We start from the raw sequence: 57671 nt of genomic DNA on the forward strand, positions 1-57671 counted from the left end.
CTTGACCGATCCGTCCTTCGGCGGCAGATCGCGCACGTGGCCGTAGGAGGCCAGCACCTGGTAATCCGAGCCGAGATATTTATTGATCGTCTTGGCCTTGGCCGGCGATTCCACAATGACGATGTTCATCGTTTCCCAAATGCTGACTGACGGGAACGGATGCGGAGCCCCGAGCCGCCTCCCGAAGAAATTGACTGTTTCAAGATGGCGACGATCACGGATCGCCGACCGCCTGTCAAATGGACCTTTGCGCGGATCGGGTCAAGAGACCCTGCAAAAAGGCGAGTTATCCACCGGACCGCGGGCCGGGTCCGGCGGTCCCCGAAACGACGTTTGACGTGTGCATGCCGAACCGGACAACCTCGTGGCATTATAACGAGCCCGGACACTTTATCTATTACATGGAATACGGACCATGCCGATGCCGGATGAGTATCAGCGCGCCGGACAGATTTTCGAAGGCTTCCTGGAAGATGCACGCATCGCTTTGGACCTGACCACGCGCAACCAGACCTACACGACCGTGCAGGGCGTGCTCATTGCGTTCCGGCGCCGGCTCACGGTGGCGGAGGGGTTGCGCTTTGCCAATGAGCTGCCCGTAGTCCTGCGGGCGTTATTCGTCAAGGACTGGGACATCGAGGCGCCGCCCGTTCCGTTTTCAAGCCGCGAAGACATGACGGAAGAGGTCTGCTCTTTGCGCCGTCATCATAACTTTTCACCCGCGAACGCCATCGAGGGTGTTGCCCGTGCATTGCGGACCCATGTGGATGAGACGGTGTTCGATGCGATGCTCGGAACGCTGCCGGAAGGGGCGGTGGCGTTCTGGGAGGTGGCGGATTAGGCTGGATGCGCCCAGAGCGGAGCAAGCATAGTTCGGAAGGCATTTATGGATGGTGATTTATAGTGGCCAGACCAAAAATCGGTGATGTTCTCGAAATCGAAACCGATAACGGAAATTACTATCTTCAGTACACGCACAAGCATCCAGATTATCATGGCCTGGTTAGAGTGTACGATACTCCTTATCCTAGTTGTCCGGATAATATTTGCGGTATTCTTGATGGGCCGAAAGCCTTTTATTGCTTTACGGTGATTAGCTTTGGTTTGAAACGAAAGGTCGCTAGGACCGTCGGGAATTGCCCAATTCCTGATGGGAATAAGAATATCCCAATGTTCCGCGGTCGCTCCGTGATTGCTCCCGTTCTGAAAAAGCCGGCGGATGGGCATTTTGGGGATGCGGAGAAGGGATGGAGCCGCATTGGACGCCTTACACCGGAAGCGCGACAATTGCCGATACTCGGGGTTTGGCCATTTGAATGGATAGTCGACCGGGTTCAGGCCGGCTGGAGGCCTAAGGATGATCCGCGCTGATTGCTGATCCTCATCCTAAAGCTCACTGCTCTTTCAATATTCGTCCCGTCAATAAACCAGTGACACTTTTTGCCCGCGATGCCGCTCCAGGCGGCCGGCGAGTTCGAGTTCAAGCAGGATGACATGGACCGTTCGGGGCGGCTCGCCCAGATCGCGGATCAGGTCGTCGACCTCGACCGGGGTCGGGCCGAGGGCGGTGAGGATGCGCTGGCGGACTTGATCGGAGGGGTCTTCGGGGGCCGAGCCGCCGGGCTCTGAAAAGCCGGTGCCGAAAGGGAGCGTTGGTTCGCTGCGTCCGGCAAGGGCGTCGAGGATGTCTTTCGCGCAGGTGATCAGGGCCGCGCCCTGCTGGATCAGCCGGTTGGCGCCCTCGGAGCGGGTGTCGAGGGGCGAGCCCGGAACGGCGAAAATCTCGCGGTTCTGTTCCAGGGCAAAGCGGGCGGTGTGCAGGGAGCCCGATGCCTTGGCGGCCTCGATCACCACAACGCCGAGTGACAGGCCGGAAATCAGCCGGTTGCGGCGGGGAAAGTCGCGGCCGCGCGGCTTCCAGCCGAAGGGCATTTCACTGATGGCCGTGCCGCCCGCATCCAGAATGGCGGTAAGCAGCGGACCGTGTTCGGGCGGATAGAGATGATCGATGCCGCCGGCAAAGACGGCGACGGTGCCACCGGCCAATGCCGCTTCGTGGGCGGCGGCGTCGATGCCGCGGGCAAGGCCGGAGGCGATGACATAGCCGTTGGCGGACAGGTCTCCGGCGATGGTTGCGGCAAATTTGCGGCCCGACAGGGAGGCGTTGCGGGCGCCGACGATCGCAAGCGTCTGCGGCCGGCTCAGGGTTTCGCCGCTGCCCCTGACGGAGAGAAGCGGCGGCGGGCCGTCGATATGGCGCAGGTGCGGCGGATAGCCGGGTTCGCCCATGGCAACGAGGCGGGCACCGGCGGCCTCATGGGCACTGAGTTCGTCCTCGGCTTCCCGTTCCGGACAGATCCGCAGGTTACCCTTACCGCCGCGGCGCGACAGGCCGGGCAGGCCTTCGAGGGCTGCCTCGGCGGTGCCGAAATGATCGATCAGGTCGCGGAAGGTGCGCGGGCCGACGTTTTCGGAGCGGATCAGCCGGAGCCATGCCAGCCGCTGCCGCTCGTCAAGGCGCGGGTTGGCATCAGGCTGCGGTTCGGCGGTCATGCGCCCGCGTCGCCGCCGGTCTCAGCCTTCGATTTCGAGCCGATCCTGGATTCCTCGCCCATCATCAGCCGGTGGATGTTTTCGTTGTGCTTCAGCCACAGAAGCAGGGTCATGGCCAGGAACATTTCCGCCATCTGGTACTGGCCGACACTGTAGAGAAAGAACGGGGTCGCCAGGCTGGCGGTCAACGCAGACAGGGAGGAGTAGCGGAACAGGAACGCCATGGCGATCCAGATGCCGGCGAAGACGAAGAAGGCCGGCCAGTAGATCCCGAGCAGGATGCCGAGATAGGTGGCGACACCCTTGCCGCCCTTGAACTTCAGCCAGACGGGAAACAGGTGGCCGAGAAAGGCGCCGAGGCCTGCGATCAGCGCCATTTCGACGCCGTAGAAATACCGGGTGATCAGGACCGCGACCGTTCCTTTCAGCGCATCGCCGAGCAAGGTGGCGGCGGCGAGCGACTTGCGCCCGGTTCTGAGCACATTGGTGGTACCGATGTTGCCGGAGCCGATCTTGCGGATGTCGCCGAGACCCGCCATGCGCGTGATCACCAGCCCGAAGGGGATCGATCCGAGCAGATAGCCGAAAATGAGGGCTGCGAGATAATAGGGCCAGGCAAGGCCCCAACTGATCGGATCGGGCACGCGTTTCCTCCGCTTTGTCTGTGGCTTAGCGTCCTGATCCTAAGCGTAAGTGTAGACGGGCCGGCCTGCAACGATGGTGTGCAGCACCCGGCCGGAAAAACGCGCGTCCTCGAAGGGCGAGTTCTTGGACCGGGAGCGGATGGCGCTCTTTTCCAGCACCCAGGGGCGGTCCGGATCGAAGACGACCACGTCGGCGGGCGCCCCCGTGGTCAGCCGGCCGGTCTCCAGGCCGAGCCGGTCGGCGGGACGGCAGGTCATGCAGGCAAGCAAGGGCAGAAGCTCGATGTCGCCGGAATGGTAGAGCCGCAGCGCCGCGGCGAGCAGGGTCTCCAGACCGATGGCGCCGTCTTCCGCCTCCGCCCAGGGGTGGCGCTTGGTTTCCACGTCCTGGGGATCGTGGTTGGAGACGAGGATATCGATGGTGCCGTCGGCAAGGGCAGCGATCATCGCCTTGCGGTCGTCCTCGTTGCGCAGGGGCGGGGACATCTTGAAGAAGGTCCGGTAGGGGCCGATGTCGTTCTCGTTCTGGGTCAGGTGGTTGATCGACACACCTGCGGTGACGTTGAGGCCGCGGTCCTTGCCGATGCGGATCGCCTCGGCGCTGTCGGAGGTGGAGATCAGGTTGGCGTGGTATTTCCCCTTCGCCATGCCGACCAGCCTGAGATCGCGCTCGATCATGATCACCTCGGCCTCGCGCGGGATGCCGGACAGGCCCTTCCAGCTCGCGTTGAGGCCGGCGTTCATGGAGCCGCCGGCAAGGTCAGGATCTTCCGTGTGGTGCACGATCAGGGCGTCGAAGTCGCGGGCGTAGGTGAGGATCCGGCGCATGGTCTGGGCGTTGCGCACCGATTTGTGGCCGTTGGAAAAGGCGATCGCGCCGGCTTCCTGCAACAGCCCGATCTCGGTCATTTCCTGGCCTTCAAGGCCCTTGGTCAGGGCGGCGATCGGGTGAACGTTGACGCTGGCGGTGTCGCGGGCGCGGCGCAGGATGAAGTCGACCAGGGCCGGGTCGTCGATCACAGGGTCGGTTTCCGGCATGGTGCAGATGGTGGTGACGCCGCCGGCGGCGGCCGCATCGCTGGCGCTGGCCAGTGTCTCGCGGTGTTCTGCGCCCGGTTCGCCCACGGAGACGCACATGTCGATCAGGCCCGGGGCGGCGATGGCGCCGGCGCAGTCGATGATTTCCGCGCCGTAGGGCGCCCCCTGATTGGCGGCTTCCGGGCCGGCGGCGAGGATGGTGCCGTCGGCGATGATCACGGAGCCCGGTGCGTCGAGATCCCTTGCCGGATCGATCACCCTGGCGTTGGAGAGAACCAGCGGTTTGGGAGAGTCTGAGGCCACGATCTTTTGTCCTACTGGTTCGGCAGATGGGCGGCGAGGGCTTCCAGCACGGCCATGCGCACGGCAACCCCCATTTCCACCTGCTCACGAATGAGGCTCTGGGGCCCGTCGGCCACGGCCGGATCGATTTCCACGCCCCGGTTCATCGGGCCGGGATGCATCACCAGCGCGTCCTCTCGGGCGAAGCTCAGCTTTTCCGCATCCAGCCCGTAGTAGCGGTAGTATTCGCGCACCGAAGGGATGAATGAGCCGCTCATGCGCTCGCGCTGCAGGCGCAGCATCATGACGATATCCACGCCCTTCAACCCCTCGCGCATGTCGCGGAAGACCTCAACGCCCATCTTCTCGATGCCGCTCGGCAAAAGGGTCGACGGAGCGATCACGCGCACGCGCGCGCCCAGCGCGTTGAGCAGGATGATGTTGGAGCGGGCGACCCGGGAATGGACAATATCGCCGCAGATTGCCACCGTCAGCCGGGCGATCTTGCCCTTGTGGCGGCGGATGGTGAGGGCGTCGAGCAGGGCCTGGGTCGGGTGCTCGTGGGGGCCGTCGCCGGCATTGACCACCGAACAGTCGACCTTGCGGGCCAGCAGATGCACCGCTCCGGCGGCATGATGGCGGACCACCAGCAGGTCCGGATGCATGGCGTTGAGGGTGGCCGCCGTGTCGATCAGCGTCTCGCCCTTTTTCACAGAAGACGAGGACACCGCCATGTTCATCACATCCGCGCCGAGCCGCTTGCCCGCCAGCTCGAAGGAGGACTGGGTCCGGGTGGAGGCCTCGAAGAACAGGTTGATCTGGGTCCGGCCGCTCAGCACGGACTTTTTCTTTTCCACCTGGCGGCTGACCTCGACGGCGGCTTCCGCCCGGTCCAGGAGGCCCAGGATGTCCTGGGGCTGAAGCCCTTCGATGCCAAGCAGATGACGATGGGGGAAAAGGTCAGCCTGCATGTCTTTTGTTCCCTGTTTCGTCGCGCGTTTCAGACCGCGGACACCACCGGGAGGCAAACCACGTCATGCGTGGGAATTTCAGGCTGGCTCGATGGGGATCTGGTGCGCTCATCGAGATCATGGCTATAGGCGGAATCGAATTCGCTTACAAGCATTCGCTATTCAACATGTTACCCTGTCCACACGTGTTCGCGAATCGCGGGGTGGGAGAGACGTCCATGGCCATCCAGGAACCTGGAAACCCGTCGGGGGAAGGGGGCGGAAGCCTGCCGGAATTTGCCACCCATGACGTGTTCAATCAGGCGCCCGACTACGGCGGGTTCAATCTTGCGGCAACCGACCCGGTTCTGATCGCCGCCCAGGGCGAGGCGCTGGACGAGACGGCGAAGGGGGACTTCCTGACCCACGGCGCCGTTTGCGGCACGCGGGAAATCCTCGATCTGGGCCGGCTCGCCAACGAGCACAAGCCGGCGCTTATCACCCATGACAAGCACGGCCGGCGCGCCGACCGGGTCGATTTCCATCCCGCCTATCACGCGCTGATGCGCCGCTCGGTCGAGGCGGGGCTGCATTGCGCCGTGCTGGAGGACGAAAAGCCCTGGGCGCAGACGCTGAGGGCGGGGAAATATTTCCTGACCTCCCAGGTGGAAACCGGCCATTGCTGCCCGATCACCATGACCAATGCTGCGGGCGCGGTGCTTAAACGGCAGCCGGACCGGTTCGGCGACTGGCTGTCGAAGCTGAAGACGCGGGACTACGACGCCCGTCTTTTGCCGCTGGACCAGAAACCGGGCGTGACCATCGGTATGGGCATGACCGAAAAGCAGGGCGGCACGGACCTGAGGGCGATCACTTCGTCGGCCGAAGCCGGCAACGATGGCACCCACCGGATCACGGGTCACAAGTGGTTCTTCTCCGCACCCATGTGCGACGCCTTCCTGGTGCTGGCGAAGACATCCGCCGGGCCGACCTGTTTCCTGGTGCCGCGGGTGCTTCCTGACGGGCGGCTCAACGGGCTGCATTTCCAGCGGTTGAAGAACAAGCTCGGCAACCACTCCAACGCCTCCTCGGAGGTGGAATTCCATCGCGCCACCGGCTTGCTTGTCGGTGAGGAGGGGCGGGGGATCGCGACGATTCTGGAGATGGTGGTGCCGACGCGGATCGACTGCGCGCTGGGCTCGGCGGCGCAGATGCGCGCAAGCCTGTCCCGCGCGGTCCATCATTGCCGCCACCGCGAGGTTTTCGGGGCCAAGCTGATCGGCCAGCCGCTGATGACGCGGGTGCTCGCCGACATGGCGCTGGACGTGGCGGCGGCCACCGCACTGGCGTTCCGGCTGGTCAGGGCCGCCGACCGGATGGCGACGAACGAGCGCGATGCGGCCTATGTGCGGCTGATGACGCCTACGATCAAATACTGGATCTGCAAGTCGACGCCGCCGCTGACCTACGAGGCGATGGAGTGCCTGGGCGGCAACGGCTACGTCGAAGACTTCGACATGGCGCGGATCTACCGGGACGCGCCGGTCAACGCGATCTGGGAAGGTTCCGGCAACGTGATGGCGCTTGACGTCCTGCGCGCGCTGCAGAAGTCGCCGGAAGCGCTGGAGGTGGTGCTGTCGGAATTCACCGAGGCGCTGGGCAGCGGCGGCAAGTCCTCCTGCGATGTGATCGCGGCGGCTGCCCGGGCCGCCGTGGAGGACCCGGCCAACGGGCGGATCCTGACCGAGCAGCTCGCTCTGACCGGGGCAGCTGCGGCGCTGAAACAGATCGTCCCCCAGGGCATCTGCGACGCCTTCATCGAAAGCCGGCTCGCCGGCCAGTGGCGCGCCACCTACGGCATGCTCTCGCCGCGCCACAACGCCCGGGCGCTGGTGGACTGGCTCTATCCGGAGGGGTAGGGGCGATACGCACCCGTAATTTTACACCAGCAGATAAAGCATCAGCGGAATGGTCGCCATTGCCGCGACGGTCTGCAGGGTGAGGATTTCCGCCATCAGCTTGGCGTCGCCGCCCATCTGTCTGGCGAGCACGTAGGCGCTGCCGGCGGACGGTACGCTGGCGGCGATGACGGTGGCGGCGAGCGCCGGGCCGGTGACGCCGAAGATCATGGCAAAACCGGTGGCCAGAAGCGGCATGCCGAGGAGCCGGATCAGGGTGCCTGACATCAGGGCCGGACCGGGGCGGCGCAGGGCGCCGAGGTCAAGCCCTGCACCGACGCAGACGATACCGACCGGCAGGGCGGCACTACCGAGGATGGTCAGCGTCGATTGCAGGATGGAGGGGATCGGCAGGCCTGAGAGATTGACCGCAAGGCCGGCCAGAATGGAGAGGATGAACGGGTTGGTGTAGAGATCGCGCAGGATCTTTGCCGTCGTCGGCGCCTCGCCACCGGCATAGCGCGACAGCACCAGCACGCAGATGACATTCAGGATCGGGATCATGAACACCATGGCGACGGCGACCAGCGCGACCCCGTCGGAGCCGATGAACTCGGCGGCAACCGCCAGCGCGATGAAGCCGTTCCAGCGCAGCACGCCCTGAAAGATGGAGGTGAACCGCGGTCCGGTGATGCCCCACACATTCAGAAACACCGGCCGGAGCGCCAGCATGAGGGCGGCCATGGTGAAGATTGCCGCAAGCAGGGTCGCGCCCATGGAGAGGGTCGGCATCGTGGAAAAATCCACCAGCGCAATGGTCTTGAACAGGATTGCCGGGAACAGCACGAAATAGGTCAGCCGCTCGACGCCGTGCCACTGGTCGCCGGTAATGATGCCGGTCCGCGCCACCAGATAACCGGCCGCGATCACCAGGATGACCGGCAGCAGGGCGTTGATCGTCATCAGCATCTATTCGGTTCCCATGTGCCCCAGCCGGTCGAGGAAGCCTTGCAGGATGTAGGCGGCGGCCATCTTGTCGACGACTTCGGCGCGCCGCGCCCGGCTGGAATCGGCTTCCAGCAGGGTGCGGGTGACGGCGGCAGTCGACAGGCGCTCGTCCCACATGGTCATGGGCAGGTCGGTCTTCTGCGCCAGATTGCGGGCGAAGGCGCGGGTGGCCTGGGCGCGCGGGCCTTCGGTGCCGTCCATGTTGAGTGGCAGGCCGAGCACGATGCCGCCGATCTGCTGTTCGGCGCATATCTGAAGCAGTCGCTCGGCATCCAGCGTGAATTTCTTGCGCCGGATGGTCTCCATGGGCGTGGCAATGCCGCGGCCGAGGTCGGAAAGCGCGAGGCCGATGGTCTTGGTGCCGAGATCGAGACCGATCAGGCGGCCGGAGGCCGGCAGGGCGGCCAGGAAATCATCGAGGGAAAGGGTCGGGTCGGATGCCATGGTCCGGCTTTATCAGCAGTCGCGAACCTGTGCCAGCCCGGAAAGCGTCAAACGGCTTCCTTAAGCCGCTCGTGATAATCCTGCACGGCCTTGTCGGACTGGAATTCCAGCCAGTCGACCAGCGTGTCGATCGGCATGCTGTCGGAGAAGTAGTAGCCCTGCAGGCAGTTGGCGCCGATGCGGGTGGCGAATTCCGCCTGCTGCAGGGTTTCCACGCCTTCGGCGACGGTCTTGCAGCCGAGTTCCTCCGCCATGGTCATGATGGCTTCCAGGATGGAACGGGTGCGGATGTCCTCGAAGGCGCCGACGATGATCGACCGGTCGATCTTGAGGAAGTCGACCGGCAATTGCGCCAGCCGGGCAATGTTGGAATAGCCCTTGCCGAAATCGTCGATGGAAACGGTATAGCCGCGTTCGTGGAGTTCGCGGAAGGTCTTCACTGCCCGGTCCTCGGAGACGAAAAGGGCGTCCTCGGTCACCTCGATTTCCAGGCGCGACGGGTCGAAGTCGAGCCGTTCGCGGATCGCGTCGATGGACGCGACGAAGTCGGGAGCAACGAAATGCTTGGAGCCGATATTGACCGACATGAAGAGGTCGCAGCCGGTGCCGGCAAGGCGCCTGTAATCGGTCATGGCACGCTCCACCGCCCATTCGCCCAGATGGGACATTGCCGGGGAATCGCTGACGGCGGGGATCCAGATGCCGGGCAGCAGGCGGCCGTGCTGGGGATGATCCCAGCGCACCAGGGCCTCCACGCCGCAGACCTTCTGGCGGCGGGCGCAGATCTTGGGCTGGTATTCCAGAACCAGCTCGTCGTTTTCGATGGCGGCGATCAGGTTGCGGCGCATTTCCGCGACCGACTGGGTGCCGATGCCGGGCGTATAAATCTCCGACTTGTTCTTGCCGCTGACCTTGGCGTGATACATGGCGATGTCGGCGCGCTTGATCAGCTCCTCCATGTCCGTTCCGTGGCGGGGGAAGCGGACGCAGCCGATACTGGCGCTGGAATTGGAGATGAAGGGAAGCTCCGGTACAGGTGTCGTCAGTTCGGTTCTGAGGGTGTCGAGGAAAGCCTCAATCGCGCCTTCCTCGTTGAGGCCGGGCACGATGATGACGAATTCGTCGCCGCCGATGCGGGCAACGACCGGATCGGTGTCCATGCCGGCGAGCGCCCGTTCAGCCTTCAGAACGCCGGTGACGATGGAGAGCTTGCGGGCGCAGGCTTTCAGGAATTCGTCGCCGACCTCACGGCCATGAATGTCGTTGATTTCCTTGAAGTTGTCGAGGTCGATCAGGATCAGGATCCCGCCGGGACCGGATGTGCCGGCGCCTTCAAGGATCGGGGCTGCGAGCGCCTGCAGACGCAGCCGGTTGGGCAGTCCGGTGACGGTGTCGGTATAGGCAAGGGCCTCGATCCGCTTGCCGGCCTTGGTCACCCGGCGGACCATGACGTTGTAGCTGTTGCGGAAGTCGATGATCTCGGTGAAGGGAATCATGCCGATGTCGCCGCCGACGGTATTGAGCTGCCGGTGGCGGGCGTTCTGTTTCATCTTCTCCACAAGGTTTTCCAGCGGCGCGGAGATGGAGCGGGCCAGCACGAATCCGAGCAGCAGGGTAATGCCGAGACCGGCCGCGATTGCCAGGAAGACGGAAGCCTGGTTGGCGTAGACCTTGTCGTAGATTTCAGAGACCGGTTGCGGAACCATGACACCCCAACCCGGGCCCGGCACCGAGGTCAGGCCGGCGATCATGTCGCCCTTCATGGCCGGGGAGTAAAACTGCTCGATGCCGGTATCGCCGTTCATCATCCGCCGGACCGCGGACACCTTGGCGATGTTCTTGCGGCTGGCGACCCAGTCATGCAGCGGATGAGCAAGGACGTTACCGAACTGGTCGACGATCGCCGCGTGACCCTTGATGCCGAAGGCGATGTTGCGGCCGAGCGAGACGAAATAATCGGTGCTGATCTGGCCGACAGCCAGATAGGTACCGCGATCCCTGACCATGAAGATCACGTTCCGGCCTTTCGCATCGGCACGCACGCCGGTGAAGGTGGTCCGGTCGCGTCCGGCGATCGACTTCAGGTCGGAAAAGAGTTCGGCCGGTAGCCTCGACTGCTTGCCGCTCGGGTCGACCTCGAGTTTTTCCAGGATCTCCCCATTTGTGCTGTCGACGTTCAGGACGCACAGCATGTCGAGCCGCCGCAGCAGACGGGTCATGCCGGGCATTTCCATTCCGGACGACAGGGAGGCGCTGACGGATTCGAACGCGGCGACAACGTCCTGATGATAACGCTCCAGCGCGAAGCCGAGATTGCGGGCGATCAGGAGGTGCCGGTCCTTGACCTCGGCGAATTCGCGGTTCACGCCGTCACGGTAGGACCACGCGCTGAAGATGAGCGACGGTACAAGCGTTGCAATCAGGAACGATAAAATCAGAAAACTTCTGATTTTCATCCAGCGGACCCCTCTTCCGTAACTTACGGATTGAAAAGCCATTATGCCGCGTGTGTTGCGGATTTTCCTTAACTCAGACGGGAAATTCCTATTGTGTTGAACAAAGGTTAAAGGAGGTCCGAGCAATTTGAGCGATCCGAAGACCGGGGGCTTCGCCAAATCTTCCGCCGTCATTACTCAGACGGGAATAATTGACTAATTTTCATTGGATTTTCAGGTCCCGGATCGGCCATGGTGCCGGAACGGACCAAACCAACGAGGAGGCACCTGGAGATGAAACTAACCTGGTACGGTCATTCCGCGTTCAAGGTGGAGATTGCGGGCGCGTCGATCCTGATCGATCCGTTTTTCACCGGCAATCCGAAATTCCCCGAAAACCTCAGCGTCGATCGGGTGGCGGAAGGCGTGACCCACGTGCTTCTGACCCACGGGCACGACGACCATATCGGCGACAGCCTCGATATCTGCAAGAAGACGGGCGCGCAGCTGACCGCCAATTACGAGATCTGCATGTGGGCCAACGGCAAGGGTGTGGACAACATCAATCCGATGAATTCCGGCGGGTTCCTCGATGTGGGGCCGTTCAAGGTGGGTCTGACCGTGGCGCATCATTCGTCGGCCTCCGCCGCCGACGGGGAGGGGTTCAAATACATGGGCAATCCGCACGGGCTGATCGTGGCCGCCCCGAACGAGCCGGTGCTCTATCACATGGGCGACACGGATATCTTTTCCGACATGGCCCTGGTCAACGAGATCTACGGACCCAAGGTCGGCATCGTGCCGGTGGGCGACCGGTTCACCATGGGCGGCAAGAGCGCGGCGCTCGCCTGCAACCGCTTTTTCGATTTCGACACCATCATACCGTGCCACTACGGCACCTTCCCGATCCTGGACCAGAACGCCGACACCTTCATCGGCGCGCTGGGCGCATCTGCCTCAAAGGTCAAGCTGCCGCAGCCGGGCGGGACCGTCGAGGCCTGAGGCCAAACCGGATCGTGCATCAACACGGCTTGCCGCCGCCTTGAGTCTTTCAGGGCGGCGGCCATCCTTTTTCAAAAACGAATTCATGGAAGCAGTTTAAACGTGACTGAGCGGTTGGCGGAAATTCTCGCGCGGGTGAAATCGGCCATGGCGACGGGCCGCCTTCTGGCAGCCCATGACGAGGCGGTTTCCGGCCTCCGGCAATTTCCGGCCGATCCGGAGCTGAGCTACAATGCCGTCCTGGCAATCGCGCGGGCCGGGGCGACGGAGCGGGCGATCGAGCTTTACGAGGATCTCGGCCTGAAGGGGCTTTCCGTCGACGATCCCAGGCTGAAGATCGATATCGGTGCGCTTTGGGCCCGCCTGCACAAGGATCTGGGCCTGCAGGCGCAGGACCGCGACGCGCGGGCCCATTTCCAGGCATCGGCGGACGCTTATCTGGCGGTCTTTCAACAGACCGGAGATGCCTATCCGGCCATCAATGCGGCGGCACTTTACTGCTGGATCGGCGAGATGGAGAAGGCGGAAGGTCTGGCCCGCGATTGCATCACCGCATGCGCGGACAAGACCGACTACTATTCGCTCGCAACCCTGGCGGAGGCCTTTCTCCTCCTGAGGCAGACGGAGAAGACGACAGAAGCGCTGGCGAGGGCCGCGGACCTGGGGGCAGGCCGGGCCGAAATGGCAACCACGCGGCGGCAGTTGAAGAAGACCTGTGAGGTTCTCGGGATTGATGAAGATATCCTGGCGCCACTGGCGCGCGGTCCGATCGTCCGCTATCTCGGGCACATGCCCTGGCGGGATCTCGACAGGGGCGCCGAGGCCGTCCTGAAGCAGCGGATCGGGGAATTCCTAGCCGAAAAGCAGGTGGAGACGGCCTACGGTGCGCTTGCAGCCGGTGTCGATATTCTTGCGGCGGAAGCGATGATCGCCGCCGGTGTCGAGCTGCACGTCATTCTGCCGTTCGAGGTCGAGGAATTCCTTGCCGCATCGGTTCTGCCGTTCGGCGGAACCTGGCGGGAACGCTTCGATGCCTGCCTGGCGGCCGCCAAAAGCGTCTCGTTCGCCGCATCCGGCGGGCAGCCGGCCGACGGCGCCAGTTTCCGCTATTGCAGCGCCTATACAAGAGGCGTGGCGGCCCTGCAGGCGAAGGCGACCGACGCGGACCTGCATCAGCTCGCGGTCTGGAACGGGACGTCTGCCAGAAAGCCGGGCGGCACGCTGGACGACATTCTGGTCTGGCACGGTCTGTCCCGGCCGCAGACGATCCTTTCCACCCGAGGGGACCTTGTTCCGCCTGACGGCTTGCCGGACGTGCAACCCGTCTCCGGGGACGACGACCGCGAGATCCGGGCCGTCCTGTTCGCGGATTTTGCCGGTTTCAGCAAGCTGACCGAGGCAGAAATCGGGCCGTTTCTGTCCCACAGCCTGGCGGTGGTCGCCGATGTGGCGGTCCGGCACGAAGCCAGTATCCGTTGCCGCAATACCTGGGGCGACGGGATATTTCTCGTGATCGATACGGTGGAGGCGGCGGCGCGACTGGCCCAGGAGATCCTGGAGGCGCTGTCCGTTCCGGGTAAGGCGGAAACCGGGCGTCTGCCGATCCGGATCGGCCTTCACGTGGCGCCCATGGCCCGGATCGAGGATCCGCTTACAGGCAGGACCACCTATGTGGGCGCGGAAATCTCAAAGGCCTCCCGGATCGAGCCGATCGTGCCGGCAAACAGCATCTATGCGACCGAGGCCTGCGCGGGCGCGCTTGCCCTTTCCGGCGAGCGGACGGTGCAGAGCGAATACATGGGCATGGTGGAACTCGCCAAGTCGGCGGGTCTGATCCCGATCTTCCGCCTGAAGCCGCTTACACGCTGATCTTTCCCTGTTCCTTGCCGCGCTGCGCGGCCAAAGGTCATTCGATCGGATTCCCGCCTTCGGTATTTCTACCTTTTATGGTAAAAAATACAAATACAATTTAAAAGTTAAGGTGAGGAACTGATATGACCAAAATATTTTTCGCCAGCAACCGCGACGTCAAACACGAAACCTCGGCCACAGGCAACATATTCGGCGACCGGTTCAACGCGGACGGGCCGCAGTGCTTCCGCGTCGGTGCGGCGGACGTCAGTCGAAGCGGCGACGATCCGAAGGACGACGACAGCTGGAGTGTCGGCGAGACGCGGCTGTTTCCCGAGAAGCTGGACAGTCGTCCGCGGGATGGTGCCAAGCTCGGCTCCCAGAGGCTGTTCGACGAGATGCGCCAGCTCCTGAAGCAGCAGGAAACCGACGTCATCGCCTACATCCATGGCTTCGCCAATTCGTTCCAGAACTCCGTGCGCCGGGCGGCGGCCCTGCAGGAACTATACAGCACGCCCGAGCAGCCGGTGGTGGTGTTCCTGTTCTCCTGGCCTTCGAACGGCAAGGTGCAGCCGGCCTGGAACTATTTTTCCGACCGGGAAGACGCGGAAGCTTCCGGCCTCGCCATGGGCCGAGCCCTGATGCGGCTGGTGGAATTCCTGAAGGAAATGCGCCGGCAGGACCAAAAGACCATACTTGAAGCGCGCCGGGCGGGCGGGGTTCCCGATCGCGAGGCGCTGGTCCAGTGTACCCGGCGGCTTCATATCCTGGCTCATTCCATGGGCAACTGGGCGCTGCGTCATGCCCTGCGCAAATACGCCGAACTCAACGCGGGCAAGATCGACCGTGTGATCGATTGCACCTTCCTGATGGCGGCGGACGAGGACAATGACGCGATGCAGGAGCGCATGAAACTGGAGCGGCTGGACGAACTGGCCAACCGCATCTTCGTCTATCACGCCTCCAACGATGTCGCCCTGACGATCTCGGACACCACGAAAGGCCTGCCGGACCGGCTCGGCTCCGACGGGCCGAAGAACCTGGACCGGGTGGGCGAGCGCGTGTTCGCCATCGATTGCCACAAGATCAGCGAGACCGAATTCACCCAGGGCCGGCACCAGTATTACCGCCTGCGCGACGAGGCCATCCGCGATGTGCAGGCGACCCTTGCGGACCAGCCCCAGGACGGGCGCCCGGGACGGCAGGTTCTGCGGCCGGGGAGAAGCTGGCGGCTCTCGCCCGCGTGATTTTGCGGGCCGAAGGCGGTTGCTTTCGGGGATCCCGGAGTTGACGTCAGGCGCCCGTCTTCAAATTTCGGCTGCGCGCGCCTGCCGGAAGGATACAAGCCGTCCGGCGTTTTCGTCCCACAGGACGAGCTTCACGCATCTCAGGCTCTGCAAAAGGGTGATGCGGCCGACATCGCGCAGTTCGGGATGATCGCGCAGCACTTCCGGGAGGCGATAAAATGGAATTTTGGCCGCCAGGTGATGAATGTGATGGATGCCGATGTTACCGGTGATTCAGCGTAGCGGAAAGGGAAGGTCGTAATGCGAGCTGCCGTGGAGTGCGGCGTGCTGGAAGTCCCAGTCACCATCCCCGGACCAGTGCGTTTCCTCGAACTGATGCTGGATGTAGAACAGCCAGACCCCCGCGCTGGCCGCCATCCAGGTGATCGGAAGCTGCACCAGCAGAAACGGACCGATGCCGACAAGCCACATCATGAGCACGACCGGAAGGGCGATGCCGAGATTGGTGGCGAGGGTCGAGATCCAGGGCTGGGTGCCGGCGCGCATCAGGCCGAAAGGCAGCCGGTACTGGCAGACAAACAGCCAGGCGGGACCGAAGCCGAACAGGATCAGCGGATGGCGGTAGAGCCAGTAACGTATGCGACCCCACCAGGGCAGGGCGCGATATTCGCGTACCGTCAGCGTATCGACGTCGCCGACCCCGCGCCGGTCCAGATTACCGGCCGAGGCATGGTGAACCGCATGGGTGCGGCGCCAGTAGTCATAGGGCGTGAGGGTGAAGACGCCGATGATCCGGCCGATCCAGTCATTGAGGCTCCGCCGTTCGAAAAGGGTGCCGTGGCCGAAGTCGTGCTGCAGGATGAACAGGCGGACCAGAAAGCCGGCGGCGGGAATGGTGAATAGGAGCCCCCACCAGTGGTCGTGGACGATGGCAACGGCGGCCAGAGCCCACAGGGCGGCGAATGAGAGAACCGTTACGGCTATCTCGACCGTGCTTCTGAGAGGGCTCGGTTTCCGGTACCGTGCGAGGACCTGCACCCAGGAGCGTTCGCTTTCCGTCACCGCGGTGTGTGTGGCAGTCGATGTTTTCAAATCCATTCCATCTGTAATGGAGGCAATAGACTCCGCAGAGCCTGGCCTCAGTCCTCGGATGCGGCCGATTTTCCGTGGTTGTCGGCTTTGGGTCCGGTTTTTGCGGCTTCGGTTTCCCGCGCAAGCATGTCCAGGCGGGCTGCCTTGAGCCTTTGGGTCTTGGCGTTCCGGGCGTCAGCCTCTGTCTGCACAATTTCCTTGGCGACGCGTTTGGTGGTTTCGGCCCTGGCTTCCGCAGTCTGCCGGATTGACTGGAAGCGGATCTCCTTGGTCATGGCATTCTGTCCTTCCAAACCGATATAAGCAAAAAAGGCCGGGTTGGGACCCGGCCTTTCTGTTCACCTAGGTGAAATGTGCCTGGATAGTCCCGGTCTGGAACCGGGAACAGGCGTCAGACGAGCTGCAGGTTGTCGGCAGCCGACTTGCCCGAGCGCTTGTCCTGGACAACTTCGAAGCTCAGCTTCTGGCCTTCCGTGATCGGCGGAATGCCGGCGCGTTCGACAGCAGTCACATGGACGAAAACGTCCGCGCCGCCGTCGTCCGGCTGAATGAAGCCGAAGCCTTTGGTGGAATTGAAGAACTTCACGGTTCCGATGGTCATAACGATTTCCTTTCAATCGGTCATGATAGTTTGCACTCCCGCGTTTCGCGCGCGCGTGCGGTTAGGTCGACGTTGATAGGGAAGATCGTTTCGGGCGGCGTGAGCCGCTTTGTCACAAAGTTCGTCAAACAATATCGATGGGCGGTTATCTAGGTCAGGATCATGTTGGAAACAAGGCATTTTTGAAAAAGTTCGATTTATAGTTTGGAGAAACTTCTCCCGGAAAGAAAAACAGGTTTCCAGATGCAGGGTGCCAGGAAGACTTGGCCGCCGATACCGGTACACCAGGTCTTCCCGGTCTTGCCCTGCCTCCGGTTACGGATGCAGCTTCGCGCCTTCTTCAGTGTCGGGCCAGGAATTCATCGGCCTCGGCCGGATCGAGGCCCGGCCGGGAAAGGGGAAGGAGCGGGGCAATGCCAGCCCGAAGGACAGTGACCCGACTATCTGATGCCGGGGCCGGGAGCTTGGCCGCAAACATCAGGAGGTTGGATAATCAGGTCCCTATTCGAGGCAGCGTGCCCGCATTCCGGAACGGTCCGCTTCGTGTCGATCGGTCTGTTTCCCGGCTCCTTCCCACCTTTCGAAACGCAGCCTAGCATTTGCCCCATGCGCCGTGCTTCCCAAAAGGCGTTGGGAACATTTGGCAAATTGGTTGCCAAATGTTCCCGGATGTCCGTTCTTTCATCGACGGATCCCGTTCCCGGAGCTACGATCTCTGGCCAAGGTTGAGGAGGAAGTCGTGTTCGGACGGATGCATCTGCAGCACCAGGTCGTGCTTTGCATATGCCTGGTTCACCTGATCGCGTTGTCCCTGACGACGACATTTCTCGTGATCAACGCGCGGGATGCGGTCAGGGTGGAGGTCGAGTCGGGCGCGAAAAGCGCACGGGCGCTCGTGCTGGCAAGCCTCGGCTATGCCCTTCAGCAGGTCGCACCTTCCGAAGTTCTGCCGCGCCTTGCCGACACCCTGGTGGAACCGCGGCACGTCACTCTTTCCCTCGTCGACGCGCGCCGCGGTCTTCTGCCGCTGCGCGAAGTCGATGCGGCGGGGCCTGAGGATGCCGTTCCGGGCTGGTTCGTGCGGTTGGTGAAGCCCGGCTTCAGGGAAATACGGATCCCGGTCGCGTTAAACGGCACCCGCTACGGCTACGTCTCGATCACCCCGGCGCCCGGCGACGGGATTGCCGAGGTCTGGCACAATGTCGCCGGCATTTTCTGGATCGTCGCCGCAACGGCGGCGGTCTCGGCGGTCGTCCTGGTCTGGCTGGTCAACCGGTCGCTTCGGCCCCTCGACACCTTGCGCAGGGCACTCGCCCGGCTTCGGGAGGGAAAGCTTTCGACAAGGCTCGGCCGCAGCGCCGGCGCAGATCTTGTTCCCATATTCGAGGGCTTTGACGAGATGTCGGAGGCTCTGGAGAGCGCCGAGGCGGACCGGGCCCGGCTGAACCGCCGTATTGTCGAAGTCGGCGACGCCGAGCGGCGCACCATCGCCATGGAACTGCATGACGAGTTCGGACCCTGTCTATTCGGTCTGAAGGTCAAGGCATCCGCAATCGCCCGCGCCGCTGAAACGGCTGGAGACCCGGACCTTGGAGAGAATGCCGCGGCCATCCAGTCGATCGTCGCGCAGATCCAGGCCTCCAACAGTCGCCTGCTGACAACGCTCAGGCCGATGGCCATCGGCCAGTTGCCGCTCGTCGATGCGCTCCAGGATCTTTTTCAGGCGTTCCGCAAGACCCATCCGGATATCGACTGGCAGGTCGATCTGCCGCAAGCCTTGCCCGACACGCCGGAGATCGTCGACCTTACGGTCTACCGGTTTTTCCAGGAGGGGGTGACGAACGCCCTTCGCCACGGCCAGCCGGGCCGCATCGCCGCCTCCCTGTCGCAACAACAGGATGCGGATGCCGGTCCGGTCCTGCGTCTCGCCGTCGAAGACGATGGCGTGGGTATGAAAGAGGTCCTGACGGACAGCATGACCGGCAACCGGGGCGAGGGACGCGGCCTGGCTGCCATGCGCGACCGGATCGACGCCGTCGGCGGTCAATTGACCATCGGTTCGGCCGAAGGCGGAGGCACACGGCTGATTTCCAGCGTGCCTCTCCTGTCTCTGCCGGATAACGCCTTGGAGCTGCGGGCTGTCTCATGAAATCTGCACTCGTCATAGACGACCATCCGGTCACCCATCTGGGCTGCGGCCAGTTGCTGCGCGAGCTGGACTACGATCCGGTGCTGGAGGCGCTCACCGATCGGGACGCGCTCTCCCTCGCAGAGGTGTATCTGCCCGGCCTGATCGTTCTCGATCTCGGCATGCCCGGCCTCGGAGGCCTGAACCTTATCGAGCCCTTGCTGCGCCGGACGCCGACGGCCCGCATCCTGATCTTCTCGATGAACGAACAGGCCGCCTTCGTTTCCAAGGCGCTTGCCGCCGGTGCCTCCGGATATCTGAGCAAGAATTCGGGGCCGGACGATTTTCTCGACGCGGTCCGGACCCTGGAAGCGGGCAAGGCCTATCTTCCCCATGACATGGCCATGGCAGTGGCAACGGCGAAGATCGGCGGCCACGCCGACCCCCTGTCCACGCTGACGGAACGCGAGCACCAGGTCTTGCGCCTGCTCGGCGAGGGCCAGGATCTCCAGTCGATCGCTGACGCGCTGCGGGTCAGCTACAAGACGGCGGCCAACGCGTCCTCCGCGATCAAGAGAAAACTCGGCGCCAAGAGCACGACGGAACTGATCCGCTACGCCATTTCCGCGGGTGTGGTCAGTTAGTGCACCAGGCTCTACTCTTTTTGCATTCGAGCGCTTATTGGTACTCGTCCCGATGCCGGGCGAAGTCTTCCAGCAAGGACGGGAAATCCTCCGGGGGAGGGAAACCGTCAAAACTGTGTCTTGCCGGCGTTTCGACCCAGGAAAGTTTCTCGGAGGTCATGGTTTCCATGAAGGGTCTGGTCCACGCCGGATCTTCGAGCAGGGTGGGGCGCACGTTTATCAGGCCTTCGAGAGCGGGGATCCTCGTGAACATCCATGTCTTGCAGCTTGGGCAGAAGAAATGGTCCAGATCCGGGCCCTGCAGTCCGCGCTTCACCGGGTCTCCTGCGGTGATGGTGAACGCAGACTCAGGAAAAATCGCTGAAAGGGAATAGGCGCTGGACGTCATGCGCTGGCAGCCCCGGCAATGGCATGCCGCGGTGATGACCGGCGGTGCGGAAACCTCGAAACGGACGTCACCGCACCGACAGGTGCCTATAAGTGGGGGGTGCGGGCTGTTCATGGGACATACCTCATTTCGAGTTCCGGGGGATGAGTCGAAAGCACGACGCCACCTGTCTGCATTCCCCGGCACCAGAGATCAAGGAGCCTGTCGCAGACGTGTCTGCGATTCAACTTACGCCCCCGCGCCGCTCAGGTCGATCAGGGCATGGAGCATGAGGTTCGCGCCTTTTTCGATGTCGGGCCAGTCGCTGAATTCGCCGGGCGCGTGGCTGGGGGCGAAGATCATCGGACAGCCGGAAAAGACCGGTTTCCAGTTCGGAAGGTCGGAATGAATGGTACTGGGGCTCCCCCGGAATGTGCACGGCCAGCGACTTATGGATGTCCAAAGCTTTCGGCCATTCGGCGGACGATCGGGTCGAATTCCTCGCGGGCAGCCGTCGGATAGGTGATCTCGAACACGTGCACGGTTTCGGCAATTCTGTCCATGATGGCTTTTCGATAGAAAATGCCGCCGTCGCGGTATCCGGAGAGCACATAGTAGCTGTGGCCGACCTTGGAGTAGGTCACCTGATCGTAGTTGCCAAGCCTCCTGTCGCGCGCCATCAGGCCCCTGGCGTCGAGATTGTCGTAGTTGAACTGGCCGAAGACGAAGAATTGCGCATTTTTATCCGGAGCAGCAAAGGTTCGACCGTCGCCATTCTGCGGCGGCGGCAGGGCGCGGAAAAGACCCGAGGGGTACTCGATATGGGTGCCGAATCGATCGTTGACATATTGTTGCCAGGCCTCGATCGGTGCGGTTGTTGATTGGGACCCCGCCGGGGCTTCGGGCAAGGTTTCCGAAACGCCCGCAGTTGAGTTGGCGGGGAGCAACTCGATGGAGGACACCCAGGCTGTGGCGTCGCCCGAAAGATATTCCACCCGGATATGCAATGCGGTGACATCGGCCAGTATTTCGGCGATCGATGTGGTCCCCTTAAGGCGCCAACCCGGCATTAAGAACGATACCTCCTCCGTTTGCCAGTTCCTGCCGGGGACGGAGGGGAAGGCGATTGAGGCCGATTTGCCGTTGCTCTCGATGTGGATATCGCCGCGTCCGCCGAAGGAATAAGGGTCGACATAGGTGCCCGTTCCCGTGCGGACCGAAAGCCGAAGGCCGCCGATCGCGGACCAGTCCCCCAGCAGGGTGTCGGGCGCAACCATGTAACCATTGACCCCATCGCCAGCGCAGAAAGCTTCGAGTACACCCGTATCATCGGGACCGCCGGAGGGCTGCACCGAAAGGACCGCATGGTCTCCGGTCCATCCCTGTAATCCATCGGCGAAGCTGAAGCGGTGCGGCGCGGCGCCAACCACCGCATTTCCGTCTGGAGAGACGGCAGGAACGGAAGGCGATGCGTCTGCAGCGGTTCCCGGTACCGGTTTACCTGGAACCGGTTCGACGCGTTTGGCCGGATCAAAGCCTCCCTGCAAGTGGAGGCTGGCGATGAACCAGTTGTGCAGGGCCGCAAGATCGTCTTCGGACGCATCTGTGCCTTCCAGCGTGAAGATGAAGCGCTTCTTGTCTCCGCGCGCCCGTTCCGTCACGTTCTGAATGGAAAGGCGGTTGCCGGGAAAGACGTGGGAAATCCGTGTCACCGGCTCGTGGTCAATGATCACGTTGTCCACGCCCGTGATGTCGTCATAGCCAAGCAAAGGCTCGTCCGGGAACCACCAGAAGGCCAGGAGGGACCATTTGCCGTCCGGGCTTTCGAATATCTTGTTGTCAGGCTTGTCGTAGCTTGCCTTCCAGTCTTCCGGCAGCAAAAAGGTGACGCCTTCGACATCGATAGCCGATACCCGAACCGCCTGCGCGGGTGGGCCGGATTGCGTCTCCGGTTCAGGGGCAGGCCGGAACGCTTGCAACTGGGGCGTTGACCCTGCAGGCACCGTGGCGGGTGCGGCCTGCGCCTGCACCGGCGGTTTTTGCCCCGCAGATGCATCGCCGGATCCACACGACCCGAGCATTCCGGACGGATCGAATGTGATTGCCGCAATTGCGGCCTCGTAGTCCGGTCCATCAAAAAACTCTTGAGCGCCGGAAATCGCGATCCCGACCCGGTCGCCGTCCACGCAGTCGAGCAACCGGTAATAATCAGTGCGTCCACCGAGGAGGGCTGCCCCGACCTGAAAGTCCCGCGAATTGACCGGCCAGCTGTAGAAATCGGAAAATTGATTGAAGATTACGGCCTTCTTCGCCGCCGTGCCCGGCGGAATTTCGCTTTCGGCTCCCTGGGGTCCCGTCACCGCATGCCCCCGATAGAACGAGATGCGGCCGGAGTAGATCCTGGGCCAGAAGCTGATGGCATCGTCGGAACCGCCTTCATTTACGACCCAATCGTCGGGCATGTCGTAGTTGACGAGCCCGCCGAGTGCGGTGCCCTGAGTGGACGCTGGAGCCGTGGTAGCGGCGATCTGTACACCGGACAACAGTCGCTCGATTTCGGCCCGGCGGGGAGCAAGAGGAACATTGATTGCCATGCCATGCGCGACAAGATGCTCGTTGCCTTCGACCGGGTCTGCCGAAATCAGAACGATTGCCTCGGCGGTCGTGTTGCGATCCAGTTTGAAGGACATCTCCAGCCGTCGGAACGGGAGGCCGCCGATGAGCACCTGCCGGTCGGAGGCGATCTTCGCGTCTTTGGGAACCAGGCGTTTTTCCTGGTCCAGTGACAGGCCGAACATCATCCCGGCATGGGTTTTCATGTCACCATTGAAATAGAGTTTGGACCTGTCCCTGTCCTCCACCAGAGCCCAGTCGGGCGGTACATGGGCCGTCGCATTTGCCAGGCTGAAGGCGATCCAGTCAGATGGCACCGGGATGTTGGTGGCCGTTTCGGCTGCTCCGGAATCAACGTGGGAGGCTGAAAGCTCGGCAGGGGCCGTTTTTTCCCGAGGCGCATCGGCTGCTGCTGGAGGTGGCGCCGCCTCGCTATCGTCCGTGATCCCAAACGCATCATAGTCGGACCTGGTTTGCCCCAGGACGTTGGAACCTGCGTCCAGCAGCGGCAAGAGCAGGAAAGGGATTAGGATGCGTTTCATGGCTTGGTTCCGGCAGGGCTGGGCGTTCCGGGCAGGAGGCCGGCCGGAGCGCCGACAACACCTTTGCGGATGCTCTGTTTCAGAAGATTGGCGATCGTGCGGCCCTCGGCTCCGTCGATCTGGTAATACTGCATGTCGCCCGTGACGACGGAGGCAAATATCCCTGCCAGTTTCAGGCGAGCGGGCGCGTGACATGTCCGCTCCAGGGATGCCCCATCCGCAAGCTGTTTGGAGTCGGTGCGTCGGACGGTGCATTTCCCCTGTGCGACGGTCTCCTCCATGAGAAAGCCCATGGCGCAATCGTCAAAGCCGCTGATATCGTCGTAATAAGGTGCGCCGAAGGTCATGGCCGATCCGCTTGTCAGCCCCGGTGACGCTGTCGACCAACCCGCGGAGATGCCGAAACGGCCGAAGACCCAGCTTCCGTTGGGAAGAAGGGCGAAATCCACCGGCTGAGGCGCATGGGCAGGCGCATCGGCGACCTGCTGTTTGCGTGTTCCTTCGGGGGATTTCCTTGTCAGCAGACAGGAACCGGACTGTTCGGTCAGAGTATAGCGGGCAACCACCGGGGTTTGAGGCGTGCCGAAAAGGGCGATCAGGTGGTTGCCGGATACGGCAAGCCTGCGACTTTCCGATCCTTCGGAGGTCTCGATCCTGACCATTTCCGGATAGCCGGCCTTGCGGATGGCGAATTTGGTCACTTCTGCCCGGAACGTCCCATCGGCGCGGAGTTTGCCCGACCATTCGCCGCCGGCCGGCAGCGGCATCACCACGCGCGCGCCGGCAGGATAACCATATGCGGTGACCTCCAGCAGCATTTTCGCGTTAAGCCGCGGTTTGAGGTGGGCCTCGACCTCCCAGAGTTGAGCTTTAAGATTGCGCAGGAACAGGCGGTCCGCGACCCGGGGCATGACCTTTGTGGCCAGCATACGCTCCAGAAGCTTCTTGTGTTCCGCCATGACGATCTGCTTGACGAAGTCATGGTCCAGGCCCATCGATGAACCGCTGCAGTTTCCGTAACTGGGCAGGAGTTCGTCGGCGAAAGCGCGCGCCACATATTCGTTGAGCACGTTGTCGACATAGCCCGTGAACGGACTGGTCTCCTGTCCCGCGGCGGAACGTGCCGTCTCCTTTTTTTCTGCGGCGAGATAAAGTTTCCAGATTTCTGCGTCCCATTGCCCGACGCTTCGGGGATGTTCGCGGTACCAGGCCTGATAGTGACAAGTCCACACGTCAGTCGCGATTTCGGTCAGTCCCGATTGCCATTTTCGCAAAAGGACGTCTACGACAAAGATGGCTACGCCGCCGATCTGAACCGACCCCCAGCCCCATTTGGAGATGGCGAAGCTCATCCATGTTTTAATCCCGCCGGTCAGGGCGGCATCGTCCCGGCCCAACGCCGCATCATGCGCGACCTGGGCGAACCCGACCCCCAATCCGACAATGGCAAGGACTTCGTTGACGGACGAGATCTCGTCAAGCCAGAGCGCGTGTTCGGCAACCGTACCGATTGCGGACCTGATTCCCAGATGGTCGCCGAAGGTCTGGGCGCCAAGCTCTGCTGCAGCCCTGCGTTCCGCATCGAGGTTCTTTTTCAGAAGTGCCTCGCCCAATGCGTTGATCGCATCATCGGATAGACGATAGTTGGTAGCATCCGGCAAGATCTCGAAACGGACGATATGTTCTGCGGGCCCACGCCCTTCCGTGACCGGAATGAACAGCGCTTCGACGGCGGCCTTGTTTTCCGCTGTTTGGGCCAGTGCTGTAGGGATCGGCGTGAATGGCGACAAGTCAACTGGCGCGCATGCCAGCATGACCGCTCCGGTAGCGCCGAACAGGAAAAATCGCCACATGGAAATCTGACTTGACCTCTCGCCTCATTATCGCGAGATGAAAATTAGGACCCGATCAGACGTAAGAAATTGAGCCAGATCAACCGCCCGGAAATTCACCCCGCGCTTATGCGGCGCGGCGTCATATATGCTCTTCTCACGCCCCCGCGCCGCTCAGGTCGATCAGGGCGTGGAGCATGAGGTTCGCGCCTTTTTCGATGTCGGGCCAGGCGCTGAATTCTCCGGGCGCGTGGCTGATGCCGCCGCGGCTGGGAACGAAGATCAGGCCCGAGGGGCACAGCGCCTGCATGGTCTGGGCATCGTGGCCGGCGCCCGACGGCATGCGGCGGGCGGGGAGGCCTGCGTTTGCAGCGAGCGTCTCGAGCCGGTCGGCCAGATCCGGGTCGAGCGGCACGGGCGGCAGCCAGCTTCGTTCGATCGTCTGCAGCGCCAGTCCGTGCCTGGTAGCGATCCTGAGGGCATTTTCCTCGAACCGCTTGCGCAGGGCGCGCATGACGGTCTCTGACGTGTCGCGCAGGATCACCGAGAACAGGGCGGTGCCCGGGATCGTATGCGGCTGGTTGGGGGACAGGGTGACATGGCCGATGGTGACCCGGCTCTGGTCGGTACCGTCTTCGCCGATGAGGGCAGGGATCGTCTGCGCCAGTTCGCTCAGCCCGGCGAAGGCGTCGGCGCGCAGGTGCATCGGGGTCGTGCCCGAATGATTGGCGACGCCCCTCAAGGTCATTTCCAGATAGCAGACCCCGGAGACCCGGTCGGCGATGCCGATGGGGAGCCCTTCGCTTTCCAGGACAGGGCCCTGTTCGATATGCAGTTCGAGGAAGGCCGTGACGCTTTCACCCCTCCTTGCCGCGCCGAGGATTCCATAGGGGTCAAAGCCCTGGGCGGTCATGACGTTGGCGAGCCGGTGGCCGGAGGCGTCGGCGGCGGTGTCGATCCAGTTTCGGGTCAGTGCGCCGGTAATGGCCTGGGAGCCGAGCATGCCGCCGAAGCGGCCTTCTTCTTCGGACGTCGCAGCGACTTCAATCGCGGTTGCCGGTTCCAGGCCGGCGTCCTTCATGGTGCGCACGCATTCCAGCGCCACGCAGGCGCCGAGAGCCCCGTCGAAGGCGCCGCCGTCGGCGACCGTGTCGAGATGGGAGCCGGCCATGATGCTGGGGCCGTCGTCAGGACCGTAACGGCCGAAAACGTTGAGCGCGCCGTCGCTCCACACGGCCAGGCCGTCGTCACGCATCTGCCCGGCGAACCAGGACCGGCAGTCGATGTCCGCTCTGGAAAAGCCGAGCCGGTTATAGCCGCCCGTTTCCGGATCGAAACCGAAGCGGTTCACGCCGTCCAGAAGAGATTTGAGGCGGTCAAGGTTGATGCTGGCATTCAGCCGCTGCATCCGGATTTCTCCCTAGATCAACCCGCTTACATGCGCTCGCATGAAAGCGGAATAGTTGATCGGTTTTAATATGTTAGAGCATCCTGTCTGCGTTTGTTCGAACGCAGGATGCTCTAATTTTCAGCCATTAAGGCCTTATTTGCCGCTAGAGTCGCAACCCCTTGGTGAAAATTAATATGAAATAATTATTGTGATCTGACAATTAATCATGATTAATATTCCTGCAGAACACAACGAGGGGAATGGTCATGAAAAAGTTCCTAGCCGCGGCATTCGCCTCGGCCTTTATCGCGTTTTCGCCGACGGTGCAGGCGCAGACACCACCGAATGTCCTGGTCGTCGGCCAGATCGCGGAGCCGAAATCGCTGGACCCGCAGGCGGTCACGGCGGTCAATGATTTCCGCATCCTGATGAACATTTATGACGGGCTTGTGCGCTACAAGGACGGCACGCTGGAAGTGGAGCCGGCGCTTGCCAAGAGCTGGACGATTTCCGATGACGGCAAGACCTATACGTTCAAGCTCAGGGAAAGGGTGACCTTCCACGACGGCACGCCGTTCAACGCGGAAGCGGTCAAGTTCGATTTCGAGCGCATGCTCGACGAGGAACACCCCTATCACGATACCGGCCCGTTCCCGCTGGCCTTCTTCTTCTCCCAGGTGGATTCGGTTACGGCTGACGATGACTACACGGTCACCTTCCAGTTGAAGGCGCCTTATGCGCCGTTCCTGTCCAATCTCGCCTATCCGACCGGCCTGATTGTCTCGCCCGAAGCGGTCAAGAAATACGGCAAGGACTTCGGCCGTAATCCGTCGGGAACCGGGGCCTACAAGTTCGGCGGGTGGACTGCCAACGAAAAGGTGGTCGTGACCCGCAACGAGGACTACTGGGACGGCGCGCCGGATCTGGAGGCGGTGATCTTCCGCCCGATCACCGACGCCAACACCCGGATCGCCGAAATGCTCTCCGGCGGACTGGACATCATGGTCGAGGTGCCGCCGGACAGCCTGCAACAGTTCAAGTCCGATCCGGTCTTCAACGTGCAGGAACAGGCCGGGCCCCATGTCTGGTTCCTGATCCTGAATGCCAAGGAAGCCCCGTTCGACAACAAGCTGGCCCGTCAGGCCGCCAATTACGCGATCCACAAGAAAGCGCTGGTCGAGAACGTTCTGCAGGGCACGGCCGATGTGGCCGCCGGTCCGACCCCGCCGGCCTTCGCCTGGGCTTATGACGAGAGCCTGCAGCCCTATCCTTACGACCCGGCAAAGGCCAAGGCGCTTTTGAAGGAGGCCGGCTACAACGGCGAGGAAATCACCTTCTATGTGACACAGGGCGGCTCGGGCATGCTCGATCCGGTCGCCATGGGCACGGCCATCCAGGCGGACCTGGAAGCCGTCGGCATGAAGGTGAAGATCGAGACCTACGAGTGGAACACGTTCCTGGGCAAGGTGAACCCGGGCCTGGAAGGCAAGGCCGCCATGGCGGAAATGGCCTGGATGACCAACGATCCGGACACTCTGCCTTTCTTGGCGCTGCGCACCGGAGCCTTCCCGGACAAGGGCGGCTTCAACTCCGGCTACTACTCCAACCCCAAGGTGGACGAGCTTTTGGAAAAGGCCCGCCAGGTCACCGATCAGGGCGAACGGGCGAAGCTCTACAAACAGATGCAGCAGATCGTCCACGACGACGCGCCCTGGGTGTTCGTCGCCAACTGGAAGCAGAACGCGGTCACCAAGGCCTCCGTGGAGAACTTCAAGCTGCAGCCGTCCTTCTTCCTGATGCTGCAGCACGTGAAAAAGCCGATGTGAACTGCGAGTTCGACCCGGCGGGTTCAGGCCTGCCGGGTTGATTTGTAAAGAGGGGTGTGAACTTTCAGGGCTGCTGGCTGGAATATGCAGTGAGACCAAGCGGCATACTCCCGTCTCCCCCCTTGAGGGGGAGATGTCCATCTCCCCCTCAAGGGGGGAGAGGGGAGCAAGGGGCGAGGATTTCTGAATTTTCGGACTGTCTCGCCGAATTCAACTGTCTTGCGCAAGTGAGGGGGAACAAGCATTGGCTTTTTACATCGCCAGGAGGCTCTTGGCCGCGATACCGGTGCTGTTCGGGCTGACCGTAATCGTCTTCCTGATCATGGCGATGATCCCCGGCGATCCGGCGACCGCCATTCTGGGCTCTTACGCTACGCCGGAAAACGTCGCCAAGCTCAATCAGCAGCTCGGCCTCGACAAGAGCCTGTTCCAGCAATACCTCATCTGGATCGGCAATCTCTTTCACGGCGATCTCGGCCGCTCCTACACCCTGAACCGGCCGGTGCTGGACGAGGTGCTGGAACGGTTTTCCGCCACGCTGATCCTGGCGGGCACGTCTCTTGTCCTGTGCTCCATCTTCGGCCTGCTGGCCGGCATCGTCTCCGCCGTGCGCCAATACGGCTGGGCGGACAAGATCATCACCTTTCTCGTCCTGATCGGCATCTCGACCCCGTCCTTCTGGCTGGGCCTGCTTCTGATCCTGGCCTTCGCGGTCAAGCTGCGCCTGTTCCCGGCGTCGGGCATGTTCGCCATCTACGGCGGCGGGGATCTTCCCGATCTTCTGCATCACCTGGCCCTGCCGGCGCTGACGCTTTCGGTGGTGGCCACCGGTGTGATCGCCCGCCTGACCCGGACCGCCATGCTGGAGGTGCTGCGCCAGGACTATATCCGCACCGCGCGGGCCAAGGGACTTTCGGAGCGCAAGGTGATCTACAAGCACGCGTTCAAGGCAGCCCTTGTCAGCGTCGTGCCGGTAATCGGCATCCAGGCCGGTTTCGTCATCGGCGGGGCGGTCTATATCGAGACCGTGTTCCAGTGGCCGGGGATCGGTTCCATGCTGGTGACCGCCATTTCCACCCGCGACCTGTTGCTGGTGCAGGGGGGCGTTCTGGTCGTGGCGGCGGCCTATGTGCTGTTCAACCTGGTGGCCGACGTGGTCCAGACCATGCTCGACCCGAGGCTGCGCTGATGACGGATACGGCTGTAAACACCAAGGCAAAGCCGGCGCCGAAATCCGCCCGTCCGGGCACGGTGGCGCTGCTTCTCAACAATTCGCTCGCGACCGGCGGGCTGATCGTGCTGGCCGTGATCTGCCTCATCGCTCTTGCAACGCCCCTGCTGCCGCTTCCAGATCCGGATGCGACCGCGCCGGCCGACCGGCTGCTGCCGGTCTTCAGTGAGGGCCATCTGCTCGGCACCGATCATCTCGGCCGGGACCTCTTATCCCGGCTCCTATGGGGCACGCGGGTATCGCTCGCCGTCGGGGTGTCGGCGACGCTGATCGCTGCCTTTTTCGGCTCGCTGTTCGGGCTTGTCGCCGGCTATGCGGGCGGGCGCACGGACACGGTCATCATGCGCGGCATCGACATGGTGATGGCCTTTCCCTACATCCTGCTGGCGCTCGCCATCGTCGCGGTGCTGGGGCCGGGGCTTTTGAATGCGCTCTACGCCATCGCGCTGGTCAACATTCCCTTCTTCGCCCGCAACATCCGCGGCATCACCTACGGTCTCGCCCGGCGCGAGTTCGTCGACGCGGCGCGGCTCTCCGGCAAGTCGCCGGTGCAGATCCTGTTCATCGAAATCCTTCCCAACGTGTTGCCGGTGATCGTGATCACCATGTCGACCACGGTCGGCTGGATGATCCTCGAAACGGCGGGCCTGTCGTTCCTGGGGCTAGGCGCGCAGCCGCCCCAGGCGGACCTGGGCTCCATGCTGGGCGAGGGTCGCAAGATCCTGTTCACAGCACCCCACGTGTCGATCATTCCGGGGCTGATGATCTTTGCGCTGGTGATGAGCATCAACCTGTTCGGCGACGGCGTGCGCGATGTGCTCGACCCGCGCCTGCGCGCAGGATCGCTGAGCCGGCCGGTGGCGCGCACCGCGGTCGCGCGCGGCGGTTCCGACATTCCGCCGCCCTCGGCAACGCCCGGCGTCCTGGACCTGAGGGGACTGCGCACGGAATTCAGGATCGGCGGCTCGGTCTACAAGGCCGTTGGCGGGGTGGATCTCCATGTGAGGCAAGGCGAGTGTCTCGGCGTCGTCGGCGAATCCGGCTCCGGCAAGTCGGTCACGGCCATGTCGGTCATGGGGCTGGTGCCGACCCCGCCGGGGAGGATCGCGGGTGGCGCGGCCTATCTGGAGGGCGAGGATCTGTTCGCGGCCAGCGACGGCCGTATCCGCCATCTGCGCGGCGGGTCGGTGGCCTATGTGTTCCAGGATCCGCTGTCGACCCTGCATCCGCTTTTTACCGTCGGCGATCAGCTGAAGGAGGCGATCCGGGCGCATCAGCCGCTTTCCAATGCGCAGCTGAAGGAAAAGGCGCTGGAGCTCTTGTCGCTGGTGCGTATTCCGAACCCGAAGGAGCGGCTGTCGGCCTATCCGCACGAACTCTCCGGCGGCATGCGCCAGCGGGTCTGTATCGCCATGGCACTTGCCAATGACGCGAAGCTCCTGATTGCCGACGAGCCGACCACGGCGCTGGATGTCACCGTGCAGGCGCAGGTCCTGACCCTGATGAACGGCCTGCGCCGGGAGCGCAACGCGGCGATCCTGTTCATCACCCATGATTTCGGCGTCGTCTCCGCGCTCTGCGACCGGGTAGCGGTGATGTATGCCGGGCGGATCGTCGAGACCGGCACGACCAGGGAGATCCTGGAAAACCCGCAGCATCCCTATACGGCCAAGCTGATCGAATGCGTGCCGGTTCTGGGCGAACCGGAGCGGCGGCTCGACGCCATCGAGGGCCGCCCGCCGGTGGTCAACAACCTGCCCGACGGGTGTGCCTTTGCCGACCGCTGCCCCCGTGTCCGGCCCGATTGCCGGTCCGGCGAGCTGGAGCTCAAACTGTCCTCACCGGAGCGCGGCGTGCGTTGCCTCTATCCGCTGGGCGAGGGAGGCACGGCATGAACGAGGCGAGTGTGAGACAGACAGGCAGCGAGACCCTGCTCGCGATTTCCGACGTGGAACGGATCTTCGGCGGCGCGCGCAAGCTCGTCGGCGGCCGCACGCCCGCCGTTCATGCGGTACAGGGGCTGAGCCTGGACGTGAAGCAGGGCGAAACCCTTGGCGTCGTCGGGGAATCCGGCTGCGGCAAGTCCACGCTCGCCCGGCTGGTGGTCGGGCTCGACCTGCCGACGTCGGGCAAGATCACCTTCGGCGGCGAGGATCTGGCGGAGCTTGCACGGAGGGACCGGCGGGCGCTTGCGCGCAAGGTCCAGTACGTGTTCCAGGACCCGGTCGCCTCGCTCAATCCGCGCAAGACCATCCGCACCATCCTGGAAGCCCCCTTGCGGCACCTGACCAACCTGAATGCGGCGGGCCGGGAACGGCGGCTGAAGGAACTGCTGGACGCGGTGAACCTGGCGCCGGAGTTTCTGGAGCGCTACCCGCACGAGTTTTCCGGCGGGCAGGCGCAGCGGATCGGCATTGCCCGGGCGCTCGCCGCCGGTCCCGAGCTGATCGTGCTCGATGAGCCGGTGTCCGCGCTGGACGTGTCGGTGCAGGCGCAGGTTCTGAACCTGCTAGACGACCTGAAGGACCGGTTCGGCCTGACCTATATCTTCATCAGCCATGATCTTTCCGTTGTGGAGAGCGTCAGCGACCGGGTGGCGGTGATGTATTTCGGGCGCATGGCGGAACTGGGGCCCGCGCGGCAGGTGTTCCGCGCGCCGCTCCACCCCTATACGGAGCTTCTGATGCGCTCCGCGCCCGCGCCGGGTCGTCACCAGCTTCTGGCCGAGGATGCCTCCGCCGAACTGCCCGACCCCTACAATCCGCCGCCCGGATGTGCCTTTGCCGCCCGCTGCCCGAACCGGACCCCGCTCTGCCGGGAGGTTCAGCCGGCCCCGGATGAGGCGAAAGGCGCGGGACCGGACCATATTGCGGCTTGCCATCATCCACTCACGCGGGCATAGGCGAGTGAGGGAATGGACTTGCGGATGAGCCGGCGAATGAAACTTCAAAAGGGCGATACGGATCCGAAGACGCCCCGGCGTCTGCGCCGGACCGACTTGGTTGCCCAGCAGATCCGGGAGCAGATCGTCGATGCGGGCCTGAAGCCCGGGGACCGGGTGCCCAACGACTGGCTGTCGCCGGAAACCGTGAAAGTGTCGCGCGGCACCCTGCGCGAGGCGCTTAAGGTGCTGGAATACCAGGGGCTGATTTCCACAAAGAGCGGCCCCGGCGGCGGGGTGTTCGTCGCTTCCGTCGAACCCGGCGAGGCGATCCGCCTGCTCGACAACCTGTTCCTGTTCGACCCGCCGTCGATTGCCGACATCTACACCCTGCGCAAGCAGCTGGAGCCGGAACTGGCGGCCTCCGTGGCCGGTCATCTCTCGGACGCATCGTTCCAGGCGCTGCAGGGCTGTATCCGGCTCTACGAGGACGAGCCGAAGACGGCGGAGGAGGAATATGCCCAGCGTCTGGCGGAACTTGATTTCCACGAGGAACTGGCGCGCCAGTGCCCGAACCCGATCCTGGCCTTCACCTGTTCCTTTCTGCTGAGCCTGCTGCGCGACATGACCGTCTGCCGGCAGATCTACAAGGAGCCCAATCCCGCCTTGCGCGAGACCGGTCTGCACTACCAGGTGCGCCTGCTTCGGGCGATGAAGGCGGGCGATGCGGAACTCTGCCGCATGATCATGCGCGGCCACATGATGGAAGCGGAAAAATACATGATGGAGCGTGCCGCCATGCGCGCGCCCGGCGCGCGGGCCGAGCCGGTCGCCGACAAAGGCTGAACCGACCTCCCGCGTCCTTGTACGCAATCTTTCGTACCTATCTGTCGTTGCACGGGTTTCCGTTACGTGATGTTGTGATTGCGGAGGGTCGGACAAACGTCCGTGCCTCGCTTCACGGTGATCGTTTCGGGCGCGGCCGCCGCCCTAGAGGATCCCCTGCAAGGGAGGCAATCACATGAAACGTTCCGTCTGGCTCGCCATCGCGGGCCTTGTCGCGTTCAGCGCTGGCGCCAAAGCCGCCGATCTGCCCTCGAATGACGAGATCAAGTCCATCGCGGAAGAGGCCGTGGTTTACGGCCTGCCGATGGTGATGGATTACGGGATCATGTACGAATACGCCGTCGCCAGGGGCGGGAGCCAGTACAAGGCGCCATTCAACCAGCTCTACAATGACGCGCAGGTCTTCACCCCCGAGGACACCAGCGTTCCGACGCCGAACAGCGACACGCCCTATTCGATGATCTGGATGGACCTCAGGGCCGAACCGATGGTGCTGTGCGTGCCGGAGATCGAGAAGGACCGCTACTACTCGATCATGCTGAACTCGCAATACACCTTCAACTTCGGCTACATCGGCAGCCGCGCCACGGGCAACGGCGCCGGGTGCTACGCGGTGGCGGGGCCCGGCTGGTCGGGCGACACGCCCAGGGGGATCGAGAAGGTCTTCGTTTCCGAAACCGAGTTCGCGCTTGCCGTCTATCGCACCCAGCTGATCGGTCCGGGCGACATCGACAACGTCAAGGCGATCCAGGCGAAATACCAGGCGAAGCCGCTCTCGGAATTCCTCGGCACGCCCGCGCCGGCGGCAGCGCCCGCCGTTGACTGGCCGAAGATCGACAAGGCGGCGGGACGGGCGAACCCCTTCGGCTACCTGGCCTTCATCCTGCAATTCTGCCCGGACAGCGGCCCGGCCGCGGTCGAAAAACCGCTGCGCGCGCGGTTCGCCTCCATCGGCATCGTTCCGGGCCAGCTGTTTTCGACCGAAGGCTGGAGCGACGATCAGAAGGCCGCCCTTGTGGAGGGCATGAAGGCCGGAAAGGCCGCCGTCGAGGACAAAGTGAAGGGCATTGGCGAATCCGTAAACAGCTGGCGCATCAGCAAGGGCCTGTTCGGCACCCGCGACATGCTGAAGGGCGACTACGCCCTGCGTGCGGCGGCCGCCGTCGCCGGTATCCTGGGCAACGATTCCGACGAGGCGCTTTACCCCATGACCCGTTGGGACGGCTCCGGCCAGCTCCTGGAGGGCAGCAACAGCTACGTGCTGACCTTTCCCGCCGACGGCCTGCCGCCGGTCAACGCCTTCTGGTCCGTCACCATGTATGACGGCAAGGACCAGCTCCTGGTGGAGAACCCGATCAACCGTTACCTGATCAATTCGCCGATGCTGCCGGATCTGCAGAAGAACGCGGACGGCTCGCTGTCGCTTTATATCCAGCACGCGGAACCGACCGACCCGAAGGCAAAGGCGAACTGGCTGCCGGCCCCGGAAGGCGAGATCTACCTGGTCATGCGCCTTTACTGGCCGAAAGCGTCCGGGCTCGACGGCAGCTGGAAGCCGCCGGCGATCGCAAAAGCCGAATAGAGGCCGACGCCCGAAAAAGACCGTCACCGGGAAGCGAAGGCTCCTGACAGAAGGCTGTCAGGAGGGGTGTGGGAATGTGTCCTTCTACGATCGCATCTCCTGCGGTCAAGGCAGAAGGACACCCCCGATGAAATTCGCTTCCACCCGCCTGATCGCAGGCGACATCAAGGCCGTGGTCGGCTTCTACGAACTGGTGACAGGGCAGGCGGCCGACTGGCTCGCGCCACAGTTCGCCGAAATCGTCACCCCCTCAGCCGCTCTTGCCGTCGGCAGCGCCGACACCGTGGCGCTGTTCCAGGAAGGCAGCGCGGAACCGGCCGCCAACCGCAGCGCGATCCTGGAATTCATGGTCGATGACGTGGATGCGGAATTCGAGCGGATCAAGGACAGCGCCGAGGTGGTGCATGCGCCCAAGAACCTGCCCTGGGGCAACCGCTCCGCCCAGTTCCGCGACCCGGAAGGCACCATCGTGGCGCTCTATACGCCGGTCACGAATGCGGCGAAGGCGCGGTTTGCGGGTCGGTGAGGGGGGCTTGCGCCAAAGACCTCAGAACTTTTCCACCCAGGGGCGGACCGCCAATTCCTCCGTCCAGGCCGAGCGGTCCTGGTTGATCAGGGCCAGATACGTCTCGGCGATGGCGTCCGGGTCGAGCATGGAGTCCGGCCGGTCGGCGGGTTCCACGCGGCCGGGGTTGCGGATGCCGCCGTCGATGTTGATCCAGGCGACGTGGATGCCCTGCGGGTGCAGCTCGCGCGCCATGGACTGGGCAAGGCCGCGCTGGGCGAACTTGCCCATGGCAAACGGCGCCGATTGCGGAAAGCCCTTCACGCCGGCCGAGGCGCCGGTGAACAGGATCGTGCCCCTGACGCCGTTTTCCGGCTCCTGCGCCAGCATGGCGCGGGCCGCCGCCTGGCCCACCAGAAACGCGCCGAAGGCGGTCACCTCCAGCGCATGGCGCACGCCCTCCCGGTCCAGCCCGGTGAGGGGCCCGCGTTCGCGCGCCGACGGATTGTAGACGGCCACCCGCAACGGGCCTTCAAGGCCGGCAAACAGGACATCGACCTCCTCCGGGTTCGACGCGTCGCAGGGAATGCAGAGGGCATCGGTCTCGGCGGCGAGGTCGGCGATCTTGGCCGTATCCCGCGCCGCCAGAACCACGCGATAGCCTTCCCGGTGCAGCCTGCGGGCAAGGGACGCCGACAGGCCGGAACCGGCTCCGACAACAAGGGCCTGGGGGAGGGCTGATGGCGATGTCACGGGGATGTCTCCTGCGTGGATTTGGCTTGCTCCAGTCTGCGCGCGAAAGGGAGGCGGTTACAAGGGGGCATCGGTCTGGGTTGCGGGCGAGAGACCGGGTGAATTCTTCATCCCGTCATCCTGATGACAGGGCCCGGACTTCGCCGTGCAATGACACGGGCGAAATGGCACAGCTTGCCCACACACACTGCGTCATCAAACGGCGAAGCCCGGGTGATCCAATCCGCGCTTGCAACATCCTTGGGCGGAGGAAAGGCGCACTGGCCGTACCCTTGGGACCCGGGCCTCGCCAGTCGCGTCACGCGAGTGTCCTTCGCTGACTTCAGCCTCAGGTTATGGTATCTTTCACGTTTTCCATCCGCCCGGGGAGGGGATGGCCGCAGCACGGTGCCGGCGGAACAGATTGGCTTATCTGTTGAAAGGAGAACCGGAATGGCGACGCGCAGAACGAAATCCGACCGTCTCTCGGAACTCGAGGACCGGATCGAGGAGCTTGAGGAACGCTTCGGTTTGGCCGGAGACTATGGCCAGGCCCCTGATATACAAGACGACAGCGAAGACCGGCTTCAGGTCTGTGCGCTGCCGGTCCTGCCGAAGCGGCAGTTCGAAGAGGGTATCTCGCCCGACCGGGAAGAGGCGATATTGTCGACCGGCGACAAATGGGTCAACGGCACGAACATCCACTATTACCTTTATCCCGACGGCCGCTTCGGCGGGCGACGGGCCGAGCAGGACGTGGTCCGCCAGGCCTTCCAGGTGTGGAAGGATATCGGCATCGGCCTGATCTTCACCGAGGTCACCGACATTGCGGATGCGGAACTGCGCGTCGGCTTCCTGCGCAACAACGGGTCCTGGTCCTATATCGGCACGGTGGCGCTGCAGATCGGCCAGTCGGAACGCACCATGAATTTCGGCTGGGACATCACCCAGTCCGGGCCGAACGGGCTCGACACCGCGATCCACGAAATCGGCCATGCGCTGGGCCTGAAGCATGAGCACCAGAACCCGAACGCCGGCATCGTCTGGAACCGGCAGGCGGTCTACGACTACTTCGCCCGCACCCAGAACCCGCCCTGGGACGAGGCGAAGACCGACGCCAACATCCTGAACACGCTCGATCCGACCACGGTGGACGGCACCAACTGGGATCCGGATTCCATCATGCACTACGCCTTTGCGGCCGGGTTGATCGACCAGCCTCAGCGGTTCCGTAACGGGCTCCGGCCGGCGCCGGGGCTCGCGGACAAAGACAAGGACGTGGTCCGGCGCTTCTATCCGCCGATCAGCGTGTCGGAGGTGCTGCCGCAGCTGAAACCCTACGAATCCGAACGGCTCGCACTACAGCCCGGCGAGCAGAAGAATTTCTCCGTGATCCCCGACCACTCGCGCGACTACACCTTCTCCACCTTCGGCCGGTCGGACACGGTGATGGTGCTGTTTGAGGACATCGACGGCGACAGCGTCTACGTGAAGGGCGACGACGACAGCGGCTTCGACCGCAACGCCCGCTTCGCCGTCCGCCTGATCAAGGGCCGCAAATACAAGCTCCGCATCCGGCTTTATTACAGCTGGGCGGAAGGCGATACGGTGGTGATGATGTGGTGAGGGGGCCTCTACCGCTTCGTCCTGATGACAGGCGAGTGGATTGCCCGGGCTTCGCCGGGCAATGACGCTTGGGGGGGCGATGTGGGGAAATGGCACGGCCTGTCCACATTTGCCGCGTCATCACGCGGCGAAGTCCGGGTGATCCAATCCACCTCGCGATGCCTCCGGTTGGCGGAAAAGGGCACGGCCAAATATCACCTCTCCCATGGGGAGAGGTCGGGGCGAAGCCCCGGGTGAGGGGGTAAACGCCTCCGTATCCTGCAGGTTTTGTAACCCACCCCAGCCCTCTCCCCATGGGAGAGGGAACAGGCCCTGCTAAGCGGCACAGCCCATGCGCTACGTTGTCCGGAGGGGGGGGCGACGTCCAGAGACCTATTCTAGCAACGGGCCGACCTAATCCGCTCGTCGCCAAATCATTGTCTCAAGGTCCAACAAATATGTCTCTTCATTATCGTGAAAGCCAAGTTCCGTTTTTCCGCCTGTCACAATGATGACGTGACCGTCCAAAGTGGCTCGGTGTTTATAGACCCAGCCCGGACCGTCGCCGGTCGTCTCGACTGATTGGATGGAAAAATTCGCCAGATCGAGCCGTAGAACCGGTGTCAGATCTTTCTGTCTTCTTTCCGGATAACCAAATGCACCGATCAGAAGAATATGGTCCCCCACCAGTGTTGCGGTGTGAAAATCTGTCGGCGGAAAAACGTCTTCTGGATAAATGAAATGGTCGACGCCGCCTTTGCCGTCCAGCACGGTGACATCGGCATAGATGCAGAAATCCGGGTCGTAATCATCCTCATATTCCCCGCCGATCAGAACCAGTCGGCCGTCGGGGAGTGGAGTAACGCTGCGCCCCATGCGGCTGAAGGTCCAGATCGGTTTGGAACGGTCTTCGTCGCGAGCTATTTCTTTTGGCGCGGTATAATGACCGGTCCGCAGCTGTTCATACCAGAAAGGCGGGAGAAATCTCTCGGGATTGGCGCGCCCGGCCCGCGCACTGCGATGCGAGTCAAAATCCTCCTGGTCCAACGCGACGGCCGGAAGGAAAGAAAGCGGTACCCCCTCAGGGTTTGTTTCGTATTTGAAGCGAGCAGGGTGAACCCCGTAGCGTACGAAAAGCGAGCGCATCTCATGGGAACTGGCACGTTCTGCCGCCGTGGACTCCTTGTCGTGCGGCCCCAATGGATCGGCGCCGGCTGCGAGCAGAACTTCAGCGGTCGCTGTGTCGTCGTCCCATGCGGCAATTTCAAGCGCGCTGCAACCGTAATGGGTTATTGCATTCGGATCGAAGCCTTGTTCCAAAAGCCAGGCAACAACGTTCGAAGCGCGTGCATGCACGGCAGCAATGACTGCCTCTTGTGCTTTTTCCCGACCGGCTTCCGAAACCGAGACAAATGCTATTGCCGCATTCAAATTGCCGACTCGGCAGGCAAAACGAAACGCGGCTGATGGACATATCTTGAGCGAAGCCGGTGTCTCACCGAGGGCAATTGTGATTTGATCCTCGGACCAATCTATCTTGGCGCCCGCCCTTATCAGGAGGCGCATCGCCTCGAATTTTCCTTGGCTGAAGCATATTGATACGGCCGTCCGATCCGATTTGTGAAGGGCTGCGTCCGGGTCTTCGCCGGCTTCCAGATGCATCCGAATTGCATCGCATAGCGCATCGTCTGCCAGAGCAAGCGCGTCCCGGACAATTGGCGGGAAGTCTTCAATGTGTACGCGGTTGCGAGGGGGGCGGGTTACGCCATGCTGTTGCAGCGCCGCTTGCACGGCGCGCTCCTCTGCCTCAAAACAGGCAAGCAGTTCTGTGTTGTTCACGGAGATTCGCCCTCAAAAGGGCGCTGGTTGTTTAGAAACAGGTTACGAATAGCTGTTCTTGGCTGATCCGGTCAAGGGTTCTGCCAATTGCTTCGATATACGTCCTTCACCCGTTCCCCCGTCGCAACCCGTCCACCAGCCGGGTAACCGACGTTCGCCCGCCTGCGGTGCGCGGGAGAGCAGGGCGGTGGTGGCGGCGGCAATCCGGCGGCGCGTGTCACCCCGTTGGCAGGCTTGTGGACCTATCTTCTTATCCGGTCGTCAATGATCGGTGCGCCCGTTCGCCAGAAGGCATCGACCTTTTCCCACCAGAACCTGCTTTCGGGATGCAGGAAGGGAAGAAAGTCCTTTGGCTCGGTGCTCTGGTGCAGATTGCCGTTCTGGAGATCTTCGAGCAGGCCAACGGTGGCTGCCTCGCGGACGTAATCGTCCCCTTCCAGGTGCCATTGTTCGACCACACCGAAAATGGAACGAAGTTCATCCGTTTTGCCTGAGGACAGCAGGCCAATCATGTGAACCGCAAGGTCGCCTAGTGCGAGATAGTACGGATAGCCGTCGTCTTTCTCCTTCCACTCCTCCAGAAATGCGTTCCACTCTCGCGAGAACGATGGCGTTACGCGCAGGATCGGCAAAAACATCTCATCTCTGGTGATCATTGCTGTCTCATAAAATGAGGGGCGAGCGAACAGTACTGCTCACCCATTCCCCCGCTTCAACCCGTCCACCAGCACATCCACCAATCTTGCCACCGACGTGCGCCAGCCGGGGCGGTCGGGGGCGTGGCAGAGGCCGACGAGGGCGCGGAGCAGGTCTTCCGGGGTGATGTCGTCGCGGATTTCGCCCGCCTCGACCGCGCGGGAGAGCAGGGCGGTGGCGGCGGCGGTCAGGCGTTGGTGGGAATAGGCGAAGAGGTCCTGCTTGCCGTCGGTGGCGAGCGCAAGCGTTGCCATCATGCCCTTCTTGGTGGCGACCACCTCGACACCCTCGCGCAGCCACAGGCGCAGGGCCTCGACCGGGCCGGCCTCTTTCGACAATTGCTCGGCCAGGTCGGCGAGCCGGTCGATGTCGCCGCGGTAGACCGCCTCGAACAGGGCGTCGCGGGTGGGGAAATGGCGGTAGAGCGTGCCGATGCCGACCCCGGCCTTGCGGGCGACGCCTTCCAGGCTCGCGCCCGGGCCGCCGGCGCTGAACACCTCACGGGCGGCCTGCAGCAACAGTTCGCGGTTGCGCGCTGAATCCGCGCGGGGTTTGCGGCTTGCCTTTGCCGGTTTTTGCTCCATTTCCCCTGGTGTACTCCGTAATTCTCACATGAATTTTCGATCGGGTCTTGCAAAGCGGAGGGTGCCTCCGTATAGTAACACTGCACGCCGAAGCTGTGTTACCCCAAAACCGCCCGACGACGGCCCTTTTTAAACGACATCCTCAAACCGTTTCTCCGACTGACCGCACAGCGTCACCGACGGCGTCGACACGTATCCAAATTTCCTGAGCCACATGGCTCACAAGCTCTTGTCTTTAGCTCTCGCCACGAACGGAGCCATCCATGACCTATACCATCCATCTGACCCTGAACGGAACGCCGCGCGAGATTTCGCTCGACGATCCCAGGGTCACCCTGCTCGATCTTTTGCGCGAACGCGTCGGCCTGACCGGCGCCAAGAAGGGCTGCGACCGGGGCCAGTGCGGCGCCTGCACCGTGCTCGTCGACGGAAGGCGGATCAATTCCTGCCTGGCGCTGGCCGTCAGCCTCGACGGCGCGGACGTGACCACCATTGAAGGGCTCGCCGAAGGGGACAGCCTGCATCCGGTGCAGGAAGCGTTCATCGCCCATGACGGCCTGCAGTGCGGCTTCTGCACGCCGGGCCAGATCATGAGCGCCGTCGGCCTGATTGCCGAAGGCCAGACGGACGGCGATCCGGAGCGGGTGCGCGAATGCATGAGCGGCAATCTCTGCCGCTGCGGCGCCTATGCGGGCATCACAGAGGCGGTGCTCGATGTACAGCAACAAATGAGCGAAACCGAACAGGGGAGGAAACGCGCATGAATTCCTTCGACTATATCCGTCCCGCCACCGTGGCCGAGGCGATTGCCGCCGCCGCCGAGCCCGGCTCTGCATTCCTTGCCGCCGGCACCAATCTCATTGACATGATGAAGACCGGGGCCTTGCGTCCGTACCGGCTGGTGGACCTGACCCATCTGCCGGGCCTCTCTGACGTGGAGTGGCTGGCCGACGGCGGCGTGCGCATCGGCGCGCTGGTGCGCAATGCCGATCTCGCCCACGATCCCGAGTTCGCGTCCCGCTTTCCGGCGGTGGCCGAGGCGCTGCTTTCCGGGGCCTCCGCGCAGCTCAGAAACGCCGCGACCGTGGGCGGCAACCTGATGCAGCGCACCCGCTGCCGCCACTTCGCCGATCCGGCGAGCGCCTGCAACCGGCGGGTTCCGGGCTCCGGCTGCGATGCCATCGGCGGGGAAACGCGCACTTGCGCCATCCTCGGCCATTCGGAGGCCTGCGTCGCCACCCATCCCTCCGACTTCTGCGTGCCGCTTGCTGCCCTCGACGCGGTGGTGGAGATCGCCGGGCCGACCGGAACACGGGAGGTGCCGCTGGAAGACTTCCATCTGCTGCCGGGCGACCGGCCGATGCTGGAAACCATGCTGGAACCGGGCGACCTGATCACCGGTCTGCGCTTGGCCGGAGATGCGGCCGCCTTCAGCGCCCATTCCCGTTACCTGAAGCTGCGCGACCGCACGTCCTATGCCTTCGCGCTGGTCTCCGCCGCTGCCTGCCTGACCATCGAGGCGGGCGAAATCACCGCTGCGCGGATTGCGCTTGGCGGGGTCGCGGCCAAGCCCTGGCGGGCGAAGGCGGCGGAACGGCTGCTGATCGGGGCGGCCCCCGGTCCGGAACCCTTCTGGCGTGCGGCCGAGGCCGCGCTCGCGGACGCCACACCCGTCGGTGGGCCTGACGGCGACAACGCCTTCAAGATCGCGCTTGCCGGGCGGATCGTCACCCGCGCCCTGAAAGCCGCCGCCGCCGGAACCCCGGCGCGTATTCCGGCGCTGCCCGGTTCCGTCCATGTTGCCAATGGAGATCCTGCCCATGCCTGAGATCACACCGCTTCCGACCGCCATGCCCGCGCGCATGGGCTCCAATTCCGGCCAGCCGGTGAACCGCCGCGACGGTATTCTCAAAGTCACCGGCCGCGCGCCCTATGCGGCCGATGCCCGGCCCGAGGGGCTTTTACACGCGGTCTTTGCCGCCGCGACCATCGGCCGGGGCCGGGTCACCAGCCTCAACGTGGAGGCGGCCCGGGCCCATCCGGGCGTGGTGGAGGTGCTGACGCCTGCCAACCGGCCGCCGCTTGCGCTCGATCCCGACGACAAGCCCGGCGTCTTCGCCTTCCGCGTCGAGGTGCTTCAGGACGACACCGTCCGCTATGCCGGCCAGCCGATCGCGCTGGTGGTCGCCGAGACGCTTGAGGCGGCGACCGAAGGCGCGGCCCTGCTGGCCCCGACCTACGAGGCGGAGCCGGTTATGGCCGGGCTTGATCTCGAACCGTACGTGCCGGAGAGTGTGGGCATCGGCATGCCCACGAACGTGGCCAAGGGCGATGTGGAGGCGGGCTTGGCTGCCGCCGTCCACCGGGTCGAGGAAACCTACGAGACCCCGGCGCAGTATCACAACGCCATGGAACCTCATGCCATCGTGGCGGAATGGGACGGCGACAAGCTGACCCTGGACCTGCCCAACCAGGCCCCGGTGATGTCGGCGGCCGGATTTGCCGGCTGGTTCGCCATTCCTCCGGAAAACGTGCTGATCCGCACCCCCTTCATCGGCGGCGGCTTCGGCTCCAAGGCGATCATGACCGGGTCGCAGATCCTGACCATCCTGGCGGCGAAATTGCTGGACCGGCCGGTGAAGCTGGTTCACAGCCGCAGGCAGATGTTCGGCACGGTGGGCCACCGGGGCGCAACCCGGCAGACGGTCCGGCTCGGCATGGACGGGAAGGCAGGCTGACGGCGCTGGCCCACCATGCCATCGCCGCGACCAGCGCTTTCGACGAGTTCATCGAGCCTGCCGCGGCAAGCTCCATGACCGTCTATGCCAGCCCGGCGATGTCGGCGACCCACGCGGCGGTGCGCAACAACATCGGCACGCCGGGACCCATGCGCGCGCCGGGCAAGGCGTCGGGCACGGCCGCCCTTGAGGTCGCCATCGACGAGGCGGCGGAGGCTTGCGGCATGGACCCGCTCGACTTCCGTCTCGCCAACTATGCCGAGACCGATCCGATGACGGGCAAGGCCTGGTCGTCCAAGGCGCTGCGCGAATGCTACGCGGAAGGGGCGAAAGCCTTCGGCTGGTCGGTCCGGCCTCAGGCGCCGCGCCAGATGCGGGATAAAGACGGCATGCTGGTCGGCTGGGGCATGGGCACGGCGGTGTTCCCCTGTCCGATGTTCGCCGCCGAAGCCCGCGCCACCCTGCGCGCCGACGGCACCGGTCTGGTGGAAACCAGCCTGATCGACATGGGGCAGGGCGCCTGGACGTCCCTTGCCCAGATCGCGGCGGATGCGCTTGGCCTCGACATCGCCGATGTGGAACTGCGCGGCGGGTCCTCCGACCTGCCCGACGGCGGCATCGCGGGCGGCTCCGGCCACACGGCAACGGCGGGCATGGCGATCGAGGGGGCGGGCAGCGATGCCGTCGCCAAACTCGCCGAAATCGCCACTGCCGATCCGGCTTCGCCGCTGTTCGGCGCCGGAAATGCGGGCGTGGTCGCCCGGAACGGACGGCTTCACCGCGCCGACGACGACAGCCGCAGCGAGGCTTACACCGACATCCTCGCCCGGGCCGGTCGGTCCGGTGTGGAAGGCAACGGCAAGGGCGCGCGCGATCCGTCCGCGGCGGAAGACCATGCGTTCCAGGCCCATGGTGCGGTTTTCGCCGAAGTGAAAGTCGATCCGGATCTCGGTCAGACCCGGGTCAGCCGGCTCATCGGCGCGTTCGCGGCAGGGCGCATCATCAACCCGCATCTGGCGCGCAGCCAGTATCTGGGCGGCATGATCTGGGGTCTGTCCTTCGCGCTCCACGAGGCGGCGGAGCTCGACCCGCGCTCGGGCCGGATCGGCAATGCGGATCTCGGCGAATACCACGTGCCGGTCAACGCCGACGTGCCCTCCATCGAGGCACTGCTGATCCCGGAAGAGGATGATCACATCAATCCGCTGGGCATCAAGGGCGTCGGCGAAATCGGCATCACCGGCACAGCCGGCGCCATCGCCAATGCCATCCACCACGCCACCGGCGTACGCGTGCGCAAGTTCCCGGTCCGTCTGGAGGATCTGGTGACGGTGATGTGAGAAAAGACGACCGGCGGCCGGGTTATCTGGGCCGGCCGCCGGTACATGACGACGTTCACTTTGGAAAGGTGGTAATGCCCACCAATCAGGCGGTCTGGTCGTCCAGTTTCGCGTCCGGGGCGTTCTTCTTCACCGACTCGATGCCGTTGTCGCGGGCGGATGCGCTGGAATAGGTTTCGCTGGTGCCGATCACCTGGCCGTTGGTGGCCTTGAGATTGAACATCGGCTTGCCCGACGATGTGTCCTTGCGCTCATAGCGCTCGTCCGTCGGAGCGTTCTTGCGGACCGACTCGATCCCGTTTTCGGCGCTGGCCTTTTGCTTGTAGCCCTCGCTGACGAGGATGATTTCCCCATTGCCGGCCTTGAGCCGGAAGCGGTACTCGCCTGCCTTGTCCTTGTAGAGTTCAAACTTTCCAGCCATCGCAATAGTCCTTTTCAAGAAATCCGTTTCCAGAATCGATCTAAGGCGAAGAAGACCGGGCTGGCAAGGCTGTCAATTCCGGAAAATGTCGTTCAACTGAACGTAACGGCAAGACCGGACCCGTCCAGGGACGCTTGAACGGCCGATTGTGCGCTGCGAAGTTCCCCTTAGGTATTTGTTTCAATTTCTCCGTTATCGTGACTGCAAACTGAAGTCCGGTCTCCAGGGTCGGGGGGAATTGGAGATCTCTCGAGTTCATAGGATGCGATGCGACTAACTTTCTTTTCCCGATCGGAAGCAGGTTTTCTCTTGTCGAGACCCAGTGTCATCGCTGTCGGGATCGCGCTCGCCGTAACCGTCGTCACCGGTATTTTCGCCGAGGTGCAGAACCGGGCGGTTCACCGGCAGAGCGAGCGGGCAACAGTCAGCGAACAGCTGGGTCTGGTTCGCGCCCGGCTTGAGGGCAATATCAACAGCAATCTTCAGCTGATCCGCGGTCTCGTAGCCGTCATCTCCAACCATCCGGACATCGATCAGGAGCAGTTCGGCCGGATCGCCGGCAATCTCCTGGGCAATCAATCGCAGATCCGCAATGTGGCCGCGGCTCCGGGCCTCGTCGTCAGCCTGATGTATCCGATCGAAGGCAACGAGAAGGCCATCGGGCTCGATTACAGGAAGAACGAGCAACAGCGCGAGGCGGCGCTGCGGGCAGTCGAGTCCGGGCAAATGGTGCTTGCCGGGCCGGTCAACCTGTTGCAGGGCGGCCAGGGGTTTGTCGGGCGTTTCCCGGTTTTCGTGGAGAACCCGGACGGCACCGACCACCTGTGGGGGCTTGTTGCCGCGGTCGTCGATGTCGAGCGCCTTTATGCCGACAGCGGCCTTTACGATCCCGATCTGCCGATCGACATCGCCATTGCCGGGCGGGATGCCGCGGCCGCGGACAAGACCGTTTTCTTCGGACGCCAGGAACTTTTCGCCGACGATCCGGTCGTTTCGGAAGTGTCCCTGCCGACCGGACGGTGGCGCATCGCAGCGGTACCGCGCGGCGGCTGGTCGGACATGCCGGAAAACGCCTGGGAGGTCAGGCTCATCATTCTGGCCGGCGGGCTGCTCGTCATCCTGCCGATCCTGATCGCCGGCCAGCTCTATGACCAGCGCCGCGCCCATATCCAGGAGATGCGGCAGCGCCAGCATGAGATGGAACGCCTGTCGCAGCGCCTGAAACTCGCCCTCGACACGTCGAAAATCGGGATCTGGGAACTCAATCTGGATACCAGCGTCCTGACCTGGGACAGCCGGATGCGGGAGCTGTACGATATTCCCGCCGACCGGGAGACGTCACACTACGCGACCTGGTCGGAGCGTCTTCATCCCGACGATCTCGAACGCGCTGAGCAGGAATACTGGGACGCGATCGAGACCGGAGAGGAGTACCATTCCGAATTCCGTATCATCCTGTCCGACGGGTCGACCCGCTGGATCCGGGCCATCGGGGCCGTGCACAACAATATCCGCGGTCAGCGGTACATCGTCGGCGTCAACTGGGACGTGTCGTCCGACATCGAGCTCAAGACCCGTCTGCTCACCGCCAAGCAGAATGCCGAATTGCGGAACAGCGAACTGGAGGACGCCCGCTCCCAGATGGAGCACAATTCGCTGCACGACAGCCTGACCGGCCTGCCGAACCGGCGGTTTCTCGATCAGCAGCTTCTGGACGGCGATGCGGAGATCCTGCCCACGGCGCTGCTGCATATCGATCTCGACCGCTTCAAGCACATCAACGACACGCTGGGCCATGCCGCCGGCGACGCCATGCTCGTCCACGCGGCCTCGGTGCTGAAGGCCAACATCGGCCCCAATGACTTCGTTGCCCGCATCGGCGGCGACGAGTTCGTCATCGCCGTCACGGAGGCGACGAACGAATGCCAGCTGTCCGCGCTTGCCGGACGGATCATCGACGAAATGCGCCAGCCGGTTCCCTTCGAGAACCATCAGTGCCGGTTCGGCGTGAGTATCGGGATTGCGATGGCCGACAGGAGCCTTGACGATTACGGCCAGCGCCTGCTGATTGATGCCGATATCGCGCTCTACCGGGCCAAGAGCAATGGACGCAACCGCTTCGAGTTCTTCTCCGATACCCTGAAGGCGGAGATCGTTCGCAACAAGCAGGTTGCCGACGACATTCTGACCGGACTGGAACGGCAGGAATTCCTGCCTTATTTCCAGCCCCAGTTCGACGCCCGCACGCTGGAAATCGTCGGTGTCGAGGCGCTGGCCAGATGGGCGCATCCGGACAAGGGCGTGCTGACGCCGGACACGTTCCTCAGGATCGCGGACGAACTCAATGTGGTGCCGCTCATCGACCGCACTATCCTGGAACAGGCGTTGTGGCAGAAGATGCGCTGGGATGCGGCCGGGGTCACGATCCCGCGGCTTTCGGTCAATGTCTCCGCGGGCCGGTTGCACGACGCCGACCTGATGGCCAGCCTCGACGGTCTTGCCATCGAGCCCGGCACGGTGTCCTTCGAATTGCTGGAATCGATCTTCCTCGATGAGGGCAATGACATGACCGCAACCAATTTCGAACGGCTGCGGACCATGGGGATCGATATCGAGATCGATGATTTCGGTACCGGCTACGCCTCGATCGTCAGCCTGATCCATCTTCGCCCGGCCAGGCTGAAAATCGACCGCCAGCTGGTGACACCGATTGTTCATTCCGAAAGCCAGCGCCGCCTGGTCGCCTCGATCATCGATATCGGCCAGTCGCTGGGCATCGAGGTCGTGGCCGAAGGTGTGGAGACGATGGAGCATGTCTCGATCCTGCGCGATCTCGGCTGCGACAAGCTGCAGGGCTATGCCTTCGCCGCACCGATGCCGTCGGCGGAACTGATCGAATTCGTGCGCGAGGAACGCTGGCGCAAGGTGGCCTGACAGCGCGCGCCGCTTTTCCTGTTTCCCGTCCTGCAGTACGCTTTCCCCTAGGTAAACGCGTGGAGACTTTGTCGATGAGCAACGACGCGGAATATTACGGAAGTCCTGAAAGTGTGGCGGCGATGAAACGGAGCGCCGCGCTTTGGTCGTTGCTCAGGGACGATCCGCGCTTCGCCTTTTATGGACGGCTGGTCGGGCTGAGCCAGCCGGTCGAGAATACGGCCGAGGTGTTGGGTGCGCTGGCCCGTCTTCAGGGCGGCAGTCCGTGCTATTTCTTCCCAAAGCGTGACGTGCCGGCCTTGTTCTCCGAGCTTGAAAGCGCCGGGTTGTCGACCGACCGGCACGAGCATTTCTTCGGTGACGAAACGGCCTATGTCGCGGCAAAGGCTGTCCTTTCGGACACCAGCCTGCCATCGGACCTCACCGTGCAGAGGCTGGACGAGGCAACGCCCGGAAGTTTTGTAAAAGATGCGGTCACCCTGATGGAATCCTGCGGGGTGATGCCGGTACCCGCGGCCTACCTCAGGGGGAAACAGGGGCGGGGGCTCTGCCTTGTCGCCACGGACGCCGACGGCAAACCGGTCGCCGTTGCCACGTCGATCTTCATGCACCCGGCCGGTGGTCCGCACGCGAAGACGGTCTTCTGGGGCATGCTGGCCACACGGCCGGACCGGCGCGGGCAGAAGATCGCCCTCATTCTCGGGGCACAGGCCATCGTCCATATGTGGGAGCGGGAAGGCGCGCGGGGTTTCATGACCGGCGTGCGCCAGGACAATGCTTCTTCGGCGTCGCTGTGCAACCGGCTCGGCGTGACTGATACCGACTGGACCTACGCCGTCTGTGTCGACCCCCAGACGCTCGGCCGCAAGAGCGTGACCAAGTGATCGCCTGCGGTGCCGGTACGGCCTCGCTCAGCGCAAGGGGGATCGGCTGCGGTCGGGCGTCAGGGCGAGTGCAATGGTCGCGAGCCCGCCTGCGGCCGCCATGTAGAAGGCGGGCGCCAGGGCCGCGCCGGTTGCCGCGATCAGGCTGGTGGCGATCATCGGCGTCAGGCCTCCGAACACGCCGACCCCGATGTTGAACGCTACCGAATAGCCCGAAAGGCGGTCGCGTTCGGGAAATATTTCGGCAAAGAGCGCCGGTCCGGAGCCGAGCGGAACCGACAGCAGCGCGAAGGTGAAGGCGTGGACGGCGATCACCGAGGTCAGCGATCCGTTCGAGAGCTCCATCCATTCGTAGAGCGGCCACGCGGATAGGCCGAGCACGAAAAGGGCGAGGCCGATCCAGATCCGGCGCGGCAGCCAGCGGTCGCCGACAATGGCGAACAGCGGCATGGCCGGGATCACCAGAACGGTCATCGCCGTGTTGATCGCAAGCGCCGGGCCGCGATCCATCAGGCCCTGGCTGGAGAGCCACTCCGGCAGGTAGACGAAGGCGATGTAGAAACAGGTGCCGTAGCTGGCGGCGAAGACGAGGGCCAGCAGGGTTTCATGCCGGTTGGTGGTAAAGGCTTCAAGCAGGGGCGAGGTGTCCTCGCGGCCTTCGTGATGCAGCCGGAATCGCTCGGACATGTGCAGGTTGCGGCGCATCAGGATGGCCGTGGTTCCGAGCAGTGCACCACCCAGGAAAGGCAGGCGCCACGCCCATGCCGCAAGGGTGTCGGCATCGAAGATATTGGTGACCAGCGCCGCCGCGCCGACCCCCAGAAGCGAGCCTGTCATCGATCCGATATTCGCCCAGCTTCCGGTCAGGCCGCGTTTGTTCTGCGGAGCTGTTTCCACCAGATAGGTTGCCGAGGACGAAAACTCGCCGCCCACCGACAGGCCCTGCAGGAGCCGCACCAGAACCAGAAGGATCGGGGCCAGTATGCCGGCCGTGTCATAGGTCGGCAGCACGCCCAGAAGCAGTGTCGGCAGGGCCATCATCGCCACCGATATCTGCATGGTGCGCGCCCGTCCGTAGCGATCGCCGAACCAGCCGAACATGGCGGCCCCGAGCGGGCGCATCAGGAACCCGGCGGCGAAGATGCCGTAGGTGGCGATCAGCCCGGCGGTCGGGTCGTTTGAGGGAAAGAAGACCGGGGCGATGACGCCGGCGAGATAGCCGTAGAGGGCGAAGTCATACCATTCCACCACATTGCCGATGAACCCGGCCATGATCCGGTGGCGAAGCTCCGGCGCCTCGGGCTGGTCCGGCGGTGTCAACGAAGCTGTGTCTGCCGTGGCGGTCATCCCCCGTTCTAACGCTTCCCGAACGTTCGCCGCAACCGGGTGGGAGAGGTGGGGCAGGCGGAACATAGCTGGGACTGGGCGTCGAGCGGCCCGCCTTGCAGACACACGCGAGGCTCGCGAGGCTCTGATCGGAAGAACGGCGACATGACTGATTGGGGGGGCGGAACGGGTCAGGCCTCGATTTTCAGACCGGCCTTGCGCAGACCTTCCATGAGGCCGTCGATCAGTTCATCGGGCATTCCGCGTGCCCGATAAGGCTGCTGAGGATCGTCGGCAAATCCGGGCTTGAGTTCCAGGACCCTGGCGAGTGTTTCCGCGGCCTTTTTCTGATCACCGTTCATGGCATAGGCGGCCGCAAGTGTCGCCTGCACCATGTAATTGCCGGGCAGATTCACGATCTGCGCATAGTCTATGGAGGCTGCGTAGTCTCCCTGGAGGAACGCATGAAGCTGCCAGATGAAGTCCCACCAGCTCTGGTGTTTGGGATTGAGCTTCTTGGCGCGGGTTACCCATTCCTTGCCCGTTTCCCATTCGCCCGAGTAGGCCATCCAGGTTCCCAGATCGGCCAATACAAATGAGTCGTTCGGATTCAGTTCGATGGCCTTGCGCGCATAATTCCTGAAGACAGTCCGGTCTTCGCCGACGATCTGACTTCGGATTGCCAGCGCGTAATAGGCGTCGGGATTCTTCGGATCCAGGTCGATCGCCCTTCGCGCGGCTGCCAGGGATTTTTCGGCCCAGTCATCGGTCGGGTCGATCGCGTATTTTTTCGACTCGATATAGGCGAATGCCAGGCGTGACCAGGCCAGCGAATAATCCGGATCGGATTTGACGGCATTCTTGAGACAATCGCGGGCCTTGCGGTGCCGGTCGGGAGCGAAATTTTCGTAAAACCAATAGGAAAGCAAAACACATTCGTAGGCCGATAATTTGTCGGGGCCCTTTGCCTCCACCTGGCTGATAATGGCCGCATCGAAGATAGGCGCGTCGGCAGACCCGATTTCCGCCACCACCTTTCGCGCGATTTCCAGCTGCACATCCAGAACACTGTGTGCCGACAGATCGCGGTCAAAGGGTCCCGGCGCATTGAGCTGGCGGCAGTCGCGGGCATTCGTGAAGGTGGTCGTGACCCGAAGCTGGTTGCCTGCCCGCTGGACGGTGCCGGAGAGGATGAAATCGACATCGAGTTCCGAACGCACGCTCGGGCAGTCCCGGTTTTGCAGGGCGGCCGTGGTGCTCGGCGCGAAGACGAAGAGGTTCGAAAACTCGGAAAGAAATGCGTTGATGTCGCGGCTCAGGCCTTTCGCGAAATAAGCTTCTTCGTCCGGTGTGCCGACTTCCTCGAACGGAACGACGGCAATGCGTTGCCCGGTCGGCATTGCGGGTGGAGCATCGCGGCTGAGAAAAACGAAGCTTGCAATCGCGGCGGCCAGTGCACCGGCACCGCCAAAATAGGCCGCGCGACGCAACAGGGTTCGTCTGCGCATGTTGCCGGCCGCCTTTTCCGGCCAGCAATAGATGTCGACCGTTCTGTTGATGTTTTTCAACTTGCGTCGACCGACCTGCGTAAACCGGCCGTCGACCTTCCCGACAACCTGGTCGGCGACGACGCCGGAAATACATATTCCGCCCGGGGGAGCCAATGGCTCGAGGCGTGCCGCTATATTCAAGCCGTCGCCGAGGACATCGTTCCCGGTAACGGTCACATCTCCGAAATGAAGTCCGATGCGGAACGCAAAAACATCCGCTTCGCTTTCGGCGAGGTCCTGCTGAATGGACAGAGCGGCCTTTACGGCGGCGACAGCGCCTGGAAATCGCGCGATGACGCTGTCACCGGCGGTCTGGATAATATGGCCGCCATTGAGATCAATATGGGCGTCGATAATCTGACGCGACCGGCCGATGGCCTGCAACGCGGCCGCCTCGTTTTCTTCCATCCGCCGGCTGAAGCTAACTGCATCAGCCACAAACAGTGCTGCCAGTTGACGTTCCAACGCACCCCCTTGGATCGCAGGCCAGTGGTGGAAAGATTAACGCAGAAAGCCCCTGAAGTCACGGCAACGGCCTAACCCCGGAAATGGCCTAACCCCGGCAATGGCCCTTTCTTACTTTTGATATCCCTCAATGCCGTACCGCTACGGAAGTTGGACGGTGGCATCGATCCGGAGACGTGAATACGGCGAGCGGGAGGCCGGGAGCATGGGAAAGCATCGAGCGTTGTGGAAGCTGGCCGCGGTCGTCCTTGTTCTGATGGGGTGGGCCAGCATCGCCGGAGCCCAGGGTGCCGGAGCGCAAACCCCGGAGAGGTCGGTCCCCGTTGTGCCTCCTTTTGTGATCGCCCAAAGCCAGCCGGCGCCCAAGGAAAAGCCGCCCGCTCAAGGTGGTCCGAGCTACCCGCCGAAATACGATATCGACAAGGCCATGGGCAGCAAGGGAAAGTCATCTCCGACCACGCCGGAGACCAATTCGGTCGCCATTGTCCTCTACATGCCGGCAACCGGGGTCTACAAGGCGCGCCGCGTGCTGGTGTTCGGACCGGGGTTTCCCTCTTTCAAGGTCGCGCGCGTGCGTGGGTCCGCTTTCTGGGAAAGCCTGTTTTACTCTTCTTTTGCGCGCAACCAGACCATTCGAATTCACCTGGTGCACAACGGAAAATCGGTCCGGCGCATGACGGCTACGACCGATGGCAACGGCTATTTCAGCTTCGATCTCAAGGTCAATGCGAAGGGATCCCAGCCGGTCCGCATTTTCAACATCGAGGTGCGGCGCCGGCTTACCAAAGGCCTTGCGCCGCCGGAATATTACAAGGTTCCCGGACAAACTGCGACCGGCGGTACCGTGCCGCCGGATGTCAAGAAGCAGTTGCCGACGGAAACCGACTGGAAGGTGTCGTTCTGGAATGCGGCGAGCAAGCTCAATGCCATCAAGAAGGATATCGAATTCAACAAGGTCGGCGAGCAGGGCACGCCCAATCTCGACCAGTGGCGAAAGAACCACAAGGCGGGCCGGGACAATATCAATGCGCTGTCCCTGCTCATCGACCTGTCGACATCACCCGCTACGGCAACGGCCCAGGCGTTTGAAAATGCGAATACCACATGGAAGCGGCTGACCGGGAAACCGCTGCCGTTCGTCCAGCCCAAGGCGAAGGTCGTCAAGAATGCGCTGAAAAGCGGAAACGGCTTCTTTTCCTATGCCAAGCGGCTGAGAGAAAGTGCCCAGGGGGAGTTGTCCAAATGAGGATCAACAGACAAACCGGGGCTTCCCGCATAAAGCGGATTCTGGCGGCCTTTGTGGTCGCGACGAGCGTTCTGGCGGCGTTTCCCATGCTTGCACGCGCGCAGTCCTCCGGGGCGCCCGATATTGCCGAAACGCAAGAGCTTCTCTTCGGCTACATCACAGATGAGCTCAAAATCGACAAGGTCGAGGTCCTGCTCGATGCCACGCGGGCGCGTGTTGCGGTCAATGTCGGCAAAGATGACGACGCGATGATTATCGGCAAGATGGGAATGCTGATCTCCGCTGCCGGAGCCGCCGCGCCATGGACGCAAAGGGTGGAGTTGAGCGTTTATTCGGCGGCTGCGCCGCTGGTTTACGTCAAGGTGCCGACAGCCAAGATCACGGCCTACCTCAACGACCGGATCGAGACGCAGGCCTATCTTGCCTCATGGGAATTCGAGGGACTGGCGCCATCGACAAAACCGGGGCCAAAGCCGGCAGGCGGCGGTGCCGCAGCGGGTGGGCAGGCCGGACAGTCGGGAAACGCGCAGGCTGGTGCCGGCCAATCTGGACCCGGCCAATCTGGCGGCCAAGGTCAGGGCCAAGTTCCGGGGCAGGGGGCAGGACAGGTGATTACCCTGCCGGCAAGCGCGGACACCCATGTCTATGCCTACGCCTGGCAGGGCTGGAATGCCGCCAACTGGGGCAAATACGAGGTACTGGGCGCGGGCTGGAATCCGACCGGAGGCGAGAAGCGCGCCTTTCTCAGGTTCGACCTTTCGAAGGTGGATCTGAACAAGGTTCGCTCGGCAAAGCTCAGACTTTACCATTATCATACCGCGGGAAACGGGGCGAAACCGCTCGGCATTTACAGGGTCACCGAACCCTGGACCGAAGGCCGGGGAACCTACAAGCCCGCCACACCGGCGCAGCCTGGCGAAACCACATGGCTGCACCAGCCCGGGTTTGACCCGCGGGCGATCATCAGTTTCAGTTCGGTCGCGGTTCCGGGGCAATGGATCACCGTGGATGTCACCGACCTGGTCAAGGCCTGGGCCTCGGGTCTGCCCAATCACGGCTTGATGCTGCGGCCGCTCGGCAGACCGGATGCGCGCAGCCCGGAGGCCATGTTCGGCTTTTATTCGCGCGAGAACCGCGAGGCGGACAAACGCCCCCAACTGGTTTTGGACATGGCGCCGGGAGGCGGCGGCCAGCAGGTCTTGGCCGGCACCCAGGCAGGAAACGTGCCCGGCGGCGGCGCAATCACCTGGAATTTCGAGACCGGCGATCTGTCCGGTTGGAGCAGGACGGGCACAGCCTTCGATTTCCAGCCGACGCGGGGCGACAACCCGACGGCGCGCCGGCGCGGGCAGCCGTCGAACCATCAGGGCGACTACTGGATCGGCGGCTACGAAAAATATCAGGGCCGTCCGGGCGAAAAGCCCGGTACGATTCAGGGCGACCGCCCCGTGGGAACGTTGACGTCCGGCATGTTCACGATCCCGCCAGGGGACCTGTCGTTTCTCGTCGGCGGCGGCGCATCGCCGCAAACACGGGTCGAATTGCTCGTCAACGGACAGGCGGTCCAGTCGGTCTCCGGCAGCAACAATGAAACCATGCACCGGGTCAAATGGGATCTGGCGCCATGGGTGGGGCAGACCGGACAGATCCGTCTGGTCGACAATGCGTCGGGCGGCTGGGGACACATCAATGCGGATGATTTCCGGTTCTCCGCAGCGCAGCCGACAGCGCCGCAAGGCGCCGCCACCACTGCTCCGCCACCCCCAACTGCCGGAACGCAGCCGCAACAAACCGCACAGGGAAGTGCCGGACCGGGAGGCTCGGCAGGGAGCGGCGCGCCCGGTGCTCAGGCCATCGAGCTGACCTTCTGGCAATCGATCGCGAACTCGACCGATCCGGCGGACTTCCAAGCCTATCTCGATCAATGGCCGAATGGCGTGTTTGCACCGCTTGCGAAAAACAAGCTCACCCGTTTGAGTAAAAACGGCGGACAGGCGGCGGGCGGTGCGCAGATCGCCGCTCCGGCGCCGGGTGCACAGGCGCCTGTGCCGGTCGCGGACGGAGACCGGATCAACAGCGACGCGAGCTGGAAGGTAACGGACACGCCTCCTCCCGGCAGCGAATGGATGCTGCCTTCCTTCGATGACAGCGGCTGGCAGGCCGCGCAGGCGGGCTGGCCGAACAGCCCGGCGGCGCCGGGCAGCATCGCAAACATGCAGGACACCGGTGCCCAGTGGGTCTGGCAGGCCGGCGATCCCGACCGGGTCGCTTTCCGCAAGACCTTTGTTTTGGCCGACCGGCCGGTCTTCGCGCAATTACGCATCACCGCCGACAACAATTATGCCGCCTACGTCAACGGCACGTTTGTCGGGGCCGATGGCGGGGCCCAGCTCTCGGTCTGGAATACCGCCGAGGTGATCGATATCGCGCCCTATTTACATGCCGGGGCGAATACCATCGCGGTTGTCGCCGAAGACCTGGGCCAGGGTTCCGGACTGCTCGCCGACATCCGGTTCGGGCAACCGCCGGCCGGTACGGCCTGGGGCGGTTCGCAACCGGTCGCACCTCCGATGCCGGAGGTGTCCCAACCACCACAAGTACCCATGCCGCCGCAGTCGTCCTGGGTGGAACCGCCGCAAGGTGCCGGGGCGTATTTTACGCCGCCCCGCGGCTCCCAAGAGCGCAGCGACATCATGGATGCGGCCCGCATTCCCGTTACGCACGACCTCGGGCAACCGGTGATTTTCGTGGTCGACGTGCTCAGGACCGATGGTCAGTGGGCCTATCTTCAGGCAGTTCCCCATCAGCCGGACGGAGGCCCGCTGGACTGGAACCGCACGCCTTTCGCGGAATCCTGGCGGGCCGATATCATGAGCGACGTCGTCATGGTTCTTCTGAGAAAACAAAACGGCAGATGGACCGTCGTCGATCATGTGATCGGACCGACCGATGTGTACTGGTACGGCTGGGTCGACCGGTACGAGCTTCCGGAAAGGCTGTTTTTTGCCGGCTGAGCCGGTTTCCCGCCGCAATGAAGGCCTTTGAATAAAGCGGAAGAGGCGACGTGCGAAATCTACTCTACAGGTTTCTGGCCTATCTGATCGCCGGTTTTGCCGGCGGAGCCGCCGTATGGCTTTTCTTTCAGGTGCCCGCCGGGGGGTGGGAGACCGGCGTTGTCTTCCTGATCGCCGCAACCGGGCTGCTGGCGGCAGCCTACCTGCTTCGAACGGCCGGCGGTGCACCGGTACATGGCATCAGGACCAATCCTGCCTGGTCGATCATGGCGACAGACATGGTTTGCATCATCGCAGCCGCAACCGCGATGTTCTTCATTGTCGACGGGTTTTCCGAACGGCTGGGCGGTCCCCGGGCAATGGTTGCCGATCCGCTGGCCTCCGACGTGATTGCCTTCATGTTCGTGCCGTCGGCCCTGATCCTGGCATGGTTTGTCGCGCAGAGCGGCAGTCAGAGTGTGGCTGTCGACAGCGACGGCGTGGTTGTGACCGGGCCTTTCGGTGTGGAGACGTTCGGCTGGAACGAGATCGAGGGGTTTCGGGCCGATAGCCAATACGTTCCCGTCTCGCGAGCGGGTATGGCGGTCCCCCGGCATCTTCGAACCAATCTCCAGGTAATCGCAGGCGACGGCAGGACGGTATCCGTTTATCAACCGGGCCTGGCCAGGGATCGCAGGCTTATCCTGTCCGCGCTCAAGGACCACGCGCCAAAGGACCTGCAGCAGGATCTCGCCGATATCGAAGCCGCCTGGTTATAAAGATCGCGCAGGCAATCCCTGAAATTGATTACCTCATGGTCCGCGCTAATTGTCATTGCGCCCGGCCGCTCCGGAGACACCGGCAAGGGCGCCAGTCCCCTTCCATC

The 57671-nt window shown here is 63.2% G+C and carries 45 protein-coding genes and 2 pseudogenes (2 of these 47 running past the window's edge); 25 read left to right on the forward strand and 22 right to left on the reverse strand.

Annotated elements, in window-relative coordinates; genetic code table 11:
* Positions 1 to 129, reverse strand: the start of a protein-coding gene (gene topA, locus HK439_RS06600; protein ID WP_190290598.1) for a type I DNA topoisomerase. Its footprint begins 2535 nt before the window's first position; 129 of the gene's 2664 nt are visible here — the first part of the coding sequence; it begins with the start codon at positions 127 to 129; the stop codon falls past the left edge of the window.
* A gap of 286 nt (positions 130 to 415) precedes the next feature.
* On the opposite strand from topA, the gene HK439_RS06605 reads away from it, so the two are divergent.
* Positions 416 to 841, forward strand: coding sequence for a DUF2267 domain-containing protein (locus HK439_RS06605; RefSeq protein WP_190290599.1), 426 nt, complete (start codon positions 416 to 418; stop codon positions 839 to 841).
* Between the two features lie 62 nt (positions 842 to 903).
* Positions 904 to 1371 (forward strand): hypothetical protein, encoded by a 468-nt coding sequence (locus HK439_RS06610; RefSeq protein ID WP_190290600.1) that lies wholly within the window; start codon positions 904 to 906, stop codon positions 1369 to 1371.
* A 48-nt stretch (positions 1372 to 1419) separates the two neighbouring features.
* On the opposite strand, the gene dprA is transcribed toward HK439_RS06610, so the two are convergent.
* Genes dprA through HK439_RS06630 form a run of 4 tightly spaced genes read right to left on the reverse strand, consistent with a single transcriptional unit; the run spans position 1420 to position 5488 of the window.
* Positions 1420 to 2553: a DNA-processing protein DprA gene (gene dprA, locus HK439_RS06615; RefSeq protein WP_190290601.1), complete on the reverse strand. Its 1134-nt coding sequence runs from the start codon at positions 2551 to 2553 to the stop codon at positions 1420 to 1422.
* Positions 2550 to 3197: a glycerol-3-phosphate 1-O-acyltransferase PlsY gene (plsY, locus tag HK439_RS06620; RefSeq protein ID WP_190290602.1), complete on the reverse strand. Its 648-nt coding sequence runs from the start codon at positions 3195 to 3197 to the stop codon at positions 2550 to 2552. The genes dprA and plsY overlap by 4 nt, the downstream gene beginning before the upstream one ends.
* Before the next feature lie 39 nt (positions 3198 to 3236).
* Positions 3237 to 4538, reverse strand: coding sequence for a dihydroorotase (locus tag HK439_RS06625; protein WP_190290603.1), 1302 nt, complete (start codon positions 4536 to 4538; stop codon positions 3237 to 3239).
* Positions 4539 to 4549: 11 nt separating this feature from the next.
* Positions 4550 to 5488 carry an aspartate carbamoyltransferase catalytic subunit gene (locus tag HK439_RS06630; protein WP_190290604.1) on the reverse strand — a complete coding sequence of 313 codons (939 nt, stop codon included), beginning with the start codon at positions 5486 to 5488 and terminating at the stop codon, positions 4550 to 4552.
* 218 nt (positions 5489 to 5706) lie between these two features.
* On the opposite strand from HK439_RS06630, the gene HK439_RS06635 reads away from it, so the two are divergent.
* Complete coding sequence (locus tag HK439_RS06635) at positions 5707 to 7386, forward strand: acyl-CoA dehydrogenase family protein (RefSeq protein WP_190290605.1); 1680 nt, start codon at positions 5707 to 5709, stop codon at positions 7384 to 7386.
* Positions 7387 to 7407: 21 nt separating this feature from the next.
* Here HK439_RS06635 and HK439_RS06640 read toward each other — a convergent pair whose 3' ends face one another.
* The 3 genes from HK439_RS06640 to HK439_RS06650 are packed head-to-tail and all read right to left on the reverse strand — an operon-like array spanning position 7408 to position 11273.
* Positions 7408 to 8334, reverse strand: a complete 927-nt coding sequence (locus HK439_RS06640; protein ID WP_190290606.1) for an AEC family transporter — start codon at positions 8332 to 8334, stop codon at positions 7408 to 7410.
* Entirely contained in the window at positions 8335 to 8817 is a 483-nt protein-coding gene (gene ruvX / locus HK439_RS06645; RefSeq protein ID WP_190290607.1) for a Holliday junction resolvase RuvX, read from the reverse strand.
* Positions 8818 to 8864: 47 nt separating this feature from the next.
* Complete coding sequence (locus tag HK439_RS06650; protein ID WP_190290608.1) at positions 8865 to 11273, reverse strand: EAL domain-containing protein; 2409 nt, start codon at positions 11271 to 11273, stop codon at positions 8865 to 8867.
* Between the two features lie 273 nt (positions 11274 to 11546).
* Between HK439_RS06650 and HK439_RS06655 the strand changes: the two genes are divergently transcribed.
* From HK439_RS06655 to HK439_RS06665, 3 genes are all read left to right on the forward strand, one after another.
* A complete protein-coding gene (locus HK439_RS06655) occupies positions 11547 to 12254 on the forward strand; it encodes a metal-dependent hydrolase (RefSeq protein ID WP_190290609.1) in 708 nt (235 codons plus the stop codon).
* Positions 12255 to 12356: 102 nt separating this feature from the next.
* Positions 12357 to 14123, forward strand: a complete 1767-nt coding sequence (locus tag HK439_RS06660) for an adenylate/guanylate cyclase domain-containing protein (protein WP_190290610.1) — start codon at positions 12357 to 12359, stop codon at positions 14121 to 14123.
* 125 nt (positions 14124 to 14248) lie between these two features.
* Complete coding sequence (locus HK439_RS06665) at positions 14249 to 15352, forward strand: alpha/beta hydrolase (RefSeq protein ID WP_190290611.1); 1104 nt, start codon at positions 14249 to 14251, stop codon at positions 15350 to 15352.
* Positions 15353 to 15412: 60 nt separating this feature from the next.
* On the opposite strand, the pseudogene HK439_RS06670 reads toward HK439_RS06665, so the two are convergent.
* The 3 genes and pseudogenes from HK439_RS06670 to HK439_RS06680 form a co-directional block, all read right to left on the reverse strand.
* Positions 15413 to 16450 (reverse strand): annotated as a pseudogene (locus HK439_RS06670) (fatty acid desaturase).
* Positions 16451 to 16491: 41 nt separating this feature from the next.
* Positions 16492 to 16719 carry a hypothetical protein gene (locus HK439_RS06675; protein ID WP_190290612.1) on the reverse strand — a complete coding sequence of 76 codons (228 nt, stop codon included), beginning with the start codon at positions 16717 to 16719 and terminating at the stop codon, positions 16492 to 16494.
* A gap of 116 nt (positions 16720 to 16835) precedes the next feature.
* Positions 16836 to 17045, reverse strand: coding sequence for a cold-shock protein (locus HK439_RS06680; RefSeq protein ID WP_190290613.1), 210 nt, complete (start codon positions 17043 to 17045; stop codon positions 16836 to 16838).
* A gap of 739 nt (positions 17046 to 17784) precedes the next feature.
* On the opposite strand from HK439_RS06680, the gene HK439_RS27230 reads away from it, so the two are divergent.
* A complete protein-coding gene (locus HK439_RS27230) occupies positions 17785 to 19194 on the forward strand; it encodes an ATP-binding protein (protein WP_190290614.1) in 1410 nt (469 codons plus the stop codon).
* Positions 19191 to 19817 carry a response regulator transcription factor gene (locus tag HK439_RS06690; RefSeq protein ID WP_190290615.1) on the forward strand — a complete coding sequence of 209 codons (627 nt, stop codon included), beginning with the start codon at positions 19191 to 19193 and terminating at the stop codon, positions 19815 to 19817. Before HK439_RS27230 ends, HK439_RS06690 begins: the two co-directional genes overlap by 4 nt.
* Before the next feature lie 34 nt (positions 19818 to 19851).
* On the opposite strand, the gene HK439_RS06695 is transcribed toward HK439_RS06690, so the two are convergent.
* The 3 genes from HK439_RS06695 to HK439_RS06705 all read right to left on the reverse strand — a co-directional run bounded on the left by HK439_RS06695 (position 19852) and on the right by HK439_RS06705 (position 26579).
* Positions 19852 to 20319, reverse strand: coding sequence for a GFA family protein (locus HK439_RS06695; protein WP_190290616.1), 468 nt, complete (start codon positions 20317 to 20319; stop codon positions 19852 to 19854).
* Positions 20320 to 20633: 314 nt separating this feature from the next.
* On the reverse strand, positions 20634 to 23534 hold the full coding sequence (locus HK439_RS06700; protein WP_190290617.1) for a hypothetical protein: 2901 nt from the start codon (positions 23532 to 23534) through the stop codon (positions 20634 to 20636).
* Positions 23535 to 25328: 1794 nt separating this feature from the next.
* Positions 25329 to 26579, reverse strand: coding sequence for a Zn-dependent hydrolase (locus HK439_RS06705; RefSeq protein WP_190290618.1), 1251 nt, complete (start codon positions 26577 to 26579; stop codon positions 25329 to 25331).
* Between the two features lie 248 nt (positions 26580 to 26827).
* Here HK439_RS06705 and HK439_RS06710 point away from each other — a divergent pair, with 248 nt between their 5' ends.
* From HK439_RS06710 to HK439_RS06740, 7 genes are all read left to right on the forward strand, one after another.
* Complete coding sequence (locus HK439_RS06710) at positions 26828 to 28387, forward strand: ABC transporter substrate-binding protein (RefSeq protein WP_190290619.1); 1560 nt, start codon at positions 26828 to 26830, stop codon at positions 28385 to 28387.
* Positions 28388 to 28631: 244 nt separating this feature from the next.
* Positions 28632 to 29576: an ABC transporter permease gene (locus tag HK439_RS06715; protein WP_190290620.1), complete on the forward strand. Its 945-nt coding sequence runs from the start codon at positions 28632 to 28634 to the stop codon at positions 29574 to 29576.
* Positions 29576 to 31513, forward strand: coding sequence for a dipeptide/oligopeptide/nickel ABC transporter permease/ATP-binding protein (locus tag HK439_RS06720; protein WP_190290621.1), 1938 nt, complete (start codon positions 29576 to 29578; stop codon positions 31511 to 31513). The genes HK439_RS06715 and HK439_RS06720 overlap by 1 nt, the downstream gene beginning before the upstream one ends.
* Positions 31510 to 32520 carry an ABC transporter ATP-binding protein gene (locus tag HK439_RS06725; RefSeq protein ID WP_190290622.1) on the forward strand — a complete coding sequence of 337 codons (1011 nt, stop codon included), beginning with the start codon at positions 31510 to 31512 and terminating at the stop codon, positions 32518 to 32520. The genes HK439_RS06720 and HK439_RS06725 overlap by 4 nt, the downstream gene beginning before the upstream one ends.
* 36 nt (positions 32521 to 32556) lie before the next feature.
* On the forward strand, positions 32557 to 33345 hold the full coding sequence (locus HK439_RS06730; RefSeq protein ID WP_190290623.1) for a FadR/GntR family transcriptional regulator: 789 nt from the start codon (positions 32557 to 32559) through the stop codon (positions 33343 to 33345).
* A 175-nt stretch (positions 33346 to 33520) separates the two neighbouring features.
* Complete coding sequence (locus HK439_RS06735) at positions 33521 to 34927, forward strand: DUF1254 domain-containing protein (RefSeq protein ID WP_190290624.1); 1407 nt, start codon at positions 33521 to 33523, stop codon at positions 34925 to 34927.
* Between the two features lie 127 nt (positions 34928 to 35054).
* A complete protein-coding gene (locus HK439_RS06740; RefSeq protein WP_190290625.1) occupies positions 35055 to 35453 on the forward strand; it encodes a VOC family protein in 399 nt (132 codons plus the stop codon).
* 21 nt (positions 35454 to 35474) lie between these two features.
* Here the strand turns inward: HK439_RS06740 and HK439_RS06745 are convergent, their stop codons facing one another.
* Positions 35475 to 36185 (reverse strand): SDR family NAD(P)-dependent oxidoreductase, encoded by a 711-nt coding sequence (locus HK439_RS06745; RefSeq protein WP_190290626.1) that lies wholly within the window; start codon positions 36183 to 36185, stop codon positions 35475 to 35477.
* 432 nt (positions 36186 to 36617) lie between these two features.
* Here HK439_RS06745 and HK439_RS06750 point away from each other — a divergent pair, with 432 nt between their 5' ends.
* On the forward strand, positions 36618 to 37790 hold the full coding sequence (locus tag HK439_RS06750) for a matrixin family metalloprotease (protein WP_190290627.1): 1173 nt from the start codon (positions 36618 to 36620) through the stop codon (positions 37788 to 37790).
* Positions 37791 to 38183: 393 nt separating this feature from the next.
* Here the strand turns inward: HK439_RS06750 and HK439_RS06755 are convergent, their stop codons facing one another.
* From HK439_RS06755 to HK439_RS06765, 3 genes are all read right to left on the reverse strand, one after another.
* Positions 38184 to 39608: an ankyrin repeat domain-containing protein gene (locus HK439_RS06755; protein WP_190290628.1), complete on the reverse strand. Its 1425-nt coding sequence runs from the start codon at positions 39606 to 39608 to the stop codon at positions 38184 to 38186.
* 242 nt (positions 39609 to 39850) lie between these two features.
* Positions 39851 to 40264, reverse strand: coding sequence for a DUF7674 family protein (locus tag HK439_RS06760; protein ID WP_190290629.1), 414 nt, complete (start codon positions 40262 to 40264; stop codon positions 39851 to 39853).
* 39 nt (positions 40265 to 40303) lie between these two features.
* A complete protein-coding gene (locus HK439_RS06765; protein WP_190290630.1) occupies positions 40304 to 40888 on the reverse strand; it encodes a TetR/AcrR family transcriptional regulator in 585 nt (194 codons plus the stop codon).
* A 263-nt stretch (positions 40889 to 41151) separates the two neighbouring features.
* On the opposite strand from HK439_RS06765, the gene HK439_RS06770 reads away from it, so the two are divergent.
* The 3 genes and pseudogenes from HK439_RS06770 (at position 41152) to HK439_RS06780 (ending at position 44966) form a co-directional block, all read left to right on the forward strand.
* On the forward strand, positions 41152 to 41652 hold the full coding sequence (locus HK439_RS06770) for a (2Fe-2S)-binding protein (protein ID WP_190290631.1): 501 nt from the start codon (positions 41152 to 41154) through the stop codon (positions 41650 to 41652).
* A complete protein-coding gene (locus tag HK439_RS06775) occupies positions 41649 to 42716 on the forward strand; it encodes an FAD binding domain-containing protein (RefSeq protein WP_190290632.1) in 1068 nt (355 codons plus the stop codon). Before HK439_RS06770 ends, HK439_RS06775 begins: the two co-directional genes overlap by 4 nt.
* A pseudogene (locus tag HK439_RS06780) lies at positions 42709 to 44966 on the forward strand (xanthine dehydrogenase family protein molybdopterin-binding subunit). The gene HK439_RS06775 and the pseudogene HK439_RS06780 overlap by 8 nt, the downstream one beginning before the upstream one ends.
* An 85-nt stretch (positions 44967 to 45051) precedes the next feature.
* On the opposite strand, the gene HK439_RS27340 reads toward HK439_RS06780, so the two are convergent.
* Complete coding sequence (locus HK439_RS27340) at positions 45052 to 45387, reverse strand: YegP family protein (protein WP_190290633.1); 336 nt, start codon at positions 45385 to 45387, stop codon at positions 45052 to 45054.
* A gap of 309 nt (positions 45388 to 45696) precedes the next feature.
* Between HK439_RS27340 and HK439_RS06790 the strand changes: the two genes are divergently transcribed.
* Entirely contained in the window at positions 45697 to 48321 is a 2625-nt protein-coding gene (locus HK439_RS06790) for an EAL domain-containing protein (protein ID WP_328804114.1), read from the forward strand.
* 74 nt (positions 48322 to 48395) lie between these two features.
* Entirely contained in the window at positions 48396 to 49205 is an 810-nt protein-coding gene (locus HK439_RS06795; RefSeq protein WP_190290635.1) for a GNAT family N-acetyltransferase, read from the forward strand.
* 27 nt (positions 49206 to 49232) lie between these two features.
* Here the strand turns inward: HK439_RS06795 and HK439_RS06800 are convergent, their stop codons facing one another.
* Together HK439_RS06800 and HK439_RS06805 are read right to left on the reverse strand one after the other, a co-directional pair.
* Positions 49233 to 50552 carry an MFS transporter gene (locus HK439_RS06800; protein ID WP_209011606.1) on the reverse strand — a complete coding sequence of 440 codons (1320 nt, stop codon included), beginning with the start codon at positions 50550 to 50552 and terminating at the stop codon, positions 49233 to 49235.
* Between the two features lie 170 nt (positions 50553 to 50722).
* Positions 50723 to 51931 (reverse strand): tetratricopeptide repeat protein, encoded by a 1209-nt coding sequence (locus HK439_RS06805; protein WP_190290636.1) that lies wholly within the window; start codon positions 51929 to 51931, stop codon positions 50723 to 50725.
* Between HK439_RS06805 and HK439_RS06810 the strand changes: the two genes are divergently transcribed.
* From HK439_RS06810 to HK439_RS06825, 4 genes are all read left to right on the forward strand, one after another.
* Entirely contained in the window at positions 51917 to 52621 is a 705-nt protein-coding gene (locus tag HK439_RS06810; protein WP_190290637.1) for a hypothetical protein, read from the forward strand. The genes HK439_RS06805 and HK439_RS06810 overlap by 15 nt on opposite strands.
* 130 nt (positions 52622 to 52751) lie before the next feature.
* A complete protein-coding gene (locus HK439_RS06815) occupies positions 52752 to 53792 on the forward strand; it encodes a hypothetical protein (RefSeq protein ID WP_190290638.1) in 1041 nt (346 codons plus the stop codon).
* Complete coding sequence (locus tag HK439_RS06820; protein ID WP_190290639.1) at positions 53789 to 56806, forward strand: DNRLRE domain-containing protein; 3018 nt, start codon at positions 53789 to 53791, stop codon at positions 56804 to 56806. The genes HK439_RS06815 and HK439_RS06820 overlap by 4 nt, the downstream gene beginning before the upstream one ends.
* A 50-nt stretch (positions 56807 to 56856) precedes the next feature.
* A complete protein-coding gene (locus tag HK439_RS06825; protein ID WP_190290640.1) occupies positions 56857 to 57564 on the forward strand; it encodes a PH domain-containing protein in 708 nt (235 codons plus the stop codon).
* A 106-nt stretch (positions 57565 to 57670) separates the two neighbouring features.
* Here the strand turns inward: HK439_RS06825 and HK439_RS06830 are convergent, their stop codons facing one another.
* Position 57671, reverse strand: partial view of a TrkH family potassium uptake protein gene (locus HK439_RS06830; protein ID WP_190290641.1) — a 1-nt sliver only. It continues 1457 nt past the right edge of the window; just 1 of its 1458 coding nucleotides falls inside the window; the start codon falls outside the window, past its right edge; the stop codon is cut by the window's right edge — 1 of its three bases falls inside, at position 57671.

The sequence above is a fragment of the Roseibium aggregatum genome (assembly GCF_014692675.1).
Taxonomy (GTDB): Bacteria; Pseudomonadota; Alphaproteobacteria; order Rhizobiales; family Stappiaceae; genus Roseibium; species Roseibium aggregatum_C.

Bases quoted from the DNA above. Each gene is read 5' to 3' on its own strand.
- HK439_RS06605 (WP_190290599.1), top strand. From the start codon at position 416: ATGCCGATGCCGGATGAGTATCAGCGCGCCGGACAGATTTTCGAAGGC.
- dprA (WP_190290601.1), bottom strand. From the start codon at position 2,553: ATGACCGCCGAACCGCAGCCTGATGCCAACCCGCGCCTTGACGAGCGG.
- HK439_RS06630 (WP_190290604.1), bottom strand. From the start codon at position 5,488: ATGCAGGCTGACCTTTTCCCCCATCGTCATCTGCTTGGCATCGAAGGG.
- HK439_RS06635 (WP_190290605.1), top strand. From the start codon at position 5,707: ATGGCCATCCAGGAACCTGGAAACCCGTCGGGGGAAGGGGGCGGAAGC.
- HK439_RS06640 (WP_190290606.1), bottom strand. From the start codon at position 8,334: ATGCTGATGACGATCAACGCCCTGCTGCCGGTCATCCTGGTGATCGCG.
- ruvX (WP_190290607.1), bottom strand. From the start codon at position 8,817: ATGGCATCCGACCCGACCCTTTCCCTCGATGATTTCCTGGCCGCCCTG.
- HK439_RS06650 (WP_190290608.1), bottom strand. From the start codon at position 11,273: ATGAAAATCAGAAGTTTTCTGATTTTATCGTTCCTGATTGCAACGCTT.
- HK439_RS06655 (WP_190290609.1), top strand. From the start codon at position 11,547: ATGAAACTAACCTGGTACGGTCATTCCGCGTTCAAGGTGGAGATTGCG.
- HK439_RS06665 (WP_190290611.1), top strand. From the start codon at position 14,249: ATGACCAAAATATTTTTCGCCAGCAACCGCGACGTCAAACACGAAACC.
- HK439_RS06675 (WP_190290612.1), bottom strand. From the start codon at position 16,719: ATGACCAAGGAGATCCGCTTCCAGTCAATCCGGCAGACTGCGGAAGCC.
- HK439_RS06680 (WP_190290613.1), bottom strand. From the start codon at position 17,045: ATGACCATCGGAACCGTGAAGTTCTTCAATTCCACCAAAGGCTTCGGC.
- HK439_RS06690 (WP_190290615.1), top strand. From the start codon at position 19,191: ATGAAATCTGCACTCGTCATAGACGACCATCCGGTCACCCATCTGGGC.
- HK439_RS06695 (WP_190290616.1), bottom strand. From the start codon at position 20,319: ATGAACAGCCCGCACCCCCCACTTATAGGCACCTGTCGGTGCGGTGAC.
- HK439_RS06700 (WP_190290617.1), bottom strand. From the start codon at position 23,534: ATGTCACGCGCCCGCTCGCCTGAAACTGGCAGGGATATTTGCCTCCGT.
- HK439_RS06705 (WP_190290618.1), bottom strand. From the start codon at position 26,579: ATGCAGCGGCTGAATGCCAGCATCAACCTTGACCGCCTCAAATCTCTT.
- HK439_RS06710 (WP_190290619.1), top strand. From the start codon at position 26,828: ATGAAAAAGTTCCTAGCCGCGGCATTCGCCTCGGCCTTTATCGCGTTT.
- HK439_RS06720 (WP_190290621.1), top strand. From the start codon at position 29,576: ATGACGGATACGGCTGTAAACACCAAGGCAAAGCCGGCGCCGAAATCC.
- HK439_RS06725 (WP_190290622.1), top strand. From the start codon at position 31,510: ATGAACGAGGCGAGTGTGAGACAGACAGGCAGCGAGACCCTGCTCGCG.
- HK439_RS06730 (WP_190290623.1), top strand. From the start codon at position 32,557: ATGAAACTTCAAAAGGGCGATACGGATCCGAAGACGCCCCGGCGTCTG.
- HK439_RS06735 (WP_190290624.1), top strand. From the start codon at position 33,521: ATGAAACGTTCCGTCTGGCTCGCCATCGCGGGCCTTGTCGCGTTCAGC.
- HK439_RS06740 (WP_190290625.1), top strand. From the start codon at position 35,055: ATGAAATTCGCTTCCACCCGCCTGATCGCAGGCGACATCAAGGCCGTG.
- HK439_RS06750 (WP_190290627.1), top strand. From the start codon at position 36,618: ATGGCGACGCGCAGAACGAAATCCGACCGTCTCTCGGAACTCGAGGAC.
- HK439_RS06760 (WP_190290629.1), bottom strand. From the start codon at position 40,264: ATGATCACCAGAGATGAGATGTTTTTGCCGATCCTGCGCGTAACGCCA.
- HK439_RS06765 (WP_190290630.1), bottom strand. From the start codon at position 40,888: ATGGAGCAAAAACCGGCAAAGGCAAGCCGCAAACCCCGCGCGGATTCA.
- HK439_RS06770 (WP_190290631.1), top strand. From the start codon at position 41,152: ATGACCTATACCATCCATCTGACCCTGAACGGAACGCCGCGCGAGATT.
- HK439_RS06775 (WP_190290632.1), top strand. From the start codon at position 41,649: ATGAATTCCTTCGACTATATCCGTCCCGCCACCGTGGCCGAGGCGATT.
- HK439_RS27340 (WP_190290633.1), bottom strand. From the start codon at position 45,387: ATGGCTGGAAAGTTTGAACTCTACAAGGACAAGGCAGGCGAGTACCGC.
- HK439_RS06795 (WP_190290635.1), top strand. From the start codon at position 48,396: ATGAGCAACGACGCGGAATATTACGGAAGTCCTGAAAGTGTGGCGGCG.
- HK439_RS06800 (WP_209011606.1), bottom strand. From the start codon at position 50,552: ATGACCGCCACGGCAGACACAGCTTCGTTGACACCGCCGGACCAGCCC.
- HK439_RS06805 (WP_190290636.1), bottom strand. From the start codon at position 51,931: ATGCCGACCGGGCAACGCATTGCCGTCGTTCCGTTCGAGGAAGTCGGC.
- HK439_RS06815 (WP_190290638.1), top strand. From the start codon at position 52,752: ATGGGAAAGCATCGAGCGTTGTGGAAGCTGGCCGCGGTCGTCCTTGTT.
- HK439_RS06820 (WP_190290639.1), top strand. From the start codon at position 53,789: ATGAGGATCAACAGACAAACCGGGGCTTCCCGCATAAAGCGGATTCTG.